The following is a 57,671-nucleotide window of genomic DNA, read 5'->3' as shown; positions in this document are numbered from 1 at the left end:
TGCTTTGTTTTTCTTGTTCGCTAAAACGCGTTTTAAAATGCTGGGCTTCATCGCGCTGTTCTTGGTGAGTATGTTCTAGCAGTTCGTGATCTTCTTGCAAGGCACTATATTGCAGCTCTTTATTATCAAATTGATTTTGTAATAGGGAAAGCTGTTGCTGCTGTTCGCTTATTTGTAGATGTAGCTTTTTGCGAAGCTGTGTTGATACAACGCCGTAAAATACAACGCCTAACGCAACACCAGCACCAGCACCGGCGCTTAGCCAATCAATATTAGTGAGTACTTGAGTGAGCATAAAATAAACTTATAAAATTTAGAGACATGCCATCATAACCAATAACACGCAATAGAAGTAGGGGAGCAAAGAAATTACAGACATAAAAAAACCAGCTCAAAATAAGCTGGTCAAATATTACTAAATTAAGTAATCAAAGGGAAAATCAACATGTGCCCGAGTAAGCTGCAACTTAAATACATAATCACCAAAATAACTAATATTACTGGGTGAGGCTATATAACAACAGGCATTAGAGTAGACCGGAAAACAAAATAATTAATTCAAATTAATTTACGAAAGATCATTTATTTTTATTCGGGTTGATTTAAACAAATCAAATTATGCGCATAAAAAAAGCCAGTTCAAAATGAACTGGCTTAATCATTACTAAAATTAGTAATCAAATAGGGGGAAATCAACATAAAACCTGTATTAACTGCAATTAATCAACAAGCATAATAGTAGACGCCGCTCTTTGAATTAAGTTCATAAAAAGATCAAAACTTTTAAAATAAAATTGAATGCTAAATTTAGGCATAAAAAAAGCCAACTCAAAATGGGCTGGCTCAATCATTACTAAAATTAGTAACTAAATGGGGGGAATCAACATGAAAACTTGTATTAACTGCAATTAATCAACAAGCATAATAGTAGACGTCCGTTTTTTAATTAAGTTCATAAAAAAGTAAAAACTTTTAAAATAAGTGCCGAACGCTAAATTTTAGGCATAAAAAAAGCCAACTCAAAATGGGCTGGCTTAATCATTACTAAAATTAGTAACTAAATGGGGAATCAACATGATGCTTGTGCTAACTGCAATTAACCAACAAGCATAATAGTAGACGTCCGCTTTTTAATTAAGTTCATAAAAAGATCAAAACTTTTTAAATCAATTTAGTTTTTAATTAGCGATAACATTTGTTGTTCATCAAACTTTGTAAAGCTCATTGATTTATCAGTAAATAACGCATCTACAAGGGCCTGTTTGTCTTGTTGCATTTTAAATACTTTTTGCTCTATTGAATTACTCATTATGAGCTTATACACAAATACAGGGTTAGTTTGGCCAATACGGTAAGCTCTATCAGTCGCTTGTTTTTCTACAGCAGGGTTCCACCATGGATCAAAGTGAATAACTGTATCGGCTTGTGTAAGGTTAAGGCCTGTACCGCCAGCTTTTAAGCTAATTAAAAACACTGATGTTTTACCACTGGTAAACTCGTCGATTACTTTATCGCGGTGGCGCGTTTGGCCTGTAAGCATACTAAAGTTAATGTTTATTTCTTCGAGGCGTTGGGCTATTAAATCAAGTGCCGATGTGAACTGACTAAATATAATAATTTTACGACCGAGACTTAACATAAGCGGTAAGTGTGTTGTTAACCATTCAAGCTTAGCAGAGCCTGCTTGAGTGTCTGGATCTATTAATTTAGGGTGGCAACAAATTTGCCTTAACTTTAAAAGTGCCTCTAAAAATGCAAGTTTACTTTTTTGTGCGCCTTGTTCGGCAAATAAGTCTATTAGCTTCTCTTCTAATGAACGTGTAATACCTTGATACATTTCTTTTTGCTTAGGCTCAAACTCAAACTCTTTAGTTAGCTCTGTTTTTTCAGGCAGCTCTTGCGCTACTTGTGCTTTAGTGCGGCGCATTATAAAAGGCATAATTAACGCTTTTAACTGCTCAGCTCTCTCCATATCAGCTTCACGCTCAATAGGCGTTTGAAAGTGCTGCTTAAAGTGAGCTTGAGACCCAAGTAACGATGGCATAGCAAAATCGAGTAACGATTTAAGCTCAAGTAAATTATTCTCGATTGGAGTACCACTTAAACAAAGTTTAAAGTCGGCATTTAAGCGTTTAACTAATCGCGAAACCTGTGCGGTATCGTTTTTAATGTATTGTGCTTCGTCGAGGATTATATTTTCAAAATATAATGGCGAATAATATGCAATATCACGCTTTAAAAGTGGATATGTAGTAAGTATACACTGCGCTTGCGCTAAGTGCTGTAAAGGATCGTTACGATTTGAACCAAAAATAGTGGTGACTTTTAAGCTTTTAGCAAACTTAATAATTTCGTTTTTCCAGTTACTCACCAAACTAGTTGGACACACTATAAGTGTAGGGCCTGCTTGCGGGCGGTTAAATGTACTGGCTAAAAATGCAATAACTTGCAAGGTTTTACCCAGGCCCATGTCATCAGCTAAAATACCACCTAATTGGTGACGTTTTAAAAAGCTAAGCCAGTCAACACCTTGCTGTTGGTACTCACGAAGTGTTACTGAGTCATTTAAGCCATGTAATGAAACCTTAGTAATTGCTTTATCGGGACTATTTAGCTCTTGTAAGTATAGCTCTAATGAGTCGTCGTGAAGCTCTACGTTTATAGCAGTGTGCTTTACTAATTCAGGTAAATACGAAAGCGGAATATTAAATTCGTCTCGTGTTTTTACAAATTCAAAACGCTCTTTAAATTCATTTAATAAGTTAATTGCTGACTTATTGATAACCCCAAATTCACGACCAAGCGGATAGTAGTAAAATAGTTCACTTTGGCGATTTAATGACTGATATAGCGGGTCAGTATTAGTAAACAACAGCGATGCTTTAGCATCACATAGCAATACTTTGCAGTGCATTTGATGCCCTGCTGCGCGGTGTACATGTAAACTAACTTCACACTGCGGATTAGGACTCGTTACTTTACTTACACTTACTTGCCAACCACGTTGCTTAAAGCCAGGGAATACTTCGTATATTAGCCAATGCAAATGGATTGAAGACTGCTTTGTAAATACCAGTTCACTTTGTAAACCCCCTTTACAAAATTCAAATCCTAAGTTAATTAGTTCGTTAGTTACAGTATTTTCAAATGCACTATTAATCGTACTTGCAGGTGCTGCACCTGCTAAATAGTTTTTATTTTTATACTTAAATAACAACGAAAGAGATAAACCTTGATCGCCCATAGTTACTTTTAAAACAGCATTACTAGAGATTTTAGGCAATGTTGGCTGTAAATTAGTAGGGTGGGGTATTACACCTGCACCAAAGTTATCGGCAAGCTGCTTATATATTCTATCAAAGTTAGCGTCATGCAAAGCAGGCATAGTTTGTAAATGTGCTATTTCATCTGCACTCAATGGGGTGCGAAGACGGCCCGCTTTTAAATGATCTAAATCGAGATAAGTAGGTGGTGTTGTTTTTAATAAGGCCCAGTTTTGTGTTTGCTCAAGCTTAATAACTAATTGTGAGAGATCTTTATCTTGCTCCCAACTAAAACTTAATGCTTGGCCCGATTGCGCCTTAATTGGCACTCGAGAACGCTGGAAAAACAGGCGTTCTGTAGCTATCAACTGTTGTAAGGCACTAAAACCCCACAGGCCTTTTAGCTCAATACTTCCCACTGCATTTTGTGAGCGTATCCAACTAAATAATCTAAAATCACTTTCGAGTAAGTCACTCGGCGTTACAAAACTATTTAACTGCTGCTCGGTCAGGTTTCGACCTAGCGTGTAATTCTTTTTAGTCTCAACATTCGCTATTTTAGGTGTTAAGAATACTTTGTTATTTTCAATATCTAATACAAATAATAATACTTGCGATGGCGTGTTTTGATCACCACTTTTAAGTGCGCTTAATTCGCTAAACCAGTCATTAATAAAGTAATCTTCGCCATATTCACCAGAGTGCTCTATTTTGAGCTTAAATAAAATAGCAGCTAAGTGTCGGCATTTAGTTTTTGCATTACACGTACAATGCGTATCAACAGAATAACCAGTTGGTACTTTACTGATCTCAATACGTTGATTAAACGATGATCCATTATCCACTTGTACAGTAGAGTCGACTACAGAAAAATTAGGGGTGTGTTCTAGCCAAGTGATTTGACCTTTCTTGTAATATTCTTTGCCTTTATCTAAAACATTTTCACGGAAAAGTTTTTTAATAAAGCGTTCAGACAGAGGAAACTGGGTAGCCTGCTCATTTTTAATTTCTTCAAAAATAGCCATTAAATCATTTTTTGATAAGTTAGCAGACATGTCACTCTAAGCATTAAATTTTAAAAATAATCCTGCCAGTATATGCCTTATGTGCTCTGAGCTAAAGCACTATTAACAAGATATAAACTGGTTGGAGCTGATAACTTAGTAAAAAATCGGTTTGTAAGTAAAAATAAGCATCCAATTTTACAAAATAATATTTAAAACAACTGCAATGGTAGAAGTTACATATAGTTAGAAACATAAAAGTAGGCATTACAGATCACGATTTTACTAACAATAATAATAAATGAAGGAATGTAGCTAAAAAGAGGATATTAGTTAGTAAAAAAGTGATCTTGAAGAAGGAATATGATTATTTAAAGAGGAAATAGGCTAGTAAAGATCAGATTTTTACTAACAAAACAATCTGCCAGATCACTATTTAACTAAGTAAATATGCCTGACAGATCATTATTTAACTAACTAATTAAAGGCACTTAATAACTTAGTTAATTGCTCTAAGCGCTTGTCTGTCATTACTTTATTATCAATTTTGATAGAGACATCACCGCTTTTTAAATTGCGTTGTACCGATATGAAGTTATTTTCTAGTACAGCTTCGCGCTTAACAGCTACTTGTGGCTCTGAAGTTAGGCATCTAGTGATCGCCATTGCACGCTTGTCGTCGCTTGTAATCGCATTTAACTCTTCATCACTAGCAAGGGCACTAACAAGTTGATTAAACGCCTCTTCGTCTCGCTCCTTTGCGCTAACAAGCTTTTTAGCGACTTCGCGACCTACGTGATTAGCAGTAGGGTAAAGCGCAATGACATCAGCAGGAATTTGCTCATAAGCTTTAATTGCATCTGCAATTGCAGTATGCGATACACCTTCTACCGCGGCAATCTCTCTGTAAGATCCTTTTTTACCTTGCTCAATAAGCTCATTTTTAGTTTGTTGGTATGCTTGGCCAAGCTCCCATAAACTAGGAGCAATGTATTGATCTGAAGATACCGCTAAAATTTTTGCATCTTGATCAGTAAAATCGCTTGAACTAAGTACTAAATAATCTGCGTTACCTAAAATACAGGCCATACGACGACGTGAACCTGCCAGAACTAAACTTTTGTCACCTTGATCCCAAAGTAGGGCAGGATGTTGATTTCGACCATCCTCACGAATTGCAGGAAGAATGTCTGATACTGACTTTTCGTTTAGAAGTGCCTGTACACGACGATTTTTGCCATATACACCAGTGGTAGATTCAATATCAGCATGTGCGATCACTTTACAAACAAGCGTAATTTGACGAGCGGGGTCACTCGGTGCAGGCATTCTAATTACATCGCCAGCATTGGCTTGTTCTAGTAATGCATCAAGACTACTGCTGCCTACAGCAGTTGCAAATGGATCTAAGCGGGTGTCATTTTTACGTTTTTTAGCCATTTTTATTTAACATCCTTACTTAGGGGTATTGAGTGTTGATTGAGTTGACTGCCAATTTGAACGAATAAGCATTTCTAGCTCATCGACCACATCTTTAATATTTTCTTGAGCGCGCATTAATGACTCACGACTTGCTAAGCTGTCTGATGCTTTTTGATCAAAAATAGTGTTGAAAGACGATGAACTAGCGGTAATCGCGGAGCTGTGATTGATTGGGTAGCTCATTACTTGGCGACCAAATGCACTACGAACATCTTTGACGATATCGCGCTGTGAGTGATTACCTTTCACATAGTTGGTCACTAAAAATTGCATAAAGTCCCAGCCCTCATGGCCAAGTGCTGCAACTGTATGGTAAATCTCACCTAGTCGTTTTAAATATTTGTTATTAGCATCAAAATCTACAGCTTCCGGATGAACAGGAATAAGCATCGCCGTAGAGGCCATTAATGCATTATAAAACATGAAGTTAAGGGTAGGTGCTGTGTCAATTAAGATAATATCAAACTCGTCTTTAACGGGATCAATTACTTTCTCAAGTAACTTGTGGTAATGGCGAGTTTGCTCATAATTTGAGGTATCTTTGAGCAATGTTGCCGTTTCGTGCTCAAAGTAAAAGTCATCCATACCCGATGGTAATACACGAATATTTGGGATATGCGTTGGTAAAAATGAGTTAGACACAAATTCAGGCCATGTTTCACCCTCGTCTAAATCTATGCAATCACGCATTAAATCACCAACAGTAATCGGGTCGTGCTCACTTGAAGGAAAAAAGCTTGAAGAAGAGCCTTGTGGGTCTAAATCTATAATACCAATGCGATAACGTTTAATATTTGTAGTTGCAAGCGCTGCCGCTATATTAACCATACTGGTAGTTTTACCGCAGCCGCCTTTGAGAGAATTAATTACAATAACTTGCAGTTTGTCATCACCAGTACGATGATCTGGTTTAATGTCCATAATATCGGCCATAGCAAAAATATTTACTAATGTGTAAGCATAGTGACCGTTAGCACCGCGTTTTATGTTTAAATCATCGAAGTCGCCATTATCATGACGTCTTTTTAAAGTACGATTATTACAACCTAATAAATCAGCAGCTGCTTTTTGTGTATACGTTCTTAATTCTTTTTCTTCTGATTTAAGATGGGCACGGTAGTGCTGAATACGTCCTTCTAATGATTTTTCAGCAACTTCAGCTGTGGCTTTCAAAAGCCGATAGGTACTTAATGCGTTATTGTTGATAGACATACTTTCTTCCTCAAAGTTAGGCAGTTAGTATAATGTCCATTCAAATAGCTGTAAACAACTATTTAAGACGACATGCATTTTAAAAACAAGACATCTAAAAATATTTTTACACCTTTAATATTGCTTAGTATAAATAAAGAAGTTTAAAGGTGGTTAAATATATAAGGTAATAAAGGTTAAGGGTGTAAAATTAGCACATAACATTATGATTTATATGAATAATGTTTAAAAAAGCAGATCAGGTTTATACTTGGTTAAGATCAGATCTTTATCTACCTGCGGATCAGCTTTTTACTAAGGTCTATTTTAAATATAGAGTTATGCACAGGTTACGCATGAAGTTATGAACAAAAAGAGCCCTGCAGATCAGTTTTTTACTAAGTAAATTATAAAGTTATACACTAGTCGCAACATAAAAATACGCTTTTAATTAGTATAGATCTGATCTGTACTTGGTACAGATCAGATCTATTCTAACTCGATAAGGCTTTATCCACAGGGGAATATATTTTTTGGTGTATTTGTCGTGCTTAATTTTAAAATTAAGCCATTGTAATGGACAAAATAACAGCTGAGTTAGTAAAAATTAGATTTGTGATAGTCCAGTTAGTATAAATATGATCTGAAATCGTAAGTAATGTACATTACTTAGTATAATAGTGATCCAAACGTTTTATTTAAAGTCAGATCACTTTTATACTAACTTAAACATTTAACTTTTGTTGCTTAATGTGTTGTTATTAGCTGTCGCAATAAAAATGGAAATAAGAACAATGAGCCGAAAGGTCAACATCTCGGTAGATAACTTGCCCGATACACTTAGGGGCCAAATCCACGGGGTGGAAAGTGCAATAGATAACGAAAGTTTAGCACTATTTACAGACAACAAAGACGTGCGAATTTCTATTGAAAATGCAGCACATGGATTACGTGCATATTCAAACACGTTTAATCACTATGATTTGTGGGGACGCTTTGTTCGCTCGGGCTATAAAAAATTGCCACTTGAAGAAGCGCCTAAAAAAACAATTATTACGCGTAAAATATCTGAAAAAGTAGATGGTATTTTGTACGATGGCGAAATAAAAATAACGCCAGCTGTTGTAAGTACACGCAAAGATGGCGAAGATGTTGAATACCTTGTTTGGCCATCAGATAGAGAAGAAAAAGTAGAGCGAGCACTTATTCGTTTAGCTTCTAAAGGCAAAATAGTTAAAATTAATTTTAAATCCGGTATTCAATACGCGGTTGTTTTTTCTATGAACGAATTAGCACAAGAACTCAAAGCGGTAGGGCAGTCAATGCCATATCCTGCAATAAAAGAGTCACTTGAAGCATTGCAAGGTTCTAAACTTTCATTTAAATATTCGGCAACAGATACTAAAAATTCTGATATAGATGATTCGTTTTACGAGTCAAACATGAACTTTTTATCGTCACTGCATTTTAGTGGCAAAAAAGGTCAGGGTGGCAATGTAAAATGCGTCGCCTGTTTAAATGCATTTGTTCATAACATGATTGATAACCTTGAATACAAAGGGTATTACTTTAATAGCGCACAAGAATTAAAACGTGGATTATCGCGTTGGATGATGCTTCGTTTGTATCACCTTTGGCGTTATGCAGCACCAGGTAAAACGTACCATTTTAGATTACTTTCTATTATGGAAAAATACGGATCTATTTATTCAACTGATGATATTACCGAAAATAAATTAAAAGCACTTCGTCGTGATATGACCACCACAATGAAAGATTTGATTGAAAAAGGTGCAATATCAGAATACAGCATTACAAACGTTAAAGATGACAAAACCGGTAACATTATCGATTACACATACGAAATGCACCCGTCTGATCAGTTTTGCGATGAAATACTTACATTGAACAAACACAATAAACGCATTGAAATCCAAGGCGGTAAACGCATTGTTGAAAATGCCGTGCTGATTGATGAAGATAAAATTGAAGAAATAGTAGAAAAATAATAACCGTCATTTTAAATACTGTACGCATAACTAAAAAGGCCACATAGTGTGGCCTTTTTAACATAATGACTACCGCTCAACCTGTTCTAAATATAACCTATCAACCAAAAAATCATACTCGCGCTTACGAGGGTGAGTATCGGGTTTTTGATAATCAGGTAATATACCTAATTTTACGTCTGGTTCTGGATTAATCAGAATAAAGGGTAATGCAGCACTCACATGATAGCGATTTTGCGCCGTATATCTCACATTTACCTGTGGACTCACTCGAGTAGGGCGGCGAATTCTAAGTTTTTCCTTTTCGCCTAAACTAGCAACCCGTAATTGTTCTTGAGCTACAAGTGATTGCCATTTTTGTTGATCTATCATTCTTGGATTTCGATAACTGGCCGATTTGTCGAGCATTTCGAGAGCCATTTTTTTAGTCAGCGTTTTAGTTGCGTGTTTGTGCATCCAAGTAAACCTAACCGAAAATGGCGATTCGCTTTCACTATGAATTTTACGATACGCAGCAAGCGTTATTAAATTTGGTATAGCATTGTGAACTGCTTCAAATCGAGCATCGTTGCTATCAATAGCTAAAATACATTCTTTAAACGTAGCTTTAGCTTTATTTACTTGAGCTATACGATTATTTAAAGCTTGTTTATCTGCATTTTTAATAACGAGCAAACCAGGGTGCCTTTTTAAAACACGACTGCTTAATCCTGATTTTTTATACATGTCTGAAAAAGAGTTTAGGATTGATTTTTGAGCAGGTACTCCAGTGATTTTAGAAACAAGTATAGATTCTGGAACTTTACTCTCATCGAAACTACTTACATCTGGTAATTGATAATATTCCGCTTTGGAGAATTCACACTCTTTTAGTTCTTCAATCAACCTCAAAGTTAATTCGTTCATTAAATCAAACTGACTTCTAATTTGTACTTTAGTTACCATTACACACCTCAAAGAACACATCTTACTAGTCTTATATTATTACATGCACTTTGCTTTGTCTAAATAAATAACAAATAGTACTCGAGGCTTGTAGTAACATAATAATTAAGTTGTGTATGATGTGTTCTTTCAGGTGGGAATATATAAATGAAGAAAGATTGAAACTCCTTACTAATTCATATGACATTGGAGTATTTACTTTGTCGTATATAAAAAGGCTAATACGCCAAGTACTAGATTATCTACGTAGTAGGTGATCAGGCTAAAGGTTACAATGACTACAAATGCTTTTTGATATCAGTTCCTCTTTAAAGATACTTCTAGCAGGAGGGGCTTTAATCATGGAGAATTGTTAAGTAACACTATCACTTTGAAGAGAAAACTTAATGGCCTACCACACCTTTAAGTTGTGGCACTTATGAATATAGTCCTGCATACGAGTGCTATACAAGACTATGCGTCTAGGATTTAAAGCGCAGATAAATGATTACCGCAAATGCTCATATCATACATTAAGGTCTGCACATAGCACTTGATAGCTATTAATTAATTATCCGCGTAAAGTTAAGATTACAGAAGTTGCCATTTAAGTATGATGTGTTCCTAGCTAAATTACGTATAACATACCCTTATGTACTATTTATTCTCAATGCGTTAAAATTGTAAATAGTTAGCTCTAAACGCATGTATTTAAACACTTTAGTTTCTTCGAAATAAAACTAAAGTGTATGTTATATAACCACCTAGGTTAAGTAAGATTACTTTTATACTTAACTCATAACTAAATAATTGGAAAATAGTGAATTTAGTCCTTGAACATAGGGGCCTGCATACGTTAATTTCTTCTTATCAGGTAATGTAGGAATGAGGAAAAATTATGCAATCGTGGAACCCAAATAGCTGGAGAGAGCTGCCAATACTGCAGCAGCCACAGTACCCGGATCAAGAAATACTTAAATCAGTAGAAAGCCAATTAAAAACGGCACCGCCTTTAGTTTTTGCTGAAGAAACAAGAAGCCTATTCAAACAGCTTGAAGATGTGTGCGAAGGTCGAGCTTTTTTACTTCAAGGTGGTGACTGTGCAGAATCATTTAGCGATTTTAATGCCGCTAACATTCGCGATACATTCAAAACAATCTTACAGATGGCTGTTGTATTAACTTACGGCGGTAAATGCCCTGTAGTTAAAATAGCGCGCATGGCTGGTCAATACGCTAAACCTCGTTCAGCAGACTTAGAAACAATTAATGGCGTGTCTTTACCATCTTACCGTGGCGACATTATTAATAATATCGAGTTTACAGAAGAAGCACGTATACCCGATCCACAACGCTTAATGACTGCATACCATCATAGTGCCGCTACGTTAAACTTATTACGTGCCTTTGCACAAGGTGGCCTTGCCGATCTTCACCAGGTAAATCGTTGGAACATGGGCTTTGTTGCTGCAAATCCACTTAAAGAAAAATACCAACAACTTGCTGATAAAATTCAAGACGCACTAGAGTTTATGGAAGTGTGCGGAATTAACTCTACAATTGCGCCAAGCTTAAAAGAAACCGATTTATACACTTCTCACGAAGCGTTACTACTTGGTTACGAAGAGGCGCTTACTCGTCGCGACCACTTATCTGGTGATTGGTACGATTGTTCTGCTCACTTTGTTTGGATTGGTGAACGTACTCGTCAACTAGACCATGCACATATTGAATTTTTTAAAGGCATTAAAAACCCAATTGGTGTTAAAGTTGGCCCAGGTATGGACCCAGATGACCTAATTCGTTTAATTGATGCATTAAACCCAGATAACATTCCTGGTCGTTTAACGCTAATTACGCGTATGGGTGCAGATATACTTCCTGAAAAACTTCCAGCACTAGTAAGAAGAGTTCAACAAGAAGGCCGTAAAGTAATTTGGAGCTCAGATCCAATGCACGGTAACACTGAAAAAGCGACATCAGGTTACAAAACACGTAACTTCGACAATATTATGCGCGAGATTAGTCAATTCTTCGCTGTACACAAAGCTGAAGGTTCATACGCAGGTGGTGTTCACCTAGAAATGACAGGCCAGCACGTTACAGAGTGTACTGGCGGTGCTTACGGTTTATCTGACGATGACCTAGCACAGCGTTACAAAACGCAGTGTGATCCACGCCTTAATGCCGACCAAGTATTAGAGTTAGGCTTTTTAGTAGCTGATTTACTAAAAGACGCACGTAAATAATATTTATTGATACTAAAAAAACCGCTTAGTTGCGGTTTTTTTGTTTTTAATTTTATTAGTAAGTTAGTACTTACGTCGCTCCAAGTCTGTTTCTATCAATATTTTTGCAGATATTTCTTCAACAGAATGATGCGTAGAATTAAAGTAAGCAATTTTATGACGCTTATACAACATTTCCACTTCGCGAACCTCAATACGACACTGTTTAATTGAAGCATACTTAGAGTTCGCCATACGTCGATGCCTAATAGCCGCAAGTCTCTCAGGGTCAATCGTCAGTCCAAATAACTTATGTTTGTAAGGGACTAAACATTTAGGCAAACCTTCATTATCTAAATCTTCTTCTGTAATAGGGTAGTTAGCCGCTTTGATGCCGTACTGCAGTGCTAAGTATAAGCTTGTGGGTGTTTTACCACTTCTGCTAACACCAATTAAAATGATGTCTGCTTCAGAAAAGTTTTTAATATTTCCGCCATCATCATTCATAAGTGCATAGTTAACCGCATCAATTCTAAAATCATAACTTTTTTCGTGGATAGAATGCGTACGATGCATTTTAGGAACTGGGGCTACATTGAGTTCTTTTTCTATTTTTTCGCTATATGTAGTTAAAAAGTCATACGTGACTGCATCAGCCGATTTTATAATTTCACTTAAATTGTGGTTAACAAAAGTAAAAAAAACAAATGGCTTTTCGCCTGTTTTTGCAGCGGTTGCATTAATTAATGCTTTAATTTCGTGCGCTTTCTCTTCAGTTTCTACAAATGGAATTGTTTTATGATTAAAATCGATAGGAAACAACGACAAAGTCGCATGCCCAAATACCTCTGAAGTAATAGCGGTTCCATCTGATATATAAAAAGCAGTTCTCATAATTAACCTTTTTATTGCGTTTAAATCCCTAAAATGGGTTTCTCACGGTTTACGTGAGGACTATTGCCAGTGTAGAATGATGATGACCTTTATAAAAGGTTTTCTTTCTTAACTCTCACAGTTAGACCTACAATTTGTTTTTTTTGGAGAAAGATCCGTGCAAGAATACGTTCTCTGGTATCAAGAGCTTGGTATGCAAGATGTTCCTCGAGTTGGCGGTAAAAACGCTTCACTTGGCGAAATGATTTCAAACCTAGCAAACGCTGGTGTACAAGTACCGGGTGGTTTCGCAACTACCGCAGATGCTTTTAATGAGTTTTTAGATCAATCAGGACTCACAGCAAAAATTCACAACATTCTAGATACACTCGATGTTGATGATGTAAATACACTCGCTAAAGTCGGTGCCGACATCCGCCAATGGATAATCGACACACCATTCCAACCAAACCTAGATCAAGCCATTCGCGACGCATATAGCCAACTTCATGGCGATACTGCAGCAGATGTATCATTCGCAGTACGTTCATCAGCTACCGCTGAAGATATGCCAGATGCATCATTCGCAGGCCAGCAAGAAACTTTCCTTAACGTTGTTGGTATCGATTCAGTCATGGTCGCTATTAAACACGTATTTGCTTCATTATTTAACGACCGTGCAATCTCATATCGAGTTCACCAAGGTTACGATCACCGTGGTGTGGCCCTATCAGCGGGTATTCAGCGCATGGTACGTTCAGATAAGTCAGCATCTGGCGTAATGTTTAGCATTGATACAGAGTCTGGTTTTGAAGACGTTGTATTTATTACATCAAGCTACGGCTTAGGTGAAATGGTTGTACAGGGCGCAGTTAACCCTGATGAGTTTTATGTTCATAAACCAACACTCCTTAAAAATAAACCTTCAGTAGTACGTCGTAACATTGGTTCTAAAGCCATTCAAATGATTTACTCAGAAGATAAAGCACACGGTAAGCAAGTAGACATCGTTGATGTTGCCCCTGAGCTTTCAAATAAATTTTCGATTACAGATGAAGAAGTGCAAGAACTTGCCAAGCAAGCTGTAATCATCGAAAAACATTACGGTCGTCCTATGGACATCGAATGGGCAAAAGACGGTAACGACGGCAAACTATATATAGTTCAAGCACGTCCAGAAACTGTTCGCTCAAACGAAGACTCTAACGTAATGGAACGCTTTCAATTAAATGGTACAAGCAACGTTGTTGTTGAAGGCCGTGCAATTGGTCATAAAATTGGTAGCGGTGTTGTTCGTGTTCTTGATTCAATTAAAGAAATGGATCAGGTACAAGTAGGCGACATTTTAGTAACCGATATGACCGACCCTGATTGGGAACCAATCATGAAACGTGCTGCAGCGATTGTTACAAATCGTGGTGGACGTACGTGTCACGCGGCAATAATTGCACGCGAACTTGGTATTCCAGCAGTTGTAGGGTGTGGTAACGCAACTGATTTAATTAAAGCGGGACAAGAAGTCACTGTATCGTGCGCCGAAGGCGATACCGGCTTTATTTACGAAGGTATTTTAGATTTTGAAATACTAACGTCACGCGTTGATAAAATGCCAGAACTTCCAATGAAAGTTATGATGAACGTGGGTAACCCCGATCGTGCATTTGACTTTGCACGCTTACCGCATGCAGGTGTTGGCCTTGCGCGAGTTGAATTTATTATCAACCGTATGATTGGCGTTCATCCTAAAGCGTTATTAAATTTTGATGCTCAAACAGATGCATTAAAAGCAGAAATTACTGACATGATTGCCGGTTACGAATCACCAGTAGAGTTTTACATAACAAAACTGGTTGAAGGTATTTCTACTCTAGGGTGTGCATTTGCACCAGAGCGTGTAATTGTTCGTATGTCTGATTTTAAATCAAACGAATACGCAAACCTAGTTGGTGGCCAGCAATACGAGCCAGAAGAAGAAAACCCAATGATTGGTTTTCGTGGTGCCGCACGTTATATCTCTGAAGACTTCCGCGATTGTTTTGCACTAGAATGTGAAGCTATAAAACGCGTAAGAAATGACATGGATATGGCTAACATAGAAATCATGATCCCATTCGTACGTACCCTTGAAGAAGGCAAACGCGTAATTGAATTACTAGAAGAACATGGCCTTAAACGCGGCGAAAATGGTCTTAAAGTAATCATGATGTGTGAACTTCCTTCAAATGCACTACTTGCTGATGAATTTTTAGAAATGTTTGATGGTTTTTCTATCGGCTCTAACGATTTAACACAGCTAACGCTTGGTCTTGACCGTGATTCTGGTTTAATTGCACATTTATTTGATGAGCGTAATCCAGCAATTAAAAAGCTACTTTCTATGGCTATTAAAACAGCTAAAGAAAAAGGAAAGTACGTTGGTATTTGTGGTCAAGGTCCTTCAGATCACGAAGACTTTGCAGCATGGTTAGTAGAGCAGGGCATTGATTCTGTTTCATTAAACCCAGATACAGTAATAGAAACATGGTTGTACCTAGCTAAAAAATTAGCAAAGTAACAAGTATGTAAGCTATAAAAATGCCAGCCATGTATTGCTGGCATTTTTTATGCTCAATTAAAAGTGAATTAACGGGCTAATTTTTTATCTAAATAAGCACATGATTTAGTTAACGCCTTTTGACAAAATGATAAGTAATGTCGGGCTTTAGGATAGTAAAACGAAAAACACAATAAACCCGCCATAAAAAATATAAGTGAAGGCTAAGGGCGTGTTGATCTTTGTGGATTGAAATTTGTTCAATCTAGGGGCGATTTAATCGCGGCGCGAGGTTTGTAACCTAGTGGGCTAAGTAAAAACCGAGCAACAAAGAGTTAATCGTCCCTAGAAAGAACCCATTGGGCAGCGCATGTTTGGTATTTATGCTGCGTTATCGCCTATTTATGGGGAGCAACCACACTACATAGGCTCTGCCTTGCCTAAAAACCAAACATACTGCTGCAAATTCAACAACCAAAGGTCAACACGCCCTAGCTACAACCGCAAAAAATAATCCTAGCAAAATAAATAACACGCCACTGATCTGTAATAGTAATTTTTTCATATAACACACCTCATTACTTGTTAACTTGAGTATAATTTAAGCTGCATTAAAATCGACTAAAAGAGTGTTACAAACTGTAAAATCTTCAATTTCTATTCGCCATCACCATGATATAATTAGTCAAATGCCCTAAAATATCGCCGTCATGATAGCAACAATTACACAGCAAGATGCCGCGACAGAACTTGTCGCAAACTACCTAAATACCATTGCAAACCAAGGTTTTACCGGAGATACCGACGCAAGTTATGCAACGCGTATTACCGCTTCAACCGATAACAGTGTGTATCAGCAAATACCGCAAGGTGTTATTTTTCCAAAAAGTGAAAAAGATATTCAGCTCGCATTGCAAACAGCATCTCGCGACCCGTTTTTATCATTAACTTTTGGTCCTCGTGGCGGTGGAACAGGCACTAACGGACAATCGTTAACACCTGGTATTGTTGTAGATTTGTCTCGCTATATGCGCGAAATCCTCGAAATAAATGTAGAAGAAGGCTGGGTACGCGTTCAAACCGGCGTAATAAAAGATCAACTTAATGACTTTTTAAAACCTTATGGCTTTTTCTTCTCACCCGATTTATCTACCAGTAACAGGGCAACTATTGGTGGCATGATAAGTACTGACGCATCGGGGCAAGGCTCGTTAGTTTACGGTAAAACGAGCGATCATGTTTTAGGGCTAACAACTTATTTAGTTGATGGCACACCTATGTGCACCTCCCCAATAGACATCGACAAAGCACAAATTATAGCGAATCAAGACTCACTAATTGGTAGTTTATATAAAACAGTTTTAGATATATCAGTTAATGAACGCGCTGCTATTTTAGCTAAGTTTCCACGGTTAAATCGTTTTTTAACCGGCTACGACCTAGAGCATGTACTAAGTGATGACTTACTTACCTTTGACATGAGCCGACTAATAACGGGTTCAGAAGGCTCATTAGGTATAGTAACTGAAGCAAAATTAAACCTAACGCCTATTGCCGAATTCAAAACGCTTATTAATATTAAGTATGATAGTTTTGACTCAGCACTTCGTCATTCACCATTTTTAGTCGATGCACGTGCAACATCGGTAGAAACCGTTGATAGCAAAGTTTTAAACTTAGCGCGTGAAGATATCATTTGGAATTTAGTATCGGACTTAATAACCGACGTACCAAATAAAGATATGCAAGGCCTTAACATGGTCGAGTTTAATGCAGTATCAAACGATGATATAAAAGACAAAGTAGACACGCTTTGTAAGCTTCTAGATGAATGCGTAAAAAATCAAACTAATGGCGTTATTGGTTATCAGTTAACCAGTGATAAAAGCGATATACTAAAAATTTACGCAATGCGTAAAAAGTCAGTGGGTTTATTAGGTAATGTAAAAGGCAGCCAAAAACCTCTCGCCTTTGCAGAAGACACCGCTGTACCGCCTGAAAATTTAGCAGATTATATTGTCGAATTTAGAGCATTACTCGACAGTCATAATTTACAGTATGGTATGTTTGGCCATGTTGATGCGGGCGTTTTACACGTACGCCCAGCACTTGATATGTGTGACCCAGAACAAGAAAAACTACTTAGAACTATTTCAGATCAGGTCGTAAAACTAACCGCTAAGTACGGCGGTTTAATGTGGGGCGAGCACGGTAAAGGTTACCGTAGTGAATATAGCCCTGAGTTTTTTGGTGAGCATTTATATACGCAACTTCGAAAAATAAAAACAGCTTTCGATCCTAACAATCGCATTAACCCCGGTAAAATATGTACTCCTATCGATAGTGAAGACTCACTAGTTAGTGTAGATGGACAAAAGAGATCGTACTTCGATAAGCAAATATCAATAGAAGTTAAAACCAGTTTTAACAATGCAATGACCTGTAATGGTAATGGCATATGCTTTAATTACGATGAAAATTCACCTATGTGTCCATCGTATAAAGTAACTGGCGATCGCCGTAATTCACCAAAAGGACGCGCAAGTTTAATGCGCGAATGGCTTCGTCTACAAGAGTCAAAAAATGTAGATTTGCTCGAAGTAGAAAAGCAACTTAACAAAGGTGAAGTCATTACCTGGTGGGAACGTTTTGTTCATAGCCGCGAAAAACGAAAAGGTATTTACGACTTTTCTCACGAAGTAAAAGCGTCAATGGATGAATGTTTAGCATGTAAGGCATGTACAACAGCATGTCCAATTAAAGTAGATGTACCCACTTTTCGTTCGCGCTTTTTAAATTATTATCATAGTTATTATGCACGCCCGCTAAAAGATTACCTTGTTGGTAACATAGAAAACAGCGCGCCATTAATGGCAAAGTTCGCTAAAGTCATAAATCCAATTGTTAAAACATCATTAGTTAGTAATGTTATTAAAAAAACGGTTGGCTATGTTGATACACCACAGTTAAGTATTCCTGCACTTTCAAAGCGTGTTACTAAAACACAAAAATTCGATTTTGATTTACTAAATAAATTAAATGCAGAGCAACAAAGTGAATATGTATTAATAGTACAAGACCCATTTACGAGCTTTTACGAAGCGGAATTAGTAGAAAGTTTTATTACTTTAATAACCCAACTTGGCAAAAAACCAATGCTATTACCTTTTAAACCAAATGGTAAACCGCAACACGTAAAAGGTTTTTTACATGAATTTAAAGTTACAGCTAAAAATGCAGCCGAGTTTTTAAATAAATTAAATGATATTAATGCACCGTTAGTCGGTTTAGACGCGTCACTCGTTATGTGTTACCGCGATGAATATAATACAATTTTAGAAAATAACCGTGGTGAATTTAATGTGCAACTTGCCCATGAATGGCTCGAAACACAATCGTTTAAATCACTAAGCGCAAAACAAAATACAGATACCGAATTTACATTACTGAGTCATTGTACTGAAACAACTGCGCTGCCAAAAGCAGCAAATGTATGGCAAACAATTTTCAATGATATTGGTTTAACATTAAAAACAACAAATACAGGTTGTTGTGGAATGGCGGGAACTTATGGCCACGAAGCACAAAATCAAGATAACTCACGTGCGCTTTACGAAATGAGCTGGAAACCAATTGTAGATAAAAATAAACCTGAGCAACTTTTATCTACGGGATTTTCTTGTCGTAGCCAAGTTAAACGTTTTGAACAATTTAAACCAAAACACCCGATTGAATTACTAGCACAGGTTCTTAAATAACTTTATAAAATAAGAGTGCTTAAATAAGAACACTTATATAAGAGTACTTAAATAGTTTTATCTAAATAACTATTTAGTAAATTATTTATAAAATACAAAAAGGCGCAACGATTAACTTCATCAGTGATGAAAATAACCGTTACGCCTTTTTTAATACGTATTCTTAATTTATCTAGTTTAAATAATTATTTTTTAACAAAACTATCGGTAATAGGTCTAGTGCTAATACCATGTATAAATACACTAAACAAAATAGTCGTCATTGCTATTGTCGCTATTTGATATTTGTTTTCTATTTGCGTATCTATCACCATCAATGTAAAAACAATTGATGCTAACCCTCTTGGTCCAAACCACGCAAATGTAAAACGCTCTTTGATACTCAGTGCCGTAAACTGCAGAGACAGCATAACTGGAATTATTCTAATCAATGTTGTACTTAACAAAGCGTAAATTATAATTTCAGTATTTAATTTAGGAATAACTAAGTAAGCACAAACAAACCCGAACAAGCACCAAATCATTAACGATGTGAAATCTGCTATGTGCTCTGAGTCTTCAATTAATTCTGTTCTAACTTCTTCGGTCGAAAATTTATCAAATAATAAGCCTGCAATAAACACCGCAATAAATCCACTGCCATGAAAATACTGAGTGACAGAAAACACAGCCATAGCAAAACCGAGTAATAAAAACGGACTGGTATTTTGTGCAAAGTAATGACGTTTCATTGCAAAGTTTAAACTCGGTATAAAAACAGCAATACTTGTAATAGCTATTAATAAAGCCAAGCCAAGCTCTCGTCCAAACACACTTAATGTTTGTGTTGCGGTAATAGCTGAATCAGGATTTTTAGCGAGTAATATAAATATTAAAAATATGGGTACGCATAATCCATCGTTCAAACCACTTTCAGTATTTATTCCTTCGCGTATTTTTTCAGGCACTTGTGTACTTGCTAGTAACCCTTTACTTAATGCCGCATCGGTAGGTGTTAAAATAATAGCGAGCAACGCTGCTTGAATAAGTGAAAGCTCAGCAAAGAAAAATAAAGCAACAGCAATACCAAGTAACAAAGTTAAGGGTAGGGCAACAAACAACAGTAAACTAGGATACTGAAAACTATGCCTTAATACACTCAACTTTGATTTAGCTGCATCAGAAAATAAAAAAATACTTAGCGTAAGCTCTATAAATGGTAATAAAAGATCAACGCCTTCTTTTATTTTATGCCCTTCGTTGGGTAGCACTAAAGCTAAACATATTCCGCCAACAACAAAAAACATTGGGCCTGTTACTTCTGTTTTTTCTAACTGGCGAAGTGTTAAAGAATAAATTAAAAATAATCCGCCTATAAATGCTATTACTAAATACTCCATTAAATTTTCCTTTTAAGTCCTGACTTTGCTCGCTCTTTAATATTTGTTTGAATATAAATTTGATCGGTAGTCGCAATTTTAGAATGACCTAAATCTTCTGATAAATGTTTAAGCGGTCTGGTTTGCGCATCATGTGTGGCACCAGTATGACGAAGCCAATGTGCAGTTGCAGCGCCAAGTTGTTCAGCATCATCTTTAAAACCATCATCAAGTAATGATTGCTGTGCATAATCAAAACTTTGTTGAACTAAACGCCTAATTTGCCTTACGGTCATACCACCTTGCCCGCGAATTTTATGAACCAAGGGATCTGATTCATCAACACGGGGAAGGGCAGGTAAACCTCTGTATAGTCTATAACGTTTTAAATATTCAACAAAATCATCGCTTAAGGTTACATCTCGTAATTTATTACCTTTGCCCATAATACGTAAAAACCAAAAACCATCATTATCTTGCCAAAAATGGGACATCACCGGCGACCATTGTGGGCGCTCAGATAATTCTGAGATTCGTAGATAAAGACCTTTTAAGCAGGCAAGCGTAAATAAGTTTCGCTCTAAATCAGGGTTATGTTCGCATAAATCACGCGTTACACCAAAAACGTATTCCCATTGAATATCGCTTAATGTGTCTGGAATTTGAATTTGTGATTGAACAACTAAGTACGGACTATTTTTTTTAACAACAGGGACAAAGTTAGCAAATGTTTTTTCTTCTAGTAAGGCAAACTTATAAAACACATTTAATGCTGTAAACATAGACGATAAAGTTTGCTGACTAGCAATGGATTCTTTAAGCATAAAAGGGCGCCAGTTTTGGTTTAATCGACGAATTCCTTGTTCATCTTTATAACGCCATTGCACTGAAGTTGCAGCCCATGCTTTATCGGGTTCGACCATAAAATCAACGTAAGCTTCAATATCTTCACGTTTTAAATCGAATACTGATTTTTCTGCTATTAACCATGACCATAAATAAAAGCGTTCAAGCTCATTTCGAAAACGACTATAAGTCGCTTCTGACTTTCGGCCATAAACATATAAAAACTGATACAAGAATGTCAGATCGGCTTTTGATTCAGTTACAGTCAAGCCAATTTCCTGTATAAAGGATGCAAGTTCTGGGTATTCTGAATTGAGAGTACCGTCATCTAGATGGGCAATTTGATATCTTAATTGTTTTAACGTATCAACCAAAGCAACAAGCATAATGTATAAATATTCAATTAAATAATAGACTTACAGAATAACGTCAAAGTCCGATACTGTCTAGTATTGGACATAGTAAAGTTCTAATTATTTTAATACCATGATTATTCTATGGTTGTTGGTTGCTATATCTTATTAAGGAAAACATTATGAAAAAACTAATTATACTAAGTGTACTTGCTTTAACTGTTGCGTTAACTGGGTGTGCTACTACAGGTAGTGCATCGCCAAGCGAAAAACGTTCACTTGTACAAAGTATGAAAGCAAACACATTAGATAAATTATACGCTGAAAAACCTGATGTTAAAAAACAAATTGCTAACTCTGCTGGTTATGCTGTATTCGATAACGCAAATGTAAATGTAGTGCTTGCTAGCTTTGGCGGTGGTTACGGTGTTGTTAGAAATAATCTCACAGGTAAATCGACTTACATGAATATGGGCGAAGCCGGTTTAGGACTTGGTTTAGGCGTTAAAGATTTTAACGTTGTAATGGTTTTTCATAACCAAGCTGCACTAAATAGATTTATTGAACATGGTTGGGCATTTGGCGGAAACGCTGATGCAGCAGCAAAATATGAAGATAAAGGCGGTGCACTAGTTGCCGAAGCGATTGCAGATCAAGTTACTGTATATTCTGTAACCGAAAATGGCCTTGCACTACAAGCTGTATTAAAGGGAACTAAGTTTTGGGTTGATTCAGAGCTTAATTAACCACCAAATTACTCTCCTAAAAGCGAGCTGGTTTGTATAATCACGCTCGCTTTATTAAAACTCAACCAATTTAACATAACGTAATTTATGGGTAGTCATAGTGTGAGAGGGTTCTATGATTATGTATTCACGTTATATAAGCCCCTACTAATCTTTATCTACTAAATTAACAAAGTGATTAGTAACTTTATTAATTCAACTATTATTTATTTTTAACGTTATCTAATCAATCATAATTTGTCCTATAATTACAATGTTTGAATCGGAACTTCACAAACAGTTACTTTCACTATTTGGTTATTACTATGCTAAAGATCAAGGTTTAAGCGAGCGAAAAATATGTAATAGCGGGTAAAGCGAGCCCTCCCGTTGAAAATTAGTAGCTATAATTTACCGTGGTTATTTACTTGAAAAAGGCGCTTGGTCAAACTGTAAAATCTCGATAAAAGATCATACAATGTGCACACCTTGGGGGAAAGTTAAACCCTCTGATGTTCAGCTAGTTCAGCGCTATAAATTGTCAGCTAGGAAATCTGAGTCGATGTATAAAATACTTAAAGAAAACCATAAAACTCAGGATTTGTGCTTGATTGCCCTACAAGAATAACTATTAAATATCATTGGTGAAATATCGATGCGAACAAGTAGTTAAAAGTGTAGGTTATGTAGATAAAAATTATTATTAAGGATAACTAAAAGTAATGGAGTTTCAAAAGAATATTAAGAAAGAAATCTATAGTTGTAGTGTTGATTTTACAGATATTATAGAGCTTATAAAATTTATAATAAATGAAAACCCTAATGAACATGAAAAATTATCACTAAACTTAAATTTAGATGATGGTTCGACTATAAATTTAAGTAGATTAAAAGATACTGAGGAGCTGGAAAGTATTCAAAATAAAAAAATAACTTACCTTAGACTTAATTATGATAATGTTTTCAATTTAACACTTTCGAAAAACTCTTTTCTATCCTACGATTCAAAGTCACAATTTGGTCACTTTATATACAGCTATACAATAAAACAACTTAACCTTAACGTCAATTCGATAATTATCAGAACTTTTAGTTATTCCTTTATTTTTATATTCTCAATAGCCATGATGTCATTATTATATAATGCATTTATCTTTAATAACATTTTCTTATTAATAATCAATTCAACTCTAGTTCTATCTGTGTTCATTATTTTTTTGTTTTATACGAATCGAGTAGAAATAATAATGGGCAGTAACAAAGATTTTTTTACTACGAGAAATAAGGACAATATTATTATTTCTCTTTCATCTTTAGTTATAGGTTTTATATTAGGTAAATATTTTTAATTATTTGGAATACTAATCCCCCTAAGCTAATCTGTCATAATGGAAAGTTACGGTATACCACTGATAAATAATGTTTTTTACTTTATCTTATTTACAACATTAGACTAAAACCTACTAAATGATTAAAACATTTATCTTGGATTTAATTTTTTATCAAACGCCTCCGCCAATTTTTCAGTTTCACTAAAAACGGTATTCCAATATTTAATACGTGTATCTGCATCAAGATTGGTAAAGTCGTTTCTGTCTGGAATTTTTCCGTATGGCAAACTTGCTATAAATTCTTTTGATGGGGTGATCATCACGACATTATCGTAATTGAGAGGTGATACTTTACGTTTTAAATTTTTATCGAACCACCCTGCTTTTGGCTCTGAATAAAAATGTGGATATAAAATAAGTCCTGGGTTATTAATTTTTAAATCAAAGTGGTAGTCAATAATTCCGCCATCGCGGTATATACCAGGTGGTGAACCTGCAATATTTTTTATGCCTTGCATAACAAGCGGTATAGAGCCCGATGCAAGTAATGCATCTTTTAAATTATTTTGAGTAAGCGCTATGTTTTGTGTTTTAAAATTGTAGCTGTCGGTAATTGATAAATCACTTGTTGCTGGACCAAATATAAAGCGCTCATACTGTGAGCCTAATAATTTTCGGTTAACGCGGTTGAGCATATAACTTTTTGATAAACCCAGTAGCTGTATTAATTTATTTTCGCTGGCAATAAATCCATTCGATTTTGCCACAATAAAGTGCGCTTTAAATACGGGGTTGTTTATAATTTCGGTTACGCCGTTATCGCCAAAAACATCTTCAAGCAAAGCGCGCGCTTTTATTGTAATTTCATTTGGTGTTGGTTTGTTGCTTGAGTATCGGGTTTGCGAATACGATTTTGCTAAGCGCTCAATGGCTGCAACAGGATCGTTTTGTGCAAAACATGCAGAGCGAAAAGCGCCGGCAGATGAGCCAATTAAATTAAGTGGTTGAGTTCGGTTTTTAAAAAATTCACCAAAAATATATTTATCTAAGCCAAATAATGTAAACCATTTTGGGCCACCACTTGCGCCTAAAAATGAGGTGAAAAGCTCTGGTTTAAAACCCTGTTCGTTAATAATTTTGGCTGCTGTTTTCCCTGCGTGAATCTCGATCATCTAAAAAATTGTGCCTTTAGTATTGGTTATTTTAGGTATTTACCTAAAACTAAAAGTGAATAATTATGCAAAACAAAAAGCGATTTCATGTTGCCATAAAACCGCTTTTTATAGTTAAAGGTGCTTAAAGTACGTTAATTAGTCCCAAATGCCGTCTTCGCATTTACCCTGTACTTTTACATCTTTTACTTTAAATTCGGGCTCTAACCCTTTGTCTCTTTGTGCGTGGTAATCGCTGGTAACAGACAAAATAGTCGGCGTTAACAGTATAATAGCGATAACGTTAACCACTGTCATTAACCCTAAGGCAATGTCGGCTAAGTCCCAGACTTCTTTTAACGTGGCTGATGCGCCCCACAACATCATTGATAAATAAAGCAAAGTGTAAATGCCGCGCCCTACTTTGTTGTCAAGCTTAAATAAATGCAAGTTACTCTCTGCATAGGCGTAGTTTGCCACCACCGATGTAAAAGCAAATAAGGTAATAGCGGCTGCTACAAAATAAACACCACCTTGTGCTAAATGAGCGGTCATCGCGCTTTGTGTTAAACGAATGCCTTCCATTTCACCGCTTATGTCTATATCGGCTAATAAAATGATCACAGCGGTACAGCTACACAGTACTATTGTATCGAAAAATACGCCTAGCATTTGTATGTAACCTTGCGTTACTGGGTGATTAGGAATTGGGCTGGCACTTGCTGAAGCATGCGGAACACTACCTGCACCGGCTTCATTAGAATATAAACCACGTTGAATACCGTTTTTAATTGCTGCGCCCATTGCACCCGCTCCGGCTTCTTGTAAACCAAATGCTGATAAAAATATATCTTTAAGCATGGCAGGTACTTGCGTGAAATTTATAATAGTAATAATTACGGCAGCAAGTACAAACACAATGCCCATTATTGGCACAACACGCTCTGCAAACCGGGCAATTGCTTTAAAGCCACCGAGTATAATTGAGCCTGCGAGTACGGTAATAACCAGACCTGAATAAAATGTAGGAACTTCAAACGCGTAATTAAGCGCGTCGGTAATTGTGTTAGTTTGCATTGCGCTAAACGTAAAGCCGTAACCTAAAAACAAACACGCGGCAAACACAATGGCAAACGCCCGGCTACCCAAACCTTGTTGAATATAATACGCAGGGCCGCCTCTAAACTCGCCGCCACTATCGCGCACTTTATATACTTGCCCAAGTACGCTTTCGGCAAAGCCTGTAGCCATGCCCAATATGGCGATTACCCACATCCAAAATATAGCGCCGCTGCCGCCAAGTGAAATTGCCACTGCCACACCGGCTAAATTACCGGTACCTACTCGTGCGCAAAGCCCTGTACACAACGCTTGGAATGATGAAATGTCGTCTTTTTTACATTTACTGCTGCCTTTTAAAAGGCTAAACATATGTTTAAATTTAAGTATTTGAATTGCTTTTAGTCGTACCGAAAACCATATACCTGTAAACAAAAGTATATAAATAAGTACCTGACCCTCTCCCCACAAAAGGTTGTTTACACTTTTGACGACGGTATCGAACATTACTAATCCTTTTTTATTTTATACTTTTACTTTATGTTAGCACCGACTTTAAACTCTGCATGTAGCGCTACTTAACTTAAAAAATCCGGCAGCTCATTATGCATTAAATATAATAATGTTTAATGTTGGCTTTACCCCAAAGTGAAGTGTGTATTGATGTTTAATAATCTGTAAGCAAGCACATTTAGCATTGAATTTTATTTCTATAAATGTGAATAATAAATCACACCTACACTTTATATTGATTAGTTAAAAAATCAATAATATCTTTTTAAGATTCAGTATTTTATTTTGCGCATAGGTGCGGGATGCAATATTTTTTATTTTGATGCAGTTAGGTTTAGCCGTAATGAGGATTAAGAATGGCAAAAAAATAGCGCATAAAGTTATGCGCTTTTTTGTAATTATATTTAATTAGTTATAGCTGTATTGTGTAGGTGCACTGTAATGGTTGTTGCTGTTAATCTGTAAATTTTGCATTGCTAAGTATGAGCGACCGGCATCTAAGCCTAATTTATGATCAAAACGTAAATCGTTATTTGAACTACCTAATAATTTGCTATGCAGTTTTTCGTCTGCAAAAATTTGTATTATTTCTACATCACTTGGTGGGTTTGCAATAAACTCAAGCTCATCTAAATACGCTTTCTCATGCTGTATTAAGTAGTCCAATGTTTTTGGACAATAACCTGATGCTATAGCAAATGCTCTTAGCTTTTGTACCCATGCAGATTGCGCTTGAAAATTAGCGTCAACCGTTCTTATTACCACAATTTTACGAGCGCCTCGGTTGTAAGCTTCACGCACTGGTAATGGAGCGGCTAAACCGCCGTCTAGATAAAAATCGCTCTGTACTTGCTCTTCAGCAAGGTGTATTTCGTTAGCTGCTTTTGCGTTTAACCAAGGTGTTAACTTTACACCTTGTTTGTATAAAAACGGGAGTGCGCTGGAAGCCTTTAACAAATCACGCCATTGTCCACTCTCACCTGTTGGCGATAAGTAATATGCTTTTCTGTCTCGTGCATTAGTGGCTGTTATAAGTAGCTCACGCGCGCCTAAACTCGTTTTAGCTGTTTTAAAATCTATGGCTCTTTTTACCTCGGTGGTTTTGTCAAAGTACCAATCTAAATCAACTATGTGTTTACCCACTAATCCGCGACCAAGCTGAAAAAAACGTTTGTTACGCGAAAGCCCTCTTATCAGGCGTTTGGCATAGCCTTTTTGACGCGCTAAGTAACTAGTTAAGTTTTGCGAACCTGCAGAGGTGCCAATGAATAAATCGAATGGGTCATATTCTTGCTCTAACCACGCATCAAGTACGCCAGCTGTAAAGATCCCTCGCTGCCCGCCACCTTCAGCAATCAGTGCAACTTTTGGTTGCGCTGTTTTGTTAACTGAATTAGCTGTTGCGCTATTTAGAGACTTCACGGTGAACCTACCTTTATTTAATGATGTTTGGTTTAATACGTACATTATAAAAAATAAAAGTGATATCTTAAAATTGATTGTTTAAATCAGTTCGATTGAAAAAACAGAACGGTATATAAAGCAAAATATATACTAAAAATAGCAATCAAATTTACTTTGAATATTTAAATAACAAATACAGACATCACTTAAAGTTAATAAAATGAGTTAAAAAAGTTTAACTTTTGATGATGTCTATATGTTAACAAGCCCAGAGTGTACGCTTGCTTAACTAACTATATTTTAGTGTTTTATTTCCATTAAAATTTCGAGTGCACGGTGGCGTTTTTCACTATCGAATACATCATTGGTAAATATAAACTCATCTACTTCTAGTTGTTTCGCTATCATCTCTAACTTGTGTTTAATACTTACATGTCCGCCTACTACGCTTAGACTTAAAAAGTTCTCTACATGAGCGCGTTCTTGTTCGCTCCATAACCCGTCCATGCTTTCAACAGGTGGTTTTAGCCACAGCTCGTTACCGCGTATCAGTTCGAGCACACGTTGCTTAGAAGTAGTCGACAAGTATTGCGCTTCATCGTCGGTGTCTGCTGCCACTAAAGGCAGTGCAAGCATGACGTATGGCTTATCAAGGTCGCTTGATGCTTTAAATTCGCGCTTATACAACGCTATTGCGTCGTGCACGAAGCGCGGTGCAAAATGTCCTGCAAATACATACGGTAACCCTTTTTGCGCCGCTAACTGCGCGCTAAATAAACTCGAGCCTAATAACCAAATAGGAACGTTTGTGTTTTCACCCGGTATAGCACGTATAGGATGCGTACCATTGTAAGGACCTAACAATGTTTGCAGCTCAGTTACTTCACCTGGGAAGTTTTCTGCGCGGCTCATATCGTTATTTAGTGCACGACTCGTTACTTGGTCACTGCCGGGGGCACGCCCTAGTCCTAAATCTATTCGCCCTGGATATAAGCTCTCTAACGTACCAAATTGTTCAGCAACAACTAATGGGGAGTGGTTTGGCAGCATAATACCCCCCGATCCAACGCGTATCTTTTTGGTATTACCTGCAATGTGTCCAACCAAAATAGAAGTGGCAGCACAAATTATTCCTGGCATATTATGATGCTCAGCAAGCCAAAAACGGTTAAAGCCAAGTTCATCTGCACGTTGGGCGTATTTAGTACTTTTATGAAGAGTGTTAGTAACACTGTCCCCTTTGATCATGGGGGCAAGTTCTAATAACGAAAAAGGAATGGAATTTAACAAAATAGCAGCTCCTAAAAATGCATGCTAATAATGGATTACATCATTAGCATAAAACACTTAAATGGGTCTGCTATTAGGTCAATTCAAGTTACGCAGAGGTATTAAAGCAAAATAGGTATATGTTATTTTTCTCTAAGGTATTCAGGCAAGCTGTGCATCACGTTGGCGCTGCTTTTTATAGCCTTCTGAGTCTACGCCTTTTTTCCAATAACCTGAGGAAACAATATTACTGCGCGGTATATTAAATTGCTCTGTTAGCAGTGTTTTTGCCCTACGTACAAGCCCAGCTTCCAATGCCATAAATACAATGGGAGGCTCTGCTGTAATGTGAAAATTTTGAAGCGCGCTAAGTAGCACTTCGTCAGCGTTGTCGGTAACAAGCCAATTAATATCGCGGCTTGTTTCTAAATCAATAATGTCTTGCTCAGTGGGTACATGTACAAAAGCATCAATTTTTGAAGTTAAAGGTAATTGCTGCGCATACCCTTTTATTCCATTTACCGATGTTAAATCGCCTAGTAATACATAATGCGAATGCTCATAATTATCTAGCTTTTTAGGGCCTGGTCCTGCAATACCTAGCTCGTCGCCTACTTTTGCAATTTTAGCCCAGTCAGTTGCAGGGCCTTGGTGCATATTTATAACAAAATCAAGCGTTAGCGCGCCTGTTTGTGCATCTACATGCCTTATTGTATATGACCGTATACAGGCTGTTTTTAAGTTAAAATCTACTTCACCATTTTTTGGAAATAGTACTTTTACATAGTTACCAATGTACTGTGAGGTTAAGTCTTTAAAATCATCAGAGCCTACAATAATACGCTGTAGGTGGGGTGTGATTTGCTGTGTACTTAATACGTTGGCTTTGCGAACTTGTTTACTCATGTATTACCTCGTTTTACAAAACTTAGACTTTAATACCAACCTGCATAAATCTTTGATCAATTTAACGAATTAAATTGCATTATAACGTTGTTAAAAAATTTTTATTTAGAACAACTAGATACAAAAATTTTGCCTAGTTCTAGCGTAATTTTCTTAACGTTAAATAGACCCCATATATAAGCAGATTGGTATAATAATTGGCTGCTATAAAAAGCAGGTATTGCACAACGCCCCATTGGTTGATAAAATCAACTATAGCAAATTAATTGACTTTGTCAACTATATTGAGAATTCTATGAATACACCTTTATCAAATACGCTGTTTGAACTAATGCAAAATTACCGTGTCACAATTCGTGAAGCAATTAACGCAGGCGAACTTGGTATTAATGCTATGCACGTACGCTGCATACATATTATTGCGAACGTAAATAACTGTACGGCTAACGATATTGTTACTAAAACGCAGCGCGACAAAGCGCAAATAGCACGTTTAATTAAAGATCTTATTGGCTTAAATTTAATTAATAAACAGGCAAGTGAGCACGATAAGCGCTGCTTTATTTTGTCGCTCACAGAGCAAGGTAAAGTTCTTTTTGATAAGTTATTAGCCTCAGAGCAGAAAATAAATAATCAAATGTGTAAAAACTTAAACCCTCAACAAATCAAAGACTTTTTAGATACCGCACAACAAATGATCAAAAACATGGATTGATCGGTTATACATTTCTTGGCATAACTTACACAAAACGCATATACTGTACACTTATACAGTATATGCATTTTAGGTTGTGTTATGTTTGTCATTCCCATTTATATAGAAGCAGGCGTGTGTGGTTTTGAATCCCCCGCAGCGCAGTACACCGAGCTAGGTGTAACCCTTGATGAGCTTTTAATAAAGCATCCAGATGCTACGTTTATTGGTATTGCATCGGGTAACTCTATGCAAGAAGTCGGAATTTTTGAAGGGGACTTATTAGTAATCGACCGTGCAGAGCCTGCAGAAAATGGTGACGTTATTGTTGCTAACTTAAATGGTCTTTTTGTATGCAAACTACTTGATAAAACCAATGCACGGCTGCTTTCTGCTTCTTCTTTACATAAACCTGTACAACTAACCTCTGCAGACGAGTTTCAGCTAGAAGGCGTAGTAACGCTATCAATAAGAATGCACAGGCAAAGCCCAGAGTTACTAAAATGTATGCCTTAGTTGATGCTGTGTCGTTTTATGCCAGTGCCGAAAAAGTATTCGACCCTGCTATTCGATCCAAACCCGTGGTTGTACTTACCAATAACGATGGCTGTGTATGCGCTATTTGCCCTATTGCTCGGCGCTTAAATATTCCTAAATTTGGCCCGTACTTTAAAGTTAAGCATTTACTTGAGCAAAACAACGTTGTTATTCGCTCTAGTAATTACGAGCTTTATGCTGATTTAAGCGACAAAATGATGAATATTATTGGCCGCTTTTGCGATACACAGCACATATACAGTATTGATGAATCGTTTTTGCACTTTAATGGCTACACATCATTAATTAAAGACTGGCATGAATACGGCCATACAATAAGGCGCACAGTATGGCGCGAAACAAAGCTTCCTGTAGGTGTTGGTTTTGGCCCGACCCCTACTTTAGCAAAAGCCGCTAACCATGCCGCTAAAAAGCTCAGTGGCTTTAATGGTGTTGCAGTAATAAATAGCGAGCAAACTCGCCAAGCTATTTTACAAAGAATGAGCTGCGAAGATGTGTGGGGAATAGGCCGGCGACTAGCTAAAAAGCTTAAAATAATGAATATACACACCGCTTGGGACCTTGCTCAGCAAAACCCTAAAGCAATGCGCCGTGCATTTAGTGTGGTTGTTGAACGTACAGTAAGCGAACTTAACGGGATAACATGTTTAAACTGGGATGATGTACGACAAGACAAGCGAGAGATTTATTCGACCCGTAGTTTTGGAGAGCGCATATGCGAGCCAACAGCCCTTAAAACGGCGCTAATTAACCATGTAACCACAGTGGCTAATAAACTAAGAGCGCAACGTTCGCTCACCTACCAGCTTTATATTTTTGCAGCCAGTGGCGCGCACGAAAACAGATATTATAAAAAGTCGTTTGTATATAAGTTCCCCTCACCCACTAACGACACCTGCGTGATGGCTAATGCTGTATCTGAGGTATTTAATAATATTTACCAACCGGGAGTTCGGTTTTATAAGTGTGGTGTGGGCGCGGTAGAGCTAATATCAGAACAGTTTCAGCAAAATGACTTATTTAATAAGAGCCCTGATAATCCAAAGCTTATGCAATGCCTAGACACAATTAACAATCGATACGGAAAAGGGATGCTCAGCCTTGCAAGCAGTAAATTAAATGACCGATGGCACATGAACCGTGATTTTTTATCGCCGCAGTACACTACGCGTTGGCGCGATATCCCTAAAATATACTGCGAATGATTTACTACTTACTAGATGCTTTATTTGCTCTCGTCTGCTTTTTTAAATGTGCACTCTACACTAGGTTCGCTTAATGTGTATTTTAGTGTGTTATCAGCTAAGAATTTGATACTTTGACTGATTGTTTTTTCGTTTGCAGGGTTTTCACAACGGCTCATTCTTAAACCGTTTTCAAGGCCATCACTTTTATATTTAAGCGTACTGGTTATAAAACAAAAGTTTGGTTTTTTAATAGTGCGAGTACCATTGTGGAGCGATCCAAATACAATTTGTTCTCCAAGTTTAAAACCTGCACTTAAATCACTTTCGTCTGTCAAACTCAAATCGCTATTAACGCATAACCCTGAATTGGTCGACACAACTTCGTATGCCCCCAGTTTTGACTTTAAAAACGGTATAAATCGTGTTTTATTACTCGGCTCAGAAAAAGCATTTGCACTTGTAAAAGCGACAGTTAATAAAGCGAGTGTTAAATATTTCATTTCGTGGGTGTATCCTCGTGAGTCAGCGTGTTAAATAATAGCAAAATGCCTAATCACTTAGCTTTTATAACTTTTAACAACTATAACAGAGATTTACTATAAAAGGAGAGAAGTCGTATTACAGGAGCGAGCGCGTGAGTAGGACGCGGAAGCTTTGCTCGGTTTTTACTTATTCTTACTAGAATAACCCAGGAGCAGTTGTCGAGCCCACTAGTTTACAAATTTCGCGCCGCGATTAAATCCTTCTTGGATTGAACAAATTCAACCACCAAAGGTAAACATGCCCTAGATACTCATTACAAACCATTTTGTTGTTAAGCACTTTATTTAATACGTACTTAAACAACAAAACGATTTATACCAATGCGCTTAATTGTAAGGGTCAATTGAACTCATTAGATTGTTTAACTAGTTATACGAATTGGTATTTATTTTATTGCCAGTACTTTGCAAATAATAAAGGGTAGCTTTGCTTTAAAAACTTAGGTTTGTCTTTAAAACGTTTACCTTTGGGTTCATCACTGCCAGATGGGATAAACGGCAATTCGTCTTCACTGCGTTCTTCAAATAATAAACCGGCTATTAAGTCATACTCATCAATGTACGGATAAGGCTGCTCGTTTAAGTAATAAACGGGTGTACACTGCGCTATCGAATCAGCATTTTCTAAGGCGTTTTCGAATACTGTTTTACCGCGCGAAATTAACCAACATCTAAATTCGCTAAAGCCGTAATCGTCGTTACATCCAGCCATCACAAAAGCGGCACCAAATAAATCCCAGGTAAAACACTTGCGCATATGTATGCCAAAATGCTTATCAAAATCAATAAGGTGTTGATCGCTTAAATCATTAAGTTTAGTTTTTAGGTTATCGCTCACACTTTGCGGATCGAGCCCTAAATCAGGCGTTGTTACTAATTCCCAAAAAGCCTGTTCTGTTAACGCTGCCATTATAAAATCTCTTTTACTCGGCCAACTTGACCATCTTCTAAACGTACTTTAATGCCGTGTGGGTGATTAGGTGATTTTGTTAAAAGACGCTCAACAACACCTTCGGTTAATGTGCCGCTGCGTTGATCTTCTTTTAATACAATATTTACTGTGGTACCTGGTGAAATTTGCGAACGCGTAGGAACAGCCATAATTTAAACCCTAAAAATAATTTATCTAATTATAACGTCCATGTGCTATCAAACCAACAAAAGCTCTGTTAATTGGCGGAAAATGAAATATGTGCTGGTTTTGCGTTCAACTTAATACTCGTAAGCTCTTTGAGTATTATATTTGTTAATTCGTTAAGTTGCGGTTTTGCACTTTCAAGGGCTATATCATCGTTAAAATAGCACTGTACTTTTAACGTATTGGCCTCGTTATTTAAATCGATGGTATGCGTTAGATAATCAAAACCAATTACGCTTTCTTTTATTGCCTCGCATGCATTAGTAAGTGCTAGTCGAATGTGCTTATCGCGCTGCTTTTGAGTTTTAGTCATAAATATAAAGGTTACTTACTTAGTTTGGGCTTGTTGCTGTTTTTTAAACTCTTCGTAGTTAGAGTCTTGTTTATCTAGGCATTCGTAATATTCTTTGTCGGCTTTATAGTTACATTCATCAAGGCGCGCCGATTGAACTTCATGAAAACGCGCGTCAGAGCTGCAACCAGCTAAAACACATAATCCAACAATAAGTAATGCGCTACTTTTTAGTTTATTGACAAACATTAAATTTCCTTACACTTTCTATATCGAAAAAGCGTTAAATTATTACAATATTATTGTATATTAGCGCCATAAAACCTTAATCTCCAAAGGATCTATTTCTATGATGTCGCAGTTACAAAAGTTGTTTCAGCGTATAGACAAAAGCAAGATATTTCAATCATTTGTTATAGCTGTAATTATTGTTTCTGCCCTGACAGTAGGTGCACACACTTACTCACTACATCCTACCGTAGAGCTTGCTCTAAATTGGATGGATGTTGGCATTACCGCATTCTTTTTAATTGAACTAGTAATCCGCTTTATTGCAAGTAAAGGCATAAAACACTTTTTTTCTAAAGGATGGAACATATTCGACACCATCATAGTTTTGGGCAGTTTATATCCTGCTGCCGGCTCTACTATGTTAATTGCTCGTTTACTGCGCATATTTAGAGTGCTGCGATTGGTATCGATGATCCCAGAGCTGCGCTTATTAGTTAACTCATTGCTTAAAGCCATCCCACAAATGGGTTATATAGCCCTATTAATGTTTGTTATCTTTTATATATACGCTGCAATGGGCAGCATGATGTTTGCCGAAATAAACCCCGTACTTTGGCAAGACGTTTCAATCTCTATGCTAACCCTATTTAGGGTGGCAACGTTTGAAGATTGGACCGACATAATGTACGAAACAATGGCAGTGTACGAACTAAGCTGGATTTATTACCTTACGTTTATATTTCTAACCGCATTTGTCTTTTTGAATATGATGGTAGGTGCCATTTTAGAAGTTATGAGTGAGGAGCACCGCAAAGCGCGAGAAGAGCTCGCAGATGATAGCTCATTACCTGCAACGCAAGGGCAAGTAAACGAACTACAATCCCAAATTGCTGAGCTTAAAGAGCTATTGAGTAACCGCAAAAACTAATCTGATAAGAGTACTAAAGCACCCACTTAAAGTTTAAAAAGTGGGTGCAACTTAGGCATTTAACTCAAACATGCATTCCCAAAGTGCTTTAATTCCCCTCGTTATCAGGTTTGTTATCCGTATCTTCAAAAGAAATAACGTTATCTACCTTCATTTTAAACGCATCAAAAAAAGCATTTTTTAAAACCGAAGTAACTGCTTGGAAAGTCGAAACATCCGCATTGTCTAATTGCCCTTCTATAGGAATGCGTGCAGCAACAAGTTTAGACTCATCGTTTTCGAGGATAGAGCCTAGTAAATCAACACTTCCTTCAAATATGGCTGTAAATATGCCGTCGTCATCTTTTTCAATATCTTCGCGCCACGAAAAAACACGCAAGTTTTGAACGCCCGCTTTAACATAACCATTTAAGTTATTATCTTTAGCCACAAGTTCCATAGCGCCATCAATGCCTCCCGCTTCAATATCAAATGGTGTATACACTTTAAATACAGTGTCTAAATTTTTAACTGAAAAACGTTGTACCTCTGCGTTAAAGTCAAAATTAGCTTGCTTGCTAAAAGGGTCTAATTTGCCATTAAGCTTTAATGCTGCCTCCCCCATTAATGCTCCCTCTACGTTTAGAGTAGTCACAAGTGTTTTTGATAGGTTTTGCGCATTCGTTATATTTTCAATTTTGGCGTTAATACTTGATATAAAAGTAGGATTTTCACCGCTGTTAGTTGAATTAACTAAGGTTAACTTTCCTTGCTCAATTGTTAAGGTATCAATAGAAAACAGTACTAAGTTATTGGCGAGCCCTACCCAGGTAGTTTCGTCTTTTACTTGTTTATTTTGCTCAGAAGCATTGGGGTCTTTATCGTAAATAACTATTTCAGGACGGGTAAAGGCAATGTTTGTTACTAAATTCCCCTTTAAAAGGGCTGACCACGCAAGTGAAAAATCAAGAGTTTGAATACTCAGTAAAGGCTTAGGAGCTGAAGTTGCATCAACAGCGTAAATTTCAACATCGTCAATCGCGTAAGCACCGCGATATAAAAATAAATCTACATCGCCCACATGCCCGGTAACACCTTGTGTATGTTTTAGCTGATAATTTACATAGTATTGAACTACATAAGGCGCGGCTATTCGCATTAGTATAAGCAATACAATCAGCGCTATTACACCTTTAAAATATTTGGCGTGAAATGTTGTAGATGAAAAATGCATTCTAATTTCCTTTACTAAAAACGAGGGCCTATTGACCTTTAAGGATTAAAATTTGTTCTATTTAGGGGCTGCGTATATTTGGCATTAATGCTGCGTTATCGCCTATTTATGAAGAACAACCACACAACATAAACTCAACCATACCTAAAAACCAAACGTACGGCTGCACATTTAACCTCGAAAGATAAACAGGCTCTAATTAGTTAAACTTTTTAATTAAGTACATAAATAAAAGTGTAAAAATTACTAATATTTGTAACTTAAGTACCTGTTAGGTATAAAATTACAAATAGAGCAAAGCCATATAAGCTTAAACTCTAAACTACAGTCACTACAGCAAGGGATATACCACTATTCAAATACACCGCTTAATGAAATGATTCCCATCCTTATCTATCTATACTTTTGCCAACTAATAACCTGCATTGATTCGAATAAACTGCTTTCATCTACTAAAGTAAAATTAAAGCAAACAAGAATAAAAATACATGAACCCTGTTTTTTATATATTAGTTACCCTATTTTTAACCAGTGTTATTTGGTCTGTCATATTTTTAATGTCGTGGTTTACGTTAGGTAAAAAGCAATATGCCATGCTTTGGACAATCGCATTCGCACTCTCTGCATGCCAATGGGCAACAATATTAGCAGAACCATTATTTGACTCTCACACACTATATTGGATGTTAGGAAGCAGCTTCTCAGTAGGCTCTGTGCTACTTGGTACATGGGGGCATTGCATTAGGGTAAATTCGAGTATAAAAATTCGCTATTTAATCATCTCGGCAATAGTAACTCTTGCTGCTGTTTATTATTTTACAGCCATAAATGTGCATGTTGGCTTATTTATGTCGTTGTATGTGTATTACGATGTGATCTTACTGATACTAAGTGCGGTTATTATTTTCAGGCATAAGCAAAAATCACTCCCTGCTGAAATAGGCGCTAGTATTACTTATACGCTATGTGGATTACTTTTATTTGTTGCAGCAAGCATAGCGTTACTACAAGGTAGCCAAGTAAATGAAGAATATATAGCGCTGTATACGTTAATTAATTTTATGACAGTCCCTGCTGCTCATGTAGGCATGGCCGTATTTATAATATTCATAATGGCGTCTGATTTAGCCGAAAAAATGAACCATCTTGCAATGACTGATGTACTTACGGGCTGCTTAAATAGGCGTGGGTTTTATAATAAAAGCCAAGAGCAACTAAAAGATAAGCTTAATTTATTGGGATATAGATAAATTTAAAAAAATAAACGATGAGTTTGGACATGCAGGAGGTGATGTGGTGTTAGTAGAAGCGGCGAAAATAATGCAAGACTGCATAAATCCAGATGATTTGTTTGGCCGAATTGGTGGCGAAGAATTTACCTTATTAATAGCACGTAACGACGAGCCTACAGCTAAAGCATTCCCCGAAAAACTAAGAAACGCACTCGCCAGTAATCCGATTCATTTTAATGATAAAGTAATTAATGTTACGGCAAGTTTTGGCGTAATAAATATTAAATGTAATAAAACCGCAATTGAAAGCGCAATAAATGAGGCAGATAAAGCACTCTATCATGCTAAAAATAGAGGGCGTAATCAGGTAGTTCATATAAGCGAATTAAGTCAATAAAAGTTCATTATTACTAAGGCCTACCTATCTTTTTAGGTTGAATTTTCGGCAGCATCTTTAGGCAAATAGCATTAAAAAAACGAGGCGTATTGCTCCGTTTTAAGTTATTTTCATATGAATGTAAGCTAATAGAATAACACAAAAGAAGTTACCGCTCGCAGCGAGCAAGAAACACACGGCACGCTTAAATCGAACCTAGATAAAACAAACTTTGAGTCTAAAAAGTCAGCGCTCTAACTAATAAGTTTAAGCGCATCGGCAAATCTAACTGGTTTACTGAATATAAAGCCTTGGTATTTATCAATTTGTAAACTTTGTAATAACGTTAACTGAGCTGTGTTTTCTACGCCCTCCGCTATTACTTGGCAACCAATCATGTGCGACATGTTAGTTACCGCAGATACAATACTTTTATCTTTTGAGCATTCACAAATATTATCAATGTAAGATTTATCTATTTTAATATAATCAACTGATAGCTCTTTTAAAACTGATATAGAAGAAAAACCAGTACCAAAATCATCAATAGAGATACGTACACCGGTATTTTTTATGGCCGTAATCACTTTTGACAAATACGGTAAATTTTTAATCATCACTGTTTCTGTTATTTCTAAATGGACATTGTATGGTTTAACTGCGTATCTATTTAAAAGCCCAACCAAAAATTCTAAAAAGTTATGGTTTTCTAGTTGCAACACCGACACATTAATAGACAGTCCAATATTACTATTTACCGCATTTAACTTACTTAGGCTCGCAATAGCTTGCTCAAGTACAAACTCACCTAATATATTAATTTTTCCATATCGCTCAGCAATATCTATAAATTCTGAAGGCGGAATAAATTCATCATTAAATTGCCAACGAAGTAGTACTTCAAACGTTGTTATTTCATTTGTAGTTATATCAACAATAGGTTGATAACACAGATGAAAGTCACCTTTATCTACGCATTCTTTAATAGAGCTACGAAGTACTTCTTCTCTTTTAAGCGATTCGTGCATCCGCTCGTCAAATACCGATATTTCGTTACGGCTTTTCTTACCTTCATACATAGCCACATCAGCATATTTAATCGCGTCTTCAAGAACAAAATTTTCGCGCGTAAAATACAGCCCAACCTTAAAAGAGGGATTTACTTGATAGCTATCCATACTCACTGTTTTCGTTAAAGTTTTAACTAATCTAAAAACACAGTCAAAAAGCTCGTCTTCGGTGTTACTACGAGAATAAAAAATAAACTCATCCCCTCCCCACCTACACGCAATAAAGTCGCCTTGGGTTTGTGTTTCAACTAATCGTTTACCTGTTTGGGCTAATACAAAGTCACCAAAATCATGACCATATTTATCGTTGATGATTTTAAAATCATCCATATCTAAAAATAAAACAGCTTTAATATCATCACTTTGATTGGCTAAATCAAGTTCAACATTAGAAACAAAACTTCCCCTGTTAAACAATTTAGTTAGATTGTCTTTTTGCTCTAAAAGGATTATTTGTTCAGTACGAACTTGCACTTCATTTTCTAAGTTTTCAATGAATTGATCTAACTTAAGTTCATTATTAATAGATGACTTTACATCTTTTGCACTGCGTATAGCCGTTACAAAACATAATATAAACCATAAAACGAGTCCTAAAACACCCAATACATTTTCATCTTCTATTGGCTGCAAAAGTAATAAAATACTAAATGGAACCAACAAGCAGGTTATGTACGACAGTGATGAGCGAATATCAGAGGCTAAAACATTAACACCGCCACCAGCTAGGGAGCTAAAAACAACCAGAGAGACAAATTTCTCTTGTATTCCCATGTTTTCATAAAACAAAATAGGAAAAGCAGCCCACGTTAAAGCTGTTAATAATAAACCTATAAAATACAGATGATATTTAAAAGGGTGAGCTTTGTTAACAAATACATGACTAACTATTCGAAGTAACGAAATAAGCGTTAGCGTAAAAAACCAGTAAAGTTTTTCTTGAGAGGCACTGTGATTAATACTGCTAAAAATAAGAAAACAAGAAACAACCGTATTTATAGCGATTGCAGAGATAAAATAAGAGCTAACAAATGCTAACCGCTTATTGGCAAAATTATTTATGTGAGAAGTCATTAATGTTACTTGAACAGGCTGTTGCACAGTGTAAACAGTTTACTTAAGTTCAATAATAAACAACAGTGAACATTCATAAAAAAGTATTATTTAAGCCTCTTAAGCGGTTTTATAAGCCATTAAACTAAAAAGGGCTAGCAAATTGCCAACCCTTTTTGTTAATACTGATTATATATTATACCAACTCACTTAATTAAGTGATCTATTTTGAGGGAAGAAAATCGTGTCGATAACAAAGCAAAAATTTCGTTATTTAGTTGTTCAAAATCAGAAATTTTTAACGTAGTTAGTGTCAGATTTAACCCCTCAAATTGATCAAGTATTATTGCGAATTGGTATTACTCACCATCAACAATTATGCGTAACATACGACGAAGTGGCTCTGCCGCTCCCCATAAAAGCTGATCGCCTACTGTAAATGCACTAATGTACTTTGGCCCCATCGCTAATTTACGAATACGGCCAACAGGAATGCTTAAAGTGCCTGTTACTTTAACGGGTGTTAAATCTGTAGAACTAATTTCGCGCTCGTTCGGAATTACTTTAACCCACTCGTTATGAGACGCTAAAATTTCTTCAATTTTTTCTACGCTTATATCTTCACGTAATTTAATGGTCATCGCTTGTGAATGGCAACGCATAGCGCCAATACGCACACATAAACCGTCAATAGGTACTGGTTGCTTTGAAGAACCTAAAATTTTATTGGCTTCTACTTGCGCTTTCCATTCTTCTTTAGACTGACCGCTTGGCATAGGCACGTCAATCCATGGGATCAAGCTACCGGCAAGTGGCACACCAAATTGGTCTTGTGGTAAATCACTCGACGCCATCGTTTCGCTTACTATTTTATCAATTTCTAAAATAGCAGAGCTTGGGTTATCTAGTTTATCTGCAACACTTGCATGAATAGCACCCATTTGTGCAATAAGCTCTTTCATATTTCGTGCACCAGCGCCCGACGCCGCTTGGTAAGTCATTGGGCTTACCCATTCAATTAGGTCTTGCTCAAATAAACCACCTAATGCAAGTAACATCAGCGATACAGTACAGTTACCGCCCACAAAGGTTTTAACGCCTTGCTCTAAGCCTTGTTCAATAACATCTTTGTTTACGGGATCAAGCACTATAATGCTGTCCTCACTCATACGCAGTGCTGAAGCTGCATCAATCCAGTAACCATCCCAACCCGACTCTCGAAGTTTTGGATATACCGCATTGGTGTAGTCACCGCCTTGGCAAGTAACAATAATATCCATTTTAGCAAGTTCGCTAATGTCACTTGCATCTAGTAATGGTTTTGCGTCGCCTGCTATATCTGGGCCTAGTTGACCCGCTTGTGAGGTGGTGAAAAAGGTGGTGTCGATATGGGCAAAATCACTTTGCTGCTGCATACGTTCTAATAACACTGAGCCAACCATGCCTCGCCAACCGACTAATCCTACTTTTTTCATTGTTTGTTCCACTGTTTGATTCATAAAAGATGCCTTAATACATTAAAAATTAAAATTCATTGCGTGAGATTTAATTTTTATTAACGTCAAAATAACACCACCAGCGCGCTAAAACTAGTGAATAAAGTAGAACTCAAATTTTTTTCATAGTCATAAAAAAACCCTGTATTAAATACAGGGTTAGCGGTGGATTTATTCACCCCCTTACGAGGGGGATAACAATAAAATAAACGCTTAAAACTCGTAGCTGTAACTTAAGTCAAAGGTAATGCCCTGCTCTTTAGAGCGAACAATAATATCTGATTGGGTTACTTCTTGATCTTCATCGAGTAAGTTTTTAACTTTAAATTTAACTTTAGAATTAAAATCAGGGTAGTACGTGTAAACTAAATCAAGTGAATGAAATGGTTGCTCGTAAGCATCGTCACGATTAGCCACACCTGCTGCTAAAATACGCTCACCAAACACGTTATAAACAAGTGAGCTACTGTGCATACCATCAAGTGAATCGTAATTAAGTTGTAAGTTAACTACATATTGAGAGTGACCTGTCATACGCTTTTTAGGGTTAGTTAACGTACCAGCAAGTGCAGGATCGATAGACGCCTCAGAATCACTTATCGTAATGTTACCACTGGTAAATAAACCTTCTGCAGCAAACGTTAGGTCCTGAAGCCATTCAGCCTCAATACCGTAAACCTCAGCAGTTTCACCATTAATAAATGACGCAGAGTAATCTTCATCACCAATATTTAGCACAGTTTCGATAGGCGCAGTTATGTCTTTATAAAAGGCAGCTACACTAAATGAATTACCTGCTTGCCCGTAATATTCATAACGCAGGTCATAGTTTTTAATGGGACTACTTTTTATACCTGTACGGCCAAATGTTCTGATATCAGTTAACGGGTCATAATAAGTTACCGGTACAACTTCACGAAAGTCAGGTCGAACAACCGTTTCGCCATAACCTAAACGAATTTGATAATCGTCACTGCCTACGTAAGTAACTGACAATGCAGGATACCAATCATCTGTGACAATAGAACCCGCTTCAATTTTTTCAGGATCGTAAAAAGTATTTAAATCTTGCTGATCAAAAATAAGGCTCGATGTACCAATGGATGTTTGCTTAAATTCTTCATAACGAATACCACCACTGACTCTTATCCATTGATCGTAAAAAACATCAAATGACGCATAGCCGGCATCAACTTTTTGAGCGGCAATGTAATCGTCGGCATCAGGCGCTGTAGGCTCATTAAAATCAACTAAAATGGCGTTATTATTAATGAAGTCGTCTGTTAAAAACCCACTGTTATTGAGTGGATCAGCACTTCCATCATTAATTGAAATACCCGAGCCACCACTGTTATTAATAGCAAAACTTGAGGTATTAAATAGTCGCGCCCTATCAGAGAAATCGTAACCAAACTTAAACTCAACTTCCATCGCGTCAAAAGACAGTGGCAAGGTAAGGTTACCGCCGTAGGACTTAACGCGCTCTTGCATATTGGTATACGACATAATTACGCGGTTATCATCGCCGGTTATAGTAGAACCTGCATAGCTGCCATCGTTATTATAACTATCACGAAATTCAAAATCCGCACTGGTAGGAATATCTGTCGTTGCTTTAGCTTCAGTATATTGCCAATCAGCACCTATTCCCATGTAGTCTAAAAAGGTATGTTGACCAATAAATTGAGTAATATTTAACTGGCGCTCTTCGTAATTAAACGCATGGTTACGATTTGCAACGCCATCTCCTGCAATACTAAACGTAGAGCTACCTGCAGGGCTTTGCGAAATAGCAATTTCTGATTCGTCTTCATTATCAATAATATAAAGCTGTTGAGCTGAAATACTATGTGTGCCAAGCGAATAAGAAAGGCTAAGCGATCCGTTATAACTTTCGGCCTCAGTAGTTACCTGTGAATTTTTGACTGTGTTGTAGCACGAGTTAGATACATCATCTGCGGTGGCAAGCGATGTTGTACAATCAATTGAACCATCCTGGTTTTTAAGATCTTGAGTGATTACAGAACTAAAACGCTCTTCAAAATCCCACTCATTTTTATATGCACCAGCCAGTAAAAAGCCAAATTTTCCGCCAAAGTAAGACTCTTCAAAGCTGTCGCCATAATGCGCTTTAACATTATAACGAGGGTCTAACGACTCATCTTTTAGCTCATACCCACGTGGCAGTGACTTTAACAATGCATTGTTAATCGCTGTTGCTTGCTCAGCGCGGGTTTGCTCACCATCAACAAAACCTTCACGACTTACTATATTGCCAATACCAAAGTTACCACGGTATTGTGATATCGCATTGTTTAAAGCCTCTGGAATGCCCTCTTCATTACGATTATACGTAAATCCATCGCCTGATGCTGTATCGTATCCTACGCCTACTTCAAATCCTGCTGTAAATTCACTTGGCGCTGTTTTAGTTCTTATATCAATATTACCGCCACCAAACGCAGCGGGCATATCTGGCGAATACGCTTTTTGAACAGCCATACTCTCAATAATACTGGCAGGAAATATATCTAGTGGGATTACATTACGTGTTAAATCAGGGCTTGGAATATAAGCCCCATTTAATCGAGCACTTGAATAACGCTCGCCTAAACCGCGTACGTAAATAAACTTACCATCGACTAACGTCAAGCCTGTTACTCGCCTAAGTGCAGATGCAGCATCACTATCACCAGTACGCGCTAATTGTTCAGAACCTAAAATATCGGCAACAAACGCTTGGTTTTTACGCTCTTCAACAACAGCGGCTGCGCTGCCTTGTAAGCGCGTACCTACAGCAACAACTTCTTCTATTTCTTGTGAATTAGTAAACTGTTCATCCGATTGGGCGGCAATAAGGCTTGTAGACTGTGCAGCTAAGCCTAAGCCAATTGCCCAAGTAATTTGATTGAGTCTATGTTTTTTAGACATGAGAAAATCCTAATCAGGTTATACAAAAGAGGCGCCTTACGCTTAATATACAAGCCACAAGGCGCCTTTAATTAGAGGTTATAAATGCAGTACTTAGTTAGTCAGCATTGGCTGCTGTAACAGCTGCTTGAACCCATTTATACCAGCTAGAATCTGTATCCTGATCCGATACTGCACCAATGTAGTTAACGTTTTCAAAGAATGAATCTGTTGCACTTAAATCAGTGGCCGTAACCGTTACTTCGCTAGCTGCTGTGTTAGTTGCAAAACCATTATCAGCAAGAAGCACTACGTCATCCGTTAGAATTTGATTAGCACCGCTATTTTCGAACCATGCTGTTTTGGTTTGACCTTCTAATGGTCCACTTGCAAAGGTATCTGTATCAGTAAAGTTTGCAGAGCACGCCATTACAGAACTTGTAAATGAAATTTTGTCAGCTTGCTTTTCGCCGTCACCAGAGAATTGAATACACTGTGTATTTGTCGCGTTTTTCTTAATAATAACAGCGTTGTAAATACTTGAATTGAACTGATCATCAAACTTGTATGCTTGTGAAGGGTCATCATCGCGTACAGAGTTGCCATCAGTCGTAATTACAGTGACGTTTGCAACAGTTGGGTTAGAAGGAGAAACTTGCTCAGAAGATGCACCTTTAACGCCATCAGATTCAAAGCCATTGTTACCCATGTTTACAACTGTGCCGTCGTTTAACGTTACAGTACCGTGCTGGATAAATAAGTATTGAGCTTTACCCTGCCAACCAGCATCAAAGTCAAATGAATCATCTTGCGTATCTGTTACTGCAACATGTTTAAGCGTTGTAGCACCACCAAAAATTTCGATACCATCATCAAAACCTTGGTGAATATGTAAATAATCAAACTCAGAGCCAGAACCTACAGCATTAAGTGTTAAAGAGTTTAAATCATCGCCTTCACCACCAACACGTGGACCCGAACCCGCATACCAAATTTTAGCCCATTTAATATTGCCACTAGAATCTGCATTATTGTTACCACCAAAGTAACTTGTAATACCTTCTGAAGCGACGTTACATGTAGCGCCACCGCGTTCTGCATCGGTACATTGGTCAGTAATGCCGTTACCATTAATAATAATACCGCCCCAGTCAGCGTAACGTGCACCTTCGCCAGCGGTATCAAAGCGGTCAAACGCATTCGCTGATGTAAATACAACAGGCTTGTCTTGCGTGCCTACTGCTTGAATTTTTGCACCGCGTGCAACGCGTAAAATAGCTTCACCTGAACCAAAAGCTAACACCGCACCCGGCTCAACGGTCATCGTTGGACCATTCGCTGGAATTTCAAAACCATCAACCGTGCTGCCGTCTTCGCCAATTTGTAGGGCATCATCAAAAACGTGAACACCGCCGCCTGGCAATTCTTTAAACGTAATGTTATTTGTAATAGAGATCGTTTTACTAGCAAATGAGTCGTTATATAAACAGTCAATTCCGCTAACGACACCCGTTACCGTACCTGCATCTGATTCATAGCTTGCACACTCAGCGTCTTCATCAGCCGTTGAGCCCGCTGTATTATTTGAATTATTAACACTGTTATCTGTTGTAGAGCTGTTATCGTTTACAGTGGGTGTAATTTCGATATCGCCGCCACAGCCAGCTAGAGTCATTGCAGTTGCTACTAGGCTGACCTTGAATAAATCAGATAATTTCATTGTTCACTCCGTTAAAGTATTTAATTATTTTGTTAGCGTATTAAGTAAAAACTTAAGTCACTTTAAAGCACGATACTCATGCATTAAGGTGACTTGAGTTATCGAATGCAGGTAAGATACTGTAGTGATATGACAAAGTAGTTACAGTTTGATAACCGTAAGATGACAATGTTAACTTTCATAAAATCAATTGGTTACTTTTTATAGCAACAAAAAAACCGCCATGAGGCGGTTTGGTATTGCGATTATGAAATGGCTTTATAATTCCTACTTATACGTGCGCAGGAATTATTGAAATTTACAGTAAGGCTGTTCTAAGTGTTTCTGCATGCACTTTCTCGCGCTTTACATATTTAATCCATTGTTGTGCTAAACGCTGTGATTTTTTATGTTTTTCGGCTTGTTCGAACGCTAAAATAGAGGCATCAAAATTTTGTAAGTTGTACTGAGCCATACCCAAGGCTACAAATGCATTTGATTCAAAATCAAGTGAGCCTTTATTAAGTGCTTTACGCGCTGCGTCGGCCGCTTCTTCATATTGCTCAGTATTAACATATACTTCAGCTAAGCGTTGATCATACTTACCACTGGGTGATAAATCGGCTGCTTTTACAAAGTATTTTATTGATTTTTCGTCTTCTTTTGCTTGAATCATCGCCTCAGCTACAAAGGCATAGTTTTTAGCGTTTTGCTCTGCAATCCCTTTTTCAATCGCATCGCTCATAACGTCTGCGGCTTTAAATGCTAAGCCGTTATATAAATACACTTGCGCTAATTGACGTAAATCAGACTTAGAGGTTAAAAATCCTTGCTGATAAGCCGCTTCAATTACCGCCAACTGCTGCTTTTCTTGCCCTGTTTCACCATACATACCCGATAACTGTACCCAATACTCGGGCTTGTTATAAAGCTTTACCATGCGCTCAAGTACTTCAACAACTTTGTCAGTTTGATTAAGTGAGTAATACATTGCACGCTGTAGTACTAACCAGTTTTCCTTAGGGATTTTGCCTTCGCTGTCGCTTAAAGCAATTACTTGAGATATGTACTCAAGCCCTTTTTTATAATCCTTTAACTGATAATAAGTTTGGGCTCTTAACAAGTAATAGCCTTCTGTTTTAGGCTTAGTGTTAATACTGTCCCAGTCATCTAAAAATGCGATAACTTTAGTGTAATCACTATTAGCCATAGCTAATTGCGCCAAACTAAACGTAGTGCTTAAACGAAGCGACTCAGGAATGGCTTCCTCTGCTACGACCTTTTCAAACGAAGCTATCGCTTTTGGTAAATCGTTTTCGTTGTAATAAATAAAGCCATAAAAGTTATGCATCATTGCAATTTCGTACGAATTCATACTTGATGCACGTTCTTGAATGCTATCAAGCGCTTCAAGGCCTGCTTTAACATCGCCATCATCAGCGAGTTTTTGTGCACGTGCGAGTTGGCTGTAGACCTTTTCGCGAAGCGCTGGTACACGTTTAGTTTTTTGTTCTGACTCTGCATGTGCCGTAGCTACATTTAGCCCTGGTATCAGGCTTAAAGCACTTGGAGTTACAATGCTTGTACTTACTGCAGCGGTACAAAATAGTGTAACTTTTAAAATTTTAGTTGTTGGGTTTAATTTCATAACTGATTTAATAAATGGTTTCATAATCGCCTCACATTACTGTCCGTATACTCGTGGTTAATTACTAAATTAACCGCTAATTTGGAAAGATATTTTGTTCTGAACACCCGCCACTTCAACGGCTTCACCGTTAACTACGCGTGGTTTATATTTAAATTTAAGTGCTGCATCCATCGCGGCTCTATTAAACAGTGACTCAGGCTCTGCTTTTACTACTTGTGGGTCGCGTACAGTGCCTTGTTTAGTTACTATAAATTCAACAATAACGTAGCCTTCGATACCTCGCGATAATGCACGGCGCGGATAAACAGGTGCCACTTTAACAATGGGTAAATACTCACCATCACTTGTTTCAAGTGCTAACCCGCCGGCTAAATTTACATCCGCATCAACGTTTGCACCAAAGTCAAAGTTGTTAGCATTAGCTGTAGCATCACTATTTTGCATTTGCGGTGATTCCATTGGTGGTGGCGGCTCTTTTGGTGTTGGTGGCTTTTGTGGCTTACGCTCTTTTTTTTGTACGGTTTCTTCTTTTTTCAAGCGAACAAAATCAAGTACGTTACCCTTTACCGGATCCGTCATAGCGCCTTCACCGCCAGTGATCAGTGCCTGCATGCCTAAAAACAACATAAAGGTCACTACACCAGCTATCACTAATGCAACTAAATATCGCAACATAACTAGCCCTTAAGACGCATCTTGTGCGGCAATTGATACATCAAATGCGCCCGCCGCGCGCGAGGCATCCATCACCTTTATTAACATTTCGGTAGTGGCTTTTTTATCCGCTTGAATCACAACGCTACCTTGTGGATTTTCTGCTTTTAAACGCTCGATATTGGCTTGTACTGCGCGTACATCAATTTGACGTTTATTAATCCAAATTTCACCTGTATCTGAAATCGCCACAAGGATATTTGCACGCTCCTTTTTCACAGCAGTTGCGGCTTCTGGGCGGTTAACATCAATACCGGCTTCTTTAACAAAAGAGGCAGTTACAATAAAGAAAATAAGCATGATAAATACAACGTCTAGCATTGGGGTCATGTTTATTTCTTCAGCTTCATCTTCTTGAAATAGGTTTCCTAACGGGGCTCTCATTTTTTATTCTCCTAGGATGAGTGGCTTTATAAGAGCCGCTCATCAAAATTTTGCTTAATGGTCTAAAACCATGCTGTCTTGTAGTAGTTCTACTTCGCGCTTAGCTTTTCGTTGTAAATACGTTGAGGCAAATACCCCAGATAACGCACCTACCATGCCTGCCATTGTCGGGATAGTTGCTTTAGATACCCCTGACGCCATTGAACGCGCACTCCCTGTGCCGGTAATTGCCATTACATCAAACACTTCTATCATGCCCGTTACAGTGCCTAACAAACCAAGTAGTGGGCACAAAGCAACCATCACATTAATCAAAGAAAGATTGGTGTTTAAGCGCATACCTGCTCGCGATATCATCGCTTCGCGTATTTGCTCTGCATTCCAGCTATCACGTTCTGCACGGTTAATCCAATTGGCTTTTAGAGCATGTTTGTAGCTTCGAAAGCCATTGAAAAAGTAAATAAATCGCTCGAGTATCAATAACCACATCGCGAAGATTAACACCCCGATGACCAAGAGAACTTGGCCACCAGTGTCGAGAAAATCACGGATAGCATTGATTGAATCAATCAATAGCACCATGGTTTATGCTCCCTTCTCGCTTCGCTCTGCAATAATACCGGCGCTCTGCTCTTGAATAGTTAACAAAATATTTTTAGCGCGCGTATTAAGTAAGGTGTATAAAAATACCGTTGGTATTGCTACTACTAAGCCTAGTACCGTTGTTACTAATGCTTGAGAAATACCGCCAGCCATAAGCTTAGGATCCCCAGTACCAAATAAGGTGATTGCTTGGAATGTATTGATCATGCCTGTTACCGTACCTAATAAACCTAACAGCGGTGCAACAACAGAGATGATTTTGATAAGTGTTAAATTACGCGTCACTTTTGGCATTTCACGTAAAATAGCTTCACTTAATTTAAGCTCAAGTGTGTCGTGTGAAACACTCGGAAATTGATCTTTTACTTTCATTACACGTCCAAGCGGATTGTCATCACGTGCAACAGTATCTTTAAGTTGACGGCGAATTTTACCGCCCATAATCAATAATGAGAAAAAACGCTCCAGTGATATAAGGAGTGCAATAACACCCACACCTAAAATCACATAACCAACAGTGCCACCTTGATGAACACGTTCTTGTGTATCGGGTGCTTGAACTAATAAACCAAGAATAGAGCCGCCTGTTGGGTCAAGTGCGAATTGCACCACACCGCTTTTAGTACTTTGAAGATCGTCTGCCGTTGCGGTAAAGCGCGATACAGGTTGGCGAGTTAATTCGCTCAAAGAATTAGTCGAGGAATTAAACTCTAAGTACTTACCGTTTGATATAAGGTTAAATGCACCCACTCGCACAACTTCTTGCTGTGCTTTAGTACCGCCTTCAACAATGACACTTGCGTTAAAACGACTTACTTTGCCTTGCTCGGTCATTTCGCGCTGTAGTTCAAACCATACTTTTTCAATATCTTCTATTGAAGCAAGTTTTGAAGTTGAACCCATTTTTTGAGCAAGGTCATCCATAAACGTACTGCGGCCATCAATCTGGGCAGATATAATTGATGTTGCAAACTTATTGCTAGAATCACCCGCTACTTGCTGTAACACACCAAATAACTCCTTTAGTGAGCCCATACGTTTAGAAAGCGTGTCTGTTAAGTTAGCAAGTTTAACTTCGTTTTCTTCAAACTGCGTTTCTAAGCGCTCAGATTCCACCAGCATTTGATTACGCTTTGCTTGGGTATTTTTAAGCGTTTGTACTTGCTCGTTTTGACGAGCAGTAAACTCTTGTTCGCGCTGCTTATTTTGCTCACTTTGAGCTGATTGACCATTTTCGAGCGTTTTAAGTAATGAATCTAGGTTCATTGGCTCTGCCGCTATACTTGCACCAGTAATGCTTAGGCTTGCAGCAAAAAGAGCTATTTTTGTCATTTGAGTAAACAATTTCATTTTTAACCTCTTATTCTGCTGCATGTACTGGCAGAGTTAACATATCTGGGGCAAGTTGCTTACGCGCAATACGTAAGCCTTTATTAATTTGGCTTATTGTAGAGTCTGGTAATGCTTCAAATGATTTTGTATCTGCATTCCAACTACCTGCTTTTTTACCATCGCGTGTTAAGTAAATAAGCTCTAAACGGCCAATGCGTAAAAAATCGACTTCACGCTCTTTGTCATCCACGTTTAAAAGTGCGGTATAGGCTTCAATAGTGCGCCCGTAGTCTACTTCTACTTGATAGGCTTCGAGTACACGGCGAAATTTTTCACTTGAATTGATATCTGCACGATTCATCATTTCATTTAAAGATGTAACACGCTTAGTGCGCTCATCAGCTAAAAATGGAATATCTAAAGATACAAACTGCTCAAGGCCTTCAATCATTCTAAGCATTAGCGGCGTAATTTGACGTTCAATAATAGAAACCTGATCCATAGACAGGTTTAAAGATTCCATCTCTTCTACTTGATTATTTAACTGTTTAGTTAGCTGAGCGTTGTAAACAGCTAAACCATCAATTTCTTTATTGAGGGTTTTAAATTGCTGTAAACGTCCTTGCATTGAATCTGCAATCTTGTCTATTTTTGTTTGTGATTGCGCAGCTGATTTATTAATTTCACTGCTTTTATCAATAACCTTATCTAAATCGTTTGCGTGTACTGCTGCACTTGCGGCCACAATACCAGCTAAGATTAATGGTTTAACGCCTTTCATCGCATACACCTTTACTCGTTAGTTAGCGGATTTGCTAGTTTGTTTTTTTAGGTCATAAACTTTGTTATATAAATAATTTATGACTTAATAATTTCAATGAGCAGGAGTTTATAGATGAAACATGACAAGGATGTTGCGCAAAAAAGTCGATTTTATGACAGTGGTAATAATTAAGACTTACGAGGGGGTTTTTAAGATGATAAGAGCATTTGTTAGCCAAATGCCCTATAAACAGGCTGGATTATTTTAAAATTGAATTAATTTGATTAAGGGAATAATGCCAATCGGTGTAATTTATTTCAATTGGGTATGCTTTATTACCTTTAATAAGCACTAGTGAGGGAAAACCTTGGATTGGTAGTGTACGAACAAAGGATAACTCAGCTTTAAATTCATCATTAAACTCGCTTGACGTTAGCTGCACGGTAAACTCATTTTTATCTAAGCCAATCTTTTCAGCCAAACTAATTAATGTACTTTCATCTGACGGGTTTTGCGCGTTTAGGTAATAAGCATGTTGAATTGCAGCGACCATGTCGGCTTCTTTATTTGCTTTGCGCGCTATAAGTGCAGCTCTGCATGAGGAGTACGTTGAGCGCCTTGCCTGGCAGTTACGCCAAAAGTCATAATTAAATTGCGTACCTAACTGCGCTGAAATTTTATGCCAAGTACCTTCAAGCATCTCTTTCATATTTTGTGGCATTGGATCTTGGCTATCAGGTGCTAATCCACCTACTTTATATTCAATTGCTACTTTACCAGCAAGCTCTAATTTAAGCTTAAGCCAGGTTGGTGAGTAACCCCAACACCAACTACACATTGGGTCATGAACATATATTAATTTACTTTGAGACATATTAATCCTTTAACTAAGGCCTAGGCTTGAGACAACTCTATTCCGCCCCGCTGCCTTAGCGCTATAAAGAAATTCATCAGCTTGTTTTAATGAACTATCATAATCAGTTACTTTATTTACTTGTGCAATACCTATGCTACACGTGATTGAAATACATTGTTTATCATCAGTAAACATAACATGCCCTGCAACAGCTTCACGAAATTTATTAGCTATTTCAGTGGCTGTAGGAACAGTAACCTGCGGTAAAATAACAACAAATTCCTCGCCGCCATAACGTGCTTTTAAGGACGTTGCCAAGAACTGAGATTCCAAAAGCTTGGTAAACTCAATCAATACCGTATCACCAAAGTTGTGACCATGCGTATCGTTTAAAGATTTAAAATTATCTAAATCAATTAACAAAATTGAAAAAGGCAAGTACTGCTCTGGGCGTGTTTGGGCAAGCTTTAAAAAATGAGAGGTAATAAAACGCCTATTTGCTATGCCAGTAAGGGGGTCTGTATAAGCATCTTGCTTTTGCTCTAGTGTAATATCAGCAATAGCTTGATGGCTTTTATATCTAAAATACTCACCAATAAATGAGAATAAAAACACCATAGAAAAGGACGCTATAAATCGTGTTTTTTCTATATTGCCATAGCTAACTTGACCAAAGTCAGGCCCGTATAAAATAACAATACAAGAAAACAGTAAAGTAAAACCTAACCCAGCACCTAATCTGACCCCTAAAGATGCAAACGTCACTACAGGATAAAACATTAGCCAATATAGCGCGGTGTTGTCTTTACCGCCGGTATAAACAAGTGCAACAAACATCATGCACACAATGCTCATACTTATTAATGCCACAACTTGCAGGTTACCCGTTTTTATAAAGTAAATAGAACAGCTTATATTTGTAATGTTAACGATAATTAATGAAGCGGTGAGTATCGGTGAGTAAACCTTATAATTTAAAAACACTAATAGTGCGATCACCACAATTGAAATCCCAATCATGGTAAATAAAGAAAACGCTTTGCGCTGTTTGTCTGAGCTATAAACACTGTCGATATTTATTAGACTGAGCCAATTTGGTTTATTCACATTTTTTTTAGTCATTAATTTTATACTTTAAACTTTTGAACCATATTTTCTAAGGCACTAAACTGCTGTTTTAGTTTGGTACATTCGTTAAGCGTGTCATTTAAGTTAGCCTTGCCCTGTATAGAAAGTGCATTAATTGTTTGAATATCGGTATCTAATAACTTAACTACTTGGTTTTGCTCATCTGTTGCACTGGCGACAGAATGATTTTCATCATTAATTTGTTTAATAGCCTGTATAACATGACTCATTAAATTGCCGACGGCATCTGCTTGTTGTACGCTTTTTTCACTGTCTTGAAGGCTTGTTTTCATAAGCTCTACAGCAAGGTTTGAGCCTTTTTGTAACTGGCTCACCGTGTCTTCAATTTCTTGCGTTGATTGTTGAGTGCGGTGTGCTAATTGGCGTACTTCATCTGCTACAACAGCAAAACCGCGTCCTGCCTCTCCTGCTCTAGCGGCTTCTATTGCTGCATTTAATGCCAATAGATTAGTTTGCTCGCTTACACCTTTAATAACTTCAAGCACTTGCCCAATACTGGCTGTGTGCGTATTTAAACTGTTTATAGTTTGCTGAGCTTTCTCCATATTAGCCGAAAGCTGATGGATGGTTGCAACGCTGTGGCTTAATGCTTCTTGATTTTGTGTTGAGTGCTCATCTGCATTTTTAGCAAGCTGCGATGCACTCTCTGCATTATTTGAAATATCCATAGATGTAGCTGAAAACTGATTAATAGCCGCTGCCACGCTATCGGTACGCTTGCTTTGGTCATCATACATAGACAATGATGAATGTGTTTGTGATACCAAGCTCTCAATAGCTGTATCTAATTGCTCTGTGGACTCTTTAACTTGTTCTATTGAATGCTGAATTTTTTCGATGAAAATATTAAATGAATGGCTTAAGTCGCCAAATTCATCATCATTTTCAACGGTTAAGCGCCTTGTTAAATCGCCTTCGCCTTGTGCTATATCTTTAATGGCATCATTTAAACGGTTCATAGGCTGCATTAAATAGCGTAGTAAAAGCTGCATCATAATAATGATAGCAATGATCCCTATCACCATAAAAACAGCCGCAGTTTGACCAAAAGTCGATACACTGGCATATGCTTTATCTTTATCTATAACAACACCTAAGTACCAATCTACGTTTTCAATACCACTAATTTTTGTAAACGAGATAAGCTTAGACTCTCCGTTTATCTCGTATTGGGTAAACTCACTTTGCAAGGGCGTATTAGTACCAAAAATATCTGATGTATTTTTTAAATTTAACTTAGCATTAGGATGGCTTAATACTTGACCTTTGTTATCGAGTAAAAAACCATAGCCAAGACCTAAAAAATCAATATCGTTAATAATTTTAGTCACAGTTTGCATATCAATATCGGCACCTGCAACGCCGCTAAACTGGCCATTTTGTAGCATGGGTACTACCGCTGAAATTGTAAGCTCGTTAGTTGTTACATCAATATAGGGAGTTGTAAAAGCGGTATTTGATTTGTTTTCGACTAATTTGTACCAAGGACGAGAAGTCGCATCAAAGTCAGCAGGTAAAACGGCTGATTGATCGTTTAATATAAACGTGCCGCTGGATTTACCTATGTAAGTATTTTTAAAGCTTCCGGCAAGCTCTGCAGTATTTAATTGTGAAAGGGTGAGTGCTTTAGAATCATTAGCTTTATGCGTTTTAGCAATTGATATAACAATTGCCAGCTTTGCATTTAACCAACTCGCTATATTTTGCGACACAGATTCAGAATTTTGTTGTAATACTAGGCTTAACTGCTGCTCGGTTTGCTTGCGCATCGCAATATAGTTATTAAAAGTAAATAACCCTAGTACCAAAACTAAAATTAAAGAGGCTGCAATAGTCACTTTGGAAGTAAATTTTAACGAGTTAAGCATATAAGCCCTTTTATTATTTTTTCGTTATTATCCATACAGTTTTAGCAAAAATTTAGCTAAATGTCCTAGTAAAAGAGACTTATAGTAGGTTATTGATGAAAAATAAGAATAAAGGATTGTAAAACAAAAGGTTTTTGTGGGTAACTGACTAATAGTGAAATAGATTATGACTAGTATCAATTATTTTTGGAACGTTCCTGTAAAATATAGCTTTATAAGTGACTGAATACGTATTCAGTCACTTAATATTAAGCGGTTATTGCCACTTATTTGCTAATCGTACAACGTTTAAACCGTACCATGCTATAAATACGTAACACACCATTGGTACAAAAAAGCTTTGTTGTATATTTACTGTGTCAGCTATAAAACCTTGGAGTAATGGCACAAGTGCACCACCTACAATAGCTAAGCATAACCAACCAGAGCCTTTACTGGTCAACGATCCTAGTCGCTCAATAGCAACTGAAAATATAGTCGGGAACATAATTGAGTTAAATAAACCAATTGCCAATACTGAATATAAAGCGACGTCACCTTGAGTAAAAATAGTGATCATTAAGAGTGCAATAATACTAAAGGCATTAAACGCGATGGCTTTTGAAGGTGCTATTTTTTGTAATAATACAGAACCAATAAAACGCCCTACCATTGCCCCGCCCCAGTAATAACTAATAAGCGCTGCTGCAGTGTGCTCTTCAAGTCCTGCTATGTGTGCCTCACCAAAGTAATTAACTAAAAAGCTACCAATGGCTACCTCCCCGCCTACATAACAAAATATAGCAAGTACACCCATAGTTAAGTGAGGTGCTTGAGTTAATGAACGAGACTCTATTGCGGTATTGTTTTCTTCTTTATGGGCTTCGATTTCTGGAAGCTTTATAAAGGCAAATATAATAGCGATAAGCAATAAGGCGCCGGCAAGCATTAAGTAAGGCACTTTTACCGATTCAGCAGTTGCTGCAGAGGCAGCTAAACTACCTGCGGTTCCAAAAAATAATAAACCACCAACGTATGGTCCAACTGTAGTGCCGAGTGCATTAAGAGCTTGTGCTAAATTTAACCGAGACGAAGCCGTTTTTTCAGGCCCAAGAGCTGCAACATAAGGATTAGCAGAAACCTGAAGTACTGTTACACCTGATGCAAGAACAAATAAAGCGCCTAAAAATAGCCAATATTCATGTACCACTACTGCAGGGTAGAACAACATACAGCCAATTGAAGCCACAATTAAACCAGTTAAAATCCCTTTTTTGTAACCAAACTGCTTAACTAAAATCCCCGCAGGGATAGAAACAATAAAATAAGCACCAAAAAAGCAAAACTGTACTAGCATCGCTTCAAAAAAGCTTAAATCAAATACGCCTTTTAATCGTGGTATTAGTACATCGTTTAAAACAGTAATAAAACCCCATAAAAAAAATAGGGTCGTCATTGCAGTCAGTGGAAACAGATAATTTTTATTTGGCTGTTCGTTGACCGCGAATGATTGATTTGTATTTATTTCACTCACGTCGTTTTCACTCCATTAACAAGTTGAAAACGATTCTACA

General features: G+C 37.3%; 44 protein-coding genes (1 of these 44 cut by a window edge). 11 read left to right on the top strand and 33 right to left on the bottom strand.

Annotation, left to right across the window (positions count from 1 at the left end):
* The 4 genes from rmuC to I6F48_RS05435 all read right to left on the bottom strand — a co-directional run.
* Positions 1 to 295, bottom strand: partial view of a DNA recombination protein RmuC gene (gene rmuC, locus I6F48_RS05450; protein ID WP_197118998.1) — the 5' portion only. 1,178 nt of this gene lie to the left of the window's left edge; only the first 295 of its 1,473 coding nucleotides appear in the window; it begins with the start codon at positions 293 to 295; its stop codon lies off the left edge, out of view.
* 876 nt (positions 296 to 1,171) lie between these two features.
* Positions 1,172 to 4,318: a DEAD/DEAH box helicase gene (locus I6F48_RS05445; protein WP_197118997.1), complete on the bottom strand. Its 3,147-nt coding sequence runs from the start codon at positions 4,316 to 4,318 to the stop codon at positions 1,172 to 1,174.
* Between the two features lie 426 nt (positions 4,319 to 4,744).
* Positions 4,745 to 5,707: a transcriptional regulator gene (locus I6F48_RS05440; protein WP_165727943.1), complete on the bottom strand. Its 963-nt coding sequence runs from the start codon at positions 5,705 to 5,707 to the stop codon at positions 4,745 to 4,747.
* A gap of 15 nt (positions 5,708 to 5,722) precedes the next feature.
* A complete protein-coding gene (locus I6F48_RS05435; protein ID WP_007583176.1) occupies positions 5,723 to 6,961 on the bottom strand; it encodes an AAA family ATPase in 1,239 nt (412 codons plus the stop codon).
* Positions 6,962 to 7,734: 773 nt separating this feature from the next.
* Between I6F48_RS05435 and I6F48_RS05430 the strand changes: the two genes are divergently transcribed.
* Entirely contained in the window at positions 7,735 to 8,949 is a 1,215-nt protein-coding gene (locus I6F48_RS05430; RefSeq protein ID WP_024591590.1) for a hypothetical protein, read from the top strand.
* A 69-nt stretch (positions 8,950 to 9,018) separates the two neighbouring features.
* Here I6F48_RS05430 and I6F48_RS05425 read toward each other — a convergent pair whose 3' ends face one another.
* Positions 9,019 to 9,894, bottom strand: coding sequence for a DNA replication terminus site-binding protein (locus tag I6F48_RS05425; protein WP_197118996.1), 876 nt, complete (start codon positions 9,892 to 9,894; stop codon positions 9,019 to 9,021).
* Positions 9,895 to 10,771: 877 nt separating this feature from the next.
* Here I6F48_RS05425 and I6F48_RS05420 point away from each other — a divergent pair.
* Positions 10,772 to 12,121, top strand: coding sequence for a class II 3-deoxy-7-phosphoheptulonate synthase (locus tag I6F48_RS05420; RefSeq protein WP_008167282.1), 1,350 nt, complete (start codon positions 10,772 to 10,774; stop codon positions 12,119 to 12,121).
* A 63-nt stretch (positions 12,122 to 12,184) separates the two neighbouring features.
* Here the strand turns inward: I6F48_RS05420 and ppsR are convergent, their stop codons facing one another.
* Positions 12,185 to 12,994: a posphoenolpyruvate synthetase regulatory kinase/phosphorylase PpsR gene (gene ppsR / locus I6F48_RS05415; RefSeq protein ID WP_007583184.1), complete on the bottom strand. Its 810-nt coding sequence runs from the start codon at positions 12,992 to 12,994 to the stop codon at positions 12,185 to 12,187.
* Between the two features lie 157 nt (positions 12,995 to 13,151).
* Here ppsR and ppsA point away from each other — a divergent pair, with 157 nt between their 5' ends.
* Both ppsA and ydiJ read left to right on the top strand, forming a co-directional pair.
* Positions 13,152 to 15,527: a phosphoenolpyruvate synthase gene (gene ppsA / locus I6F48_RS05410; RefSeq protein ID WP_169060511.1), complete on the top strand. Its 2,376-nt coding sequence runs from the start codon at positions 13,152 to 13,154 to the stop codon at positions 15,525 to 15,527.
* A 689-nt stretch (positions 15,528 to 16,216) separates the two neighbouring features.
* Positions 16,217 to 19,264 carry a D-2-hydroxyglutarate dehydrogenase YdiJ gene (ydiJ, locus tag I6F48_RS05405; RefSeq protein ID WP_197118995.1) on the top strand — a complete coding sequence of 1,016 codons (3,048 nt, stop codon included), beginning with the start codon at positions 16,217 to 16,219 and terminating at the stop codon, positions 19,262 to 19,264.
* A 185-nt stretch (positions 19,265 to 19,449) separates the two neighbouring features.
* Here ydiJ and I6F48_RS05400 read toward each other — a convergent pair whose 3' ends face one another.
* Positions 19,450 to 20,643, bottom strand: coding sequence for a cation:proton antiporter (locus I6F48_RS05400; protein ID WP_197118994.1), 1,194 nt, complete (start codon positions 20,641 to 20,643; stop codon positions 19,450 to 19,452).
* Positions 20,643 to 21,854, bottom strand: coding sequence for a tyrosine-type recombinase/integrase (locus I6F48_RS05395; protein WP_007583195.1), 1,212 nt, complete (start codon positions 21,852 to 21,854; stop codon positions 20,643 to 20,645). Before I6F48_RS05395 ends, I6F48_RS05400 begins: the two co-directional genes overlap by 1 nt.
* 149 nt (positions 21,855 to 22,003) lie before the next feature.
* Here I6F48_RS05395 and I6F48_RS05390 point away from each other — a divergent pair, with 149 nt between their 5' ends.
* Positions 22,004 to 22,567 (top strand): YSC84-related protein, encoded by a 564-nt coding sequence (locus I6F48_RS05390; RefSeq protein WP_007583197.1) that lies wholly within the window; start codon positions 22,004 to 22,006, stop codon positions 22,565 to 22,567.
* Between the two features lie 1,459 nt (positions 22,568 to 24,026).
* Here I6F48_RS05390 and I6F48_RS05385 read toward each other — a convergent pair.
* The 5 genes from I6F48_RS05385 to I6F48_RS05365 form a co-directional block, all read right to left on the bottom strand.
* Positions 24,027 to 25,049, bottom strand: coding sequence for a patatin-like phospholipase family protein (locus tag I6F48_RS05385; RefSeq protein ID WP_197118993.1), 1,023 nt, complete (start codon positions 25,047 to 25,049; stop codon positions 24,027 to 24,029).
* Between the two features lie 138 nt (positions 25,050 to 25,187).
* On the bottom strand, positions 25,188 to 26,594 hold the full coding sequence (locus I6F48_RS05380; protein ID WP_076924661.1) for an alanine/glycine:cation symporter family protein: 1,407 nt from the start codon (positions 26,592 to 26,594) through the stop codon (positions 25,188 to 25,190).
* A gap of 414 nt (positions 26,595 to 27,008) precedes the next feature.
* The gene (locus tag I6F48_RS05375; protein ID WP_024593992.1) at positions 27,009 to 28,022 is read right to left on the bottom strand and encodes a patatin-like phospholipase family protein; all 1,014 of its coding nucleotides are present in this window, start codon (positions 28,020 to 28,022) and stop codon (positions 27,009 to 27,011) included.
* Between the two features lie 282 nt (positions 28,023 to 28,304).
* Complete coding sequence (locus I6F48_RS05370; protein ID WP_197118992.1) at positions 28,305 to 29,294, bottom strand: LLM class flavin-dependent oxidoreductase; 990 nt, start codon at positions 29,292 to 29,294, stop codon at positions 28,305 to 28,307.
* Between the two features lie 141 nt (positions 29,295 to 29,435).
* Positions 29,436 to 30,179, bottom strand: a complete 744-nt coding sequence (locus I6F48_RS05365; protein WP_197118991.1) for a siderophore-interacting protein — start codon at positions 30,177 to 30,179, stop codon at positions 29,436 to 29,438.
* A gap of 295 nt (positions 30,180 to 30,474) precedes the next feature.
* Here I6F48_RS05365 and I6F48_RS05360 point away from each other — a divergent pair, with 295 nt between their 5' ends.
* The 3 genes from I6F48_RS05360 (at position 30,475) to I6F48_RS05350 (ending at position 32,636) form a co-directional block, all read left to right on the top strand.
* Positions 30,475 to 30,894, top strand: coding sequence for a MarR family winged helix-turn-helix transcriptional regulator (locus tag I6F48_RS05360; protein ID WP_007583213.1), 420 nt, complete (start codon positions 30,475 to 30,477; stop codon positions 30,892 to 30,894).
* A gap of 81 nt (positions 30,895 to 30,975) precedes the next feature.
* The gene (locus I6F48_RS05355; protein ID WP_010552918.1) at positions 30,976 to 31,389 is read left to right on the top strand and encodes a S24 family peptidase; all 414 of its coding nucleotides are present in this window, start codon (positions 30,976 to 30,978) and stop codon (positions 31,387 to 31,389) included.
* The gene (locus I6F48_RS05350) at positions 31,377 to 32,636 is read left to right on the top strand and encodes a Y-family DNA polymerase (RefSeq protein WP_165727958.1); all 1,260 of its coding nucleotides are present in this window, start codon (positions 31,377 to 31,379) and stop codon (positions 32,634 to 32,636) included. The genes I6F48_RS05355 and I6F48_RS05350 overlap by 13 nt, the downstream gene beginning before the upstream one ends.
* Positions 32,637 to 32,656: 20 nt before the next feature.
* Here the strand turns inward: I6F48_RS05350 and I6F48_RS05345 are convergent, their stop codons facing one another.
* From I6F48_RS05345 to I6F48_RS05325, 5 genes are all read right to left on the bottom strand, one after another.
* Positions 32,657 to 33,118: a hypothetical protein gene (locus tag I6F48_RS05345; RefSeq protein ID WP_010552920.1), complete on the bottom strand. Its 462-nt coding sequence runs from the start codon at positions 33,116 to 33,118 to the stop codon at positions 32,657 to 32,659.
* Between the two features lie 433 nt (positions 33,119 to 33,551).
* On the bottom strand, positions 33,552 to 34,070 hold the full coding sequence (locus tag I6F48_RS05340) for a DUF4240 domain-containing protein (protein WP_007377587.1): 519 nt from the start codon (positions 34,068 to 34,070) through the stop codon (positions 33,552 to 33,554).
* A complete protein-coding gene (locus I6F48_RS05335; protein WP_007583223.1) occupies positions 34,070 to 34,261 on the bottom strand; it encodes a YwbE family protein in 192 nt (63 codons plus the stop codon). Before I6F48_RS05335 ends, I6F48_RS05340 begins: the two co-directional genes overlap by 1 nt.
* A 68-nt stretch (positions 34,262 to 34,329) precedes the next feature.
* Positions 34,330 to 34,611 carry a hypothetical protein gene (locus I6F48_RS05330; protein WP_007583225.1) on the bottom strand — a complete coding sequence of 94 codons (282 nt, stop codon included), beginning with the start codon at positions 34,609 to 34,611 and terminating at the stop codon, positions 34,330 to 34,332.
* Between the two features lie 15 nt (positions 34,612 to 34,626).
* On the bottom strand, positions 34,627 to 34,839 hold the full coding sequence (locus tag I6F48_RS05325) for a hypothetical protein (RefSeq protein WP_197118990.1): 213 nt from the start codon (positions 34,837 to 34,839) through the stop codon (positions 34,627 to 34,629).
* Positions 34,840 to 34,939: 100 nt separating this feature from the next.
* On the opposite strand from I6F48_RS05325, the gene I6F48_RS05320 reads away from it, so the two are divergent.
* Positions 34,940 to 35,749: an ion transporter gene (locus I6F48_RS05320; RefSeq protein ID WP_007583228.1), complete on the top strand. Its 810-nt coding sequence runs from the start codon at positions 34,940 to 34,942 to the stop codon at positions 35,747 to 35,749.
* A gap of 88 nt (positions 35,750 to 35,837) precedes the next feature.
* On the opposite strand, the gene I6F48_RS05315 is transcribed toward I6F48_RS05320, so the two are convergent.
* Positions 35,838 to 36,962, bottom strand: a complete 1,125-nt coding sequence (locus I6F48_RS05315; RefSeq protein ID WP_197118989.1) for a DUF748 domain-containing protein — start codon at positions 36,960 to 36,962, stop codon at positions 35,838 to 35,840.
* Positions 36,963 to 37,450: 488 nt separating this feature from the next.
* Here I6F48_RS05315 and I6F48_RS05310 point away from each other — a divergent pair, with 488 nt between their 5' ends.
* Positions 37,451 to 38,212, top strand: coding sequence for a hypothetical protein (locus I6F48_RS05310; RefSeq protein ID WP_231615181.1), 762 nt, complete (start codon positions 37,451 to 37,453; stop codon positions 38,210 to 38,212).
* Complete coding sequence (locus I6F48_RS21290; RefSeq protein WP_331460691.1) at positions 38,184 to 38,591, top strand: GGDEF domain-containing protein; 408 nt, start codon at positions 38,184 to 38,186, stop codon at positions 38,589 to 38,591. The genes I6F48_RS05310 and I6F48_RS21290 overlap by 29 nt, the downstream gene beginning before the upstream one ends.
* 233 nt (positions 38,592 to 38,824) lie before the next feature.
* Here I6F48_RS21290 and I6F48_RS05305 read toward each other — a convergent pair whose 3' ends face one another.
* The 14 genes from I6F48_RS05305 to I6F48_RS05240 all read right to left on the bottom strand — a co-directional run bounded on the left by I6F48_RS05305 (position 38,825) and on the right by I6F48_RS05240 (position 57,631).
* Positions 38,825 to 40,714: a putative bifunctional diguanylate cyclase/phosphodiesterase gene (locus I6F48_RS05305; RefSeq protein WP_206009631.1), complete on the bottom strand. Its 1,890-nt coding sequence runs from the start codon at positions 40,712 to 40,714 to the stop codon at positions 38,825 to 38,827.
* A 338-nt stretch (positions 40,715 to 41,052) separates the two neighbouring features.
* A complete protein-coding gene (gene asd, locus I6F48_RS05300; protein WP_197118988.1) occupies positions 41,053 to 42,192 on the bottom strand; it encodes an aspartate-semialdehyde dehydrogenase in 1,140 nt (379 codons plus the stop codon).
* Between the two features lie 210 nt (positions 42,193 to 42,402).
* On the bottom strand, positions 42,403 to 45,120 hold the full coding sequence (locus I6F48_RS05295; protein WP_197118987.1) for a TonB-dependent receptor plug domain-containing protein: 2,718 nt from the start codon (positions 45,118 to 45,120) through the stop codon (positions 42,403 to 42,405).
* A 97-nt stretch (positions 45,121 to 45,217) separates the two neighbouring features.
* Positions 45,218 to 46,819, bottom strand: coding sequence for a hypothetical protein (locus tag I6F48_RS05290; RefSeq protein WP_197118986.1), 1,602 nt, complete (start codon positions 46,817 to 46,819; stop codon positions 45,218 to 45,220).
* A gap of 298 nt (positions 46,820 to 47,117) precedes the next feature.
* Positions 47,118 to 48,446, bottom strand: coding sequence for a tetratricopeptide repeat protein (locus I6F48_RS05285; RefSeq protein WP_197119058.1), 1,329 nt, complete (start codon positions 48,444 to 48,446; stop codon positions 47,118 to 47,120).
* Between the two features lie 69 nt (positions 48,447 to 48,515).
* Complete coding sequence (locus I6F48_RS05280; RefSeq protein WP_197119057.1) at positions 48,516 to 49,121, bottom strand: energy transducer TonB; 606 nt, start codon at positions 49,119 to 49,121, stop codon at positions 48,516 to 48,518.
* Positions 49,122 to 49,133: 12 nt separating this feature from the next.
* Positions 49,134 to 49,547: an ExbD/TolR family protein gene (locus I6F48_RS05275; protein WP_004334764.1), complete on the bottom strand. Its 414-nt coding sequence runs from the start codon at positions 49,545 to 49,547 to the stop codon at positions 49,134 to 49,136.
* A 54-nt stretch (positions 49,548 to 49,601) separates the two neighbouring features.
* A complete protein-coding gene (locus I6F48_RS05270) occupies positions 49,602 to 50,129 on the bottom strand; it encodes a MotA/TolQ/ExbB proton channel family protein (protein ID WP_010552929.1) in 528 nt (175 codons plus the stop codon).
* A gap of 3 nt (positions 50,130 to 50,132) precedes the next feature.
* Entirely contained in the window at positions 50,133 to 51,500 is a 1,368-nt protein-coding gene (locus I6F48_RS05265; RefSeq protein ID WP_197118985.1) for a MotA/TolQ/ExbB proton channel family protein, read from the bottom strand.
* A 10-nt stretch (positions 51,501 to 51,510) separates the two neighbouring features.
* Positions 51,511 to 52,263: a DUF3450 domain-containing protein gene (locus tag I6F48_RS05260; protein ID WP_008169959.1), complete on the bottom strand. Its 753-nt coding sequence runs from the start codon at positions 52,261 to 52,263 to the stop codon at positions 51,511 to 51,513.
* 241 nt (positions 52,264 to 52,504) lie between these two features.
* Positions 52,505 to 53,119, bottom strand: a complete 615-nt coding sequence (locus I6F48_RS05255; protein ID WP_197118984.1) for a DsbA family protein — start codon at positions 53,117 to 53,119, stop codon at positions 52,505 to 52,507.
* 9 nt (positions 53,120 to 53,128) lie between these two features.
* The gene (locus I6F48_RS05250) at positions 53,129 to 54,223 is read right to left on the bottom strand and encodes a GGDEF domain-containing protein (protein WP_197118983.1); all 1,095 of its coding nucleotides are present in this window, start codon (positions 54,221 to 54,223) and stop codon (positions 53,129 to 53,131) included.
* Between the two features lie 5 nt (positions 54,224 to 54,228).
* Entirely contained in the window at positions 54,229 to 56,118 is a 1,890-nt protein-coding gene (locus tag I6F48_RS05245; RefSeq protein WP_197118982.1) for a methyl-accepting chemotaxis protein, read from the bottom strand.
* A gap of 256 nt (positions 56,119 to 56,374) precedes the next feature.
* Positions 56,375 to 57,631, bottom strand: coding sequence for a sugar MFS transporter (locus I6F48_RS05240; RefSeq protein ID WP_197118981.1), 1,257 nt, complete (start codon positions 57,629 to 57,631; stop codon positions 56,375 to 56,377).
* Positions 57,632 to 57,671 lie beyond the last annotated feature (40 nt).

This window comes from Pseudoalteromonas sp. SWYJ118 (assembly GCF_015864505.1).
GTDB classification, from domain to species: Bacteria; Pseudomonadota; Gammaproteobacteria; order Enterobacterales; family Alteromonadaceae; genus Pseudoalteromonas; species Pseudoalteromonas arctica.
Note: the sequence above shows the minus strand (reverse complement) of the source record. Positions and strands in the feature narration are given on the sequence as shown.

Bases quoted from the DNA above. Each gene is read 5' to 3' on its own strand.
- I6F48_RS05445 (WP_197118997.1), bottom strand. From the start codon at position 4,318: ATGTCTGCTAACTTATCAAAAAATGATTTAATGGCTATTTTTGAAGAA.
- I6F48_RS05440 (WP_165727943.1), bottom strand. From the start codon at position 5,707: ATGGCTAAAAAACGTAAAAATGACACCCGCTTAGATCCATTTGCAACT.
- I6F48_RS05435 (WP_007583176.1), bottom strand. From the start codon at position 6,961: ATGTCTATCAACAATAACGCATTAAGTACCTATCGGCTTTTGAAAGCC.
- I6F48_RS05430 (WP_024591590.1), top strand. From the start codon at position 7,735: ATGAGCCGAAAGGTCAACATCTCGGTAGATAACTTGCCCGATACACTT.
- I6F48_RS05425 (WP_197118996.1), bottom strand. From the start codon at position 9,894: ATGGTAACTAAAGTACAAATTAGAAGTCAGTTTGATTTAATGAACGAA.
- I6F48_RS05420 (WP_008167282.1), top strand. From the start codon at position 10,772: ATGCAATCGTGGAACCCAAATAGCTGGAGAGAGCTGCCAATACTGCAG.
- ppsR (WP_007583184.1), bottom strand. From the start codon at position 12,994: ATGAGAACTGCTTTTTATATATCAGATGGAACCGCTATTACTTCAGAG.
- ydiJ (WP_197118995.1), top strand. From the start codon at position 16,217: ATGATAGCAACAATTACACAGCAAGATGCCGCGACAGAACTTGTCGCA.
- I6F48_RS05400 (WP_197118994.1), bottom strand. From the start codon at position 20,643: ATGGAGTATTTAGTAATAGCATTTATAGGCGGATTATTTTTAATTTAT.
- I6F48_RS05395 (WP_007583195.1), bottom strand. From the start codon at position 21,854: ATGCTTGTTGCTTTGGTTGATACGTTAAAACAATTAAGATATCAAATT.
- I6F48_RS05390 (WP_007583197.1), top strand. From the start codon at position 22,004: ATGAAAAAACTAATTATACTAAGTGTACTTGCTTTAACTGTTGCGTTA.
- I6F48_RS05385 (WP_197118993.1), bottom strand. From the start codon at position 25,049: ATGATCGAGATTCACGCAGGGAAAACAGCAGCCAAAATTATTAACGAA.
- I6F48_RS05380 (WP_076924661.1), bottom strand. From the start codon at position 26,594: ATGTTCGATACCGTCGTCAAAAGTGTAAACAACCTTTTGTGGGGAGAG.
- I6F48_RS05365 (WP_197118991.1), bottom strand. From the start codon at position 30,179: ATGAGTAAACAAGTTCGCAAAGCCAACGTATTAAGTACACAGCAAATC.
- I6F48_RS05360 (WP_007583213.1), top strand. From the start codon at position 30,475: ATGAATACACCTTTATCAAATACGCTGTTTGAACTAATGCAAAATTAC.
- I6F48_RS05355 (WP_010552918.1), top strand. From the start codon at position 30,976: ATGTTTGTCATTCCCATTTATATAGAAGCAGGCGTGTGTGGTTTTGAA.
- I6F48_RS05350 (WP_165727958.1), top strand. From the start codon at position 31,377: ATGTATGCCTTAGTTGATGCTGTGTCGTTTTATGCCAGTGCCGAAAAA.
- I6F48_RS05345 (WP_010552920.1), bottom strand. From the start codon at position 33,118: ATGAAATATTTAACACTCGCTTTATTAACTGTCGCTTTTACAAGTGCA.
- I6F48_RS05340 (WP_007377587.1), bottom strand. From the start codon at position 34,070: ATGGCAGCGTTAACAGAACAGGCTTTTTGGGAATTAGTAACAACGCCT.
- I6F48_RS05335 (WP_007583223.1), bottom strand. From the start codon at position 34,261: ATGGCTGTTCCTACGCGTTCGCAAATTTCACCAGGTACCACAGTAAAT.
- I6F48_RS05330 (WP_007583225.1), bottom strand. From the start codon at position 34,611: ATGACTAAAACTCAAAAGCAGCGCGATAAGCACATTCGACTAGCACTT.
- I6F48_RS05325 (WP_197118990.1), bottom strand. From the start codon at position 34,839: ATGTTTGTCAATAAACTAAAAAGTAGCGCATTACTTATTGTTGGATTA.
- I6F48_RS05320 (WP_007583228.1), top strand. From the start codon at position 34,940: ATGATGTCGCAGTTACAAAAGTTGTTTCAGCGTATAGACAAAAGCAAG.
- I6F48_RS05315 (WP_197118989.1), bottom strand. From the start codon at position 36,962: ATGCATTTTTCATCTACAACATTTCACGCCAAATATTTTAAAGGTGTA.
- I6F48_RS05310 (WP_231615181.1), top strand. From the start codon at position 37,451: ATGAACCCTGTTTTTTATATATTAGTTACCCTATTTTTAACCAGTGTT.
- I6F48_RS05305 (WP_206009631.1), bottom strand. From the start codon at position 40,714: ATGACTTCTCACATAAATAATTTTGCCAATAAGCGGTTAGCATTTGTT.
- asd (WP_197118988.1), bottom strand. From the start codon at position 42,192: ATGAATCAAACAGTGGAACAAACAATGAAAAAAGTAGGATTAGTCGGT.
- I6F48_RS05295 (WP_197118987.1), bottom strand. From the start codon at position 45,120: ATGTCTAAAAAACATAGACTCAATCAAATTACTTGGGCAATTGGCTTA.
- I6F48_RS05290 (WP_197118986.1), bottom strand. From the start codon at position 46,819: ATGAAATTATCTGATTTATTCAAGGTCAGCCTAGTAGCAACTGCAATG.
- I6F48_RS05285 (WP_197119058.1), bottom strand. From the start codon at position 48,446: ATGAAATTAAACCCAACAACTAAAATTTTAAAAGTTACACTATTTTGT.
- I6F48_RS05275 (WP_004334764.1), bottom strand. From the start codon at position 49,547: ATGAGAGCCCCGTTAGGAAACCTATTTCAAGAAGATGAAGCTGAAGAA.
- I6F48_RS05270 (WP_010552929.1), bottom strand. From the start codon at position 50,129: ATGGTGCTATTGATTGATTCAATCAATGCTATCCGTGATTTTCTCGAC.
- I6F48_RS05265 (WP_197118985.1), bottom strand. From the start codon at position 51,500: ATGAAATTGTTTACTCAAATGACAAAAATAGCTCTTTTTGCTGCAAGC.
- I6F48_RS05260 (WP_008169959.1), bottom strand. From the start codon at position 52,263: ATGAAAGGCGTTAAACCATTAATCTTAGCTGGTATTGTGGCCGCAAGT.
- I6F48_RS05255 (WP_197118984.1), bottom strand. From the start codon at position 53,119: ATGTCTCAAAGTAAATTAATATATGTTCATGACCCAATGTGTAGTTGG.
- I6F48_RS05250 (WP_197118983.1), bottom strand. From the start codon at position 54,223: ATGACTAAAAAAAATGTGAATAAACCAAATTGGCTCAGTCTAATAAAT.
- I6F48_RS05245 (WP_197118982.1), bottom strand. From the start codon at position 56,118: ATGCTTAACTCGTTAAAATTTACTTCCAAAGTGACTATTGCAGCCTCT.